This window comes from Frigidibacter oleivorans (assembly GCF_003993775.1).
GTDB classification, from domain to species: domain Bacteria; phylum Pseudomonadota; class Alphaproteobacteria; order Rhodobacterales; family Rhodobacteraceae; genus Frigidibacter; species Frigidibacter oleivorans.
On sequence record NZ_RJRZ01000019.1, the window covers coordinates 1 to 54,340 of the forward strand.

General features: G+C 69.1%; 57 protein-coding genes (1 of these 57 cut by a window edge). 23 read left to right on the top strand and 34 right to left on the bottom strand.

From position 1 onward, the window contains the following. From EEY80_RS17320 to EEY80_RS17330, 3 genes are all read right to left on the bottom strand, one after another. On the bottom strand, positions 1-247 hold a 247-nt coding region (locus EEY80_RS17320; protein WP_328590535.1), incomplete at its 3' end, for a GcrA family cell cycle regulator. Positions 248-411: 164 nt separating this feature from the next. Next, entirely contained in the window at positions 412-1,338 is a 927-nt protein-coding gene (gene argF / locus EEY80_RS17325; protein ID WP_126978689.1) for an ornithine carbamoyltransferase, read from the bottom strand. Positions 1,339-1,408: 70 nt separating this feature from the next. Further along, on the bottom strand, positions 1,409-2,584 hold the full coding sequence (locus tag EEY80_RS17330; RefSeq protein WP_126978691.1) for an aspartate aminotransferase family protein: 1,176 nt from the start codon (positions 2,582-2,584) through the stop codon (positions 1,409-1,411). 441 nt (positions 2,585-3,025) lie between these two features. On the opposite strand from EEY80_RS17330, the gene EEY80_RS17335 reads away from it, so the two are divergent. From EEY80_RS17335 to EEY80_RS17360, 6 genes are all read left to right on the top strand, one after another. After that, complete coding sequence (locus EEY80_RS17335; RefSeq protein WP_126978693.1) at positions 3,026-3,808, top strand: 23S rRNA (adenine(2030)-N(6))-methyltransferase RlmJ; 783 nt, start codon at positions 3,026-3,028, stop codon at positions 3,806-3,808. Between the two features lie 139 nt (positions 3,809-3,947). Beyond that, positions 3,948-4,760, top strand: a complete 813-nt coding sequence (locus EEY80_RS17340) for a TIGR00282 family metallophosphoesterase (RefSeq protein WP_126978695.1) — start codon at positions 3,948-3,950, stop codon at positions 4,758-4,760. 109 nt (positions 4,761-4,869) lie between these two features. Further along, on the top strand, positions 4,870-6,648 hold the full coding sequence (locus tag EEY80_RS17345; RefSeq protein ID WP_126978697.1) for an SLC13 family permease: 1,779 nt from the start codon (positions 4,870-4,872) through the stop codon (positions 6,646-6,648). Positions 6,649-6,674: 26 nt separating this feature from the next. Next, positions 6,675-7,061: a hypothetical protein gene (locus EEY80_RS17350; protein ID WP_126978699.1), complete on the top strand. Its 387-nt coding sequence runs from the start codon at positions 6,675-6,677 to the stop codon at positions 7,059-7,061. A 100-nt stretch (positions 7,062-7,161) separates the two neighbouring features. After that, entirely contained in the window at positions 7,162-7,902 is a 741-nt protein-coding gene (locus tag EEY80_RS17355; RefSeq protein ID WP_126978701.1) for a YebC/PmpR family DNA-binding transcriptional regulator, read from the top strand. A 127-nt stretch (positions 7,903-8,029) separates the two neighbouring features. Then, positions 8,030-8,530, top strand: coding sequence for a pyridoxamine 5'-phosphate oxidase family protein (locus EEY80_RS17360; RefSeq protein ID WP_126978703.1), 501 nt, complete (start codon positions 8,030-8,032; stop codon positions 8,528-8,530). 77 nt (positions 8,531-8,607) lie between these two features. Here EEY80_RS17360 and EEY80_RS17365 read toward each other — a convergent pair whose 3' ends face one another. Next, positions 8,608-8,745, bottom strand: coding sequence for an entericidin A/B family lipoprotein (locus EEY80_RS17365; RefSeq protein WP_126978705.1), 138 nt, complete (start codon positions 8,743-8,745; stop codon positions 8,608-8,610). Between the two features lie 124 nt (positions 8,746-8,869). Between EEY80_RS17365 and EEY80_RS17370 the strand changes: the two genes are divergently transcribed. Both EEY80_RS17370 and EEY80_RS17375 read left to right on the top strand, forming a co-directional pair. Continuing rightward, the gene (locus EEY80_RS17370; RefSeq protein WP_126978707.1) at positions 8,870-9,172 is read left to right on the top strand and encodes a hypothetical protein; all 303 of its coding nucleotides are present in this window, start codon (positions 8,870-8,872) and stop codon (positions 9,170-9,172) included. A gap of 68 nt (positions 9,173-9,240) precedes the next feature. Then, a complete protein-coding gene (locus EEY80_RS17375; RefSeq protein ID WP_126978709.1) occupies positions 9,241-9,423 on the top strand; it encodes a hypothetical protein in 183 nt (60 codons plus the stop codon). A 21-nt stretch (positions 9,424-9,444) separates the two neighbouring features. Here EEY80_RS17375 and EEY80_RS17380 read toward each other — a convergent pair whose 3' ends face one another. Next, complete coding sequence (locus EEY80_RS17380; protein ID WP_235829892.1) at positions 9,445-11,184, bottom strand: ABC transporter ATP-binding protein; 1,740 nt, start codon at positions 11,182-11,184, stop codon at positions 9,445-9,447. Then, entirely contained in the window at positions 11,181-11,951 is a 771-nt protein-coding gene (locus EEY80_RS17385) for a phosphatase domain-containing protein (RefSeq protein WP_164738303.1), read from the bottom strand. The genes EEY80_RS17380 and EEY80_RS17385 overlap by 4 nt, the downstream gene beginning before the upstream one ends. A 216-nt stretch (positions 11,952-12,167) precedes the next feature. Between EEY80_RS17385 and EEY80_RS17390 the strand changes: the two genes are divergently transcribed. Next, entirely contained in the window at positions 12,168-13,364 is a 1,197-nt protein-coding gene (locus EEY80_RS17390) for a pyridoxal-phosphate-dependent aminotransferase family protein (protein WP_126978712.1), read from the top strand. 21 nt (positions 13,365-13,385) lie between these two features. On the opposite strand, the gene EEY80_RS17395 is transcribed toward EEY80_RS17390, so the two are convergent. Beyond that, a complete protein-coding gene (locus EEY80_RS17395) occupies positions 13,386-13,565 on the bottom strand; it encodes a hypothetical protein (protein ID WP_126978714.1) in 180 nt (59 codons plus the stop codon). Between the two features lie 177 nt (positions 13,566-13,742). Then, entirely contained in the window at positions 13,743-14,900 is a 1,158-nt protein-coding gene (locus EEY80_RS17400) for a pyridoxal phosphate-dependent aminotransferase (RefSeq protein ID WP_235829893.1), read from the bottom strand. 302 nt (positions 14,901-15,202) lie between these two features. Here EEY80_RS17400 and EEY80_RS17405 point away from each other — a divergent pair, with 302 nt between their 5' ends. After that, on the top strand, positions 15,203-16,798 hold the full coding sequence (locus EEY80_RS17405; RefSeq protein ID WP_235829894.1) for an MFS transporter: 1,596 nt from the start codon (positions 15,203-15,205) through the stop codon (positions 16,796-16,798). A 39-nt stretch (positions 16,799-16,837) separates the two neighbouring features. Here the strand turns inward: EEY80_RS17405 and EEY80_RS17410 are convergent, their stop codons facing one another. Beyond that, positions 16,838-17,266, bottom strand: coding sequence for a VOC family protein (locus tag EEY80_RS17410; RefSeq protein ID WP_126978718.1), 429 nt, complete (start codon positions 17,264-17,266; stop codon positions 16,838-16,840). Between the two features lie 212 nt (positions 17,267-17,478). Between EEY80_RS17410 and thyX the strand changes: the two genes are divergently transcribed. The 3 genes from thyX to EEY80_RS17425 all read left to right on the top strand — a co-directional run bounded on the left by thyX (position 17,479) and on the right by EEY80_RS17425 (position 19,139). After that, entirely contained in the window at positions 17,479-18,384 is a 906-nt protein-coding gene (gene thyX, locus EEY80_RS17415) for an FAD-dependent thymidylate synthase (RefSeq protein ID WP_126978720.1), read from the top strand. A 2-nt stretch (positions 18,385-18,386) separates the two neighbouring features. Next, positions 18,387-18,710, top strand: a complete 324-nt coding sequence (locus EEY80_RS17420) for an arsenate reductase family protein (RefSeq protein ID WP_126978820.1) — start codon at positions 18,387-18,389, stop codon at positions 18,708-18,710. 120 nt (positions 18,711-18,830) lie between these two features. Beyond that, complete coding sequence (locus tag EEY80_RS17425; protein WP_126978722.1) at positions 18,831-19,139, top strand: hypothetical protein; 309 nt, start codon at positions 18,831-18,833, stop codon at positions 19,137-19,139. A 222-nt stretch (positions 19,140-19,361) separates the two neighbouring features. Here the strand turns inward: EEY80_RS17425 and EEY80_RS17430 are convergent, their stop codons facing one another. Further along, positions 19,362-19,568, bottom strand: coding sequence for a cold-shock protein (locus tag EEY80_RS17430; protein WP_126978724.1), 207 nt, complete (start codon positions 19,566-19,568; stop codon positions 19,362-19,364). 225 nt (positions 19,569-19,793) lie between these two features. Further along, positions 19,794-21,740, bottom strand: coding sequence for a threonine--tRNA ligase (gene thrS, locus EEY80_RS17435; RefSeq protein WP_126978726.1), 1,947 nt, complete (start codon positions 21,738-21,740; stop codon positions 19,794-19,796). Positions 21,741-21,937: 197 nt separating this feature from the next. On the opposite strand from thrS, the gene EEY80_RS17440 reads away from it, so the two are divergent. After that, complete coding sequence (locus EEY80_RS17440) at positions 21,938-22,714, top strand: alpha/beta hydrolase (protein WP_126978728.1); 777 nt, start codon at positions 21,938-21,940, stop codon at positions 22,712-22,714. A 91-nt stretch (positions 22,715-22,805) separates the two neighbouring features. Beyond that, positions 22,806-23,528 (top strand): alpha/beta fold hydrolase, encoded by a 723-nt coding sequence (locus EEY80_RS17445; protein ID WP_126978730.1) that lies wholly within the window; start codon positions 22,806-22,808, stop codon positions 23,526-23,528. Between the two features lie 20 nt (positions 23,529-23,548). On the opposite strand, the gene phaZ is transcribed toward EEY80_RS17445, so the two are convergent. Continuing rightward, positions 23,549-24,868, bottom strand: a complete 1,320-nt coding sequence (phaZ, locus tag EEY80_RS17450) for a polyhydroxyalkanoate depolymerase (RefSeq protein ID WP_126978732.1) — start codon at positions 24,866-24,868, stop codon at positions 23,549-23,551. A gap of 98 nt (positions 24,869-24,966) precedes the next feature. On the opposite strand from phaZ, the gene phaC reads away from it, so the two are divergent. The 3 genes from phaC (at position 24,967) to phaR (ending at position 28,229) form a co-directional block, all read left to right on the top strand. Continuing rightward, complete coding sequence (gene phaC / locus EEY80_RS17455) at positions 24,967-26,778, top strand: class I poly(R)-hydroxyalkanoic acid synthase (RefSeq protein WP_126978734.1); 1,812 nt, start codon at positions 24,967-24,969, stop codon at positions 26,776-26,778. 217 nt (positions 26,779-26,995) lie between these two features. Continuing rightward, positions 26,996-27,448 (top strand): Phasin, encoded by a 453-nt coding sequence (locus EEY80_RS17460; RefSeq protein ID WP_126978736.1) that lies wholly within the window; start codon positions 26,996-26,998, stop codon positions 27,446-27,448. 217 nt (positions 27,449-27,665) lie between these two features. Beyond that, a complete protein-coding gene (phaR, locus tag EEY80_RS17465) occupies positions 27,666-28,229 on the top strand; it encodes a polyhydroxyalkanoate synthesis repressor PhaR (protein WP_126978738.1) in 564 nt (187 codons plus the stop codon). Between the two features lie 49 nt (positions 28,230-28,278). On the opposite strand, the gene EEY80_RS17470 is transcribed toward phaR, so the two are convergent. The 15 genes from EEY80_RS17470 to EEY80_RS17540 all read right to left on the bottom strand — a co-directional run bounded on the left by EEY80_RS17470 (position 28,279) and on the right by EEY80_RS17540 (position 42,353). After that, positions 28,279-29,646: an aminotransferase gene (locus EEY80_RS17470; protein WP_126978740.1), complete on the bottom strand. Its 1,368-nt coding sequence runs from the start codon at positions 29,644-29,646 to the stop codon at positions 28,279-28,281. 141 nt (positions 29,647-29,787) lie between these two features. Further along, on the bottom strand, positions 29,788-31,008 hold the full coding sequence (locus EEY80_RS17475; RefSeq protein ID WP_126978742.1) for a DegT/DnrJ/EryC1/StrS family aminotransferase: 1,221 nt from the start codon (positions 31,006-31,008) through the stop codon (positions 29,788-29,790). Between the two features lie 138 nt (positions 31,009-31,146). Further along, entirely contained in the window at positions 31,147-32,448 is a 1,302-nt protein-coding gene (locus EEY80_RS17480; RefSeq protein ID WP_126978744.1) for an NAD(P)/FAD-dependent oxidoreductase, read from the bottom strand. Beyond that, complete coding sequence (locus EEY80_RS17485) at positions 32,448-33,803, bottom strand: glutamine synthetase family protein (RefSeq protein WP_126978746.1); 1,356 nt, start codon at positions 33,801-33,803, stop codon at positions 32,448-32,450. Before EEY80_RS17485 ends, EEY80_RS17480 begins: the two co-directional genes overlap by 1 nt. Before the next feature lies 1 nt (position 33,804). Further along, a complete protein-coding gene (locus EEY80_RS17490) occupies positions 33,805-34,485 on the bottom strand; it encodes a type 1 glutamine amidotransferase (protein ID WP_126978748.1) in 681 nt (226 codons plus the stop codon). Between the two features lie 76 nt (positions 34,486-34,561). Next, complete coding sequence (locus EEY80_RS17495) at positions 34,562-35,896, bottom strand: glutamine synthetase family protein (RefSeq protein ID WP_126978750.1); 1,335 nt, start codon at positions 35,894-35,896, stop codon at positions 34,562-34,564. A 1-nt stretch (position 35,897) separates the two neighbouring features. Further along, entirely contained in the window at positions 35,898-36,725 is an 828-nt protein-coding gene (locus EEY80_RS17500) for an ABC transporter permease (protein WP_126978752.1), read from the bottom strand. Further along, positions 36,722-37,609, bottom strand: coding sequence for an ABC transporter permease (locus EEY80_RS17505; RefSeq protein WP_126978754.1), 888 nt, complete (start codon positions 37,607-37,609; stop codon positions 36,722-36,724). The genes EEY80_RS17500 and EEY80_RS17505 overlap by 4 nt, the downstream gene beginning before the upstream one ends. Before the next feature lie 37 nt (positions 37,610-37,646). Beyond that, on the bottom strand, positions 37,647-38,375 hold the full coding sequence (locus EEY80_RS17510) for a transporter substrate-binding domain-containing protein (protein WP_126978756.1): 729 nt from the start codon (positions 38,373-38,375) through the stop codon (positions 37,647-37,649). A 60-nt stretch (positions 38,376-38,435) separates the two neighbouring features. Further along, a complete protein-coding gene (locus EEY80_RS17515; RefSeq protein WP_164738304.1) occupies positions 38,436-39,212 on the bottom strand; it encodes an ABC transporter ATP-binding protein in 777 nt (258 codons plus the stop codon). 112 nt (positions 39,213-39,324) lie between these two features. After that, positions 39,325-40,080, bottom strand: a complete 756-nt coding sequence (locus EEY80_RS17520) for a phosphate/phosphite/phosphonate ABC transporter substrate-binding protein (protein WP_235829895.1) — start codon at positions 40,078-40,080, stop codon at positions 39,325-39,327. Next, complete coding sequence (locus EEY80_RS17525) at positions 40,077-40,520, bottom strand: tellurite resistance TerB family protein (RefSeq protein ID WP_126978758.1); 444 nt, start codon at positions 40,518-40,520, stop codon at positions 40,077-40,079. Before EEY80_RS17525 ends, EEY80_RS17520 begins: the two co-directional genes overlap by 4 nt. 40 nt (positions 40,521-40,560) lie before the next feature. After that, positions 40,561-40,854: a DUF1330 domain-containing protein gene (locus tag EEY80_RS17530; RefSeq protein ID WP_126978760.1), complete on the bottom strand. Its 294-nt coding sequence runs from the start codon at positions 40,852-40,854 to the stop codon at positions 40,561-40,563. A 57-nt stretch (positions 40,855-40,911) separates the two neighbouring features. After that, positions 40,912-41,826, bottom strand: coding sequence for a polyphosphate kinase 2 (ppk2, locus tag EEY80_RS17535; protein ID WP_126978762.1), 915 nt, complete (start codon positions 41,824-41,826; stop codon positions 40,912-40,914). A 71-nt stretch (positions 41,827-41,897) separates the two neighbouring features. Continuing rightward, a complete protein-coding gene (locus tag EEY80_RS17540; RefSeq protein ID WP_126978764.1) occupies positions 41,898-42,353 on the bottom strand; it encodes a MarR family winged helix-turn-helix transcriptional regulator in 456 nt (151 codons plus the stop codon). A gap of 81 nt (positions 42,354-42,434) precedes the next feature. Between EEY80_RS17540 and EEY80_RS17545 the strand changes: the two genes are divergently transcribed. Further along, on the top strand, positions 42,435-42,782 hold the full coding sequence (locus EEY80_RS17545) for a DUF1428 domain-containing protein (RefSeq protein WP_126978766.1): 348 nt from the start codon (positions 42,435-42,437) through the stop codon (positions 42,780-42,782). A gap of 8 nt (positions 42,783-42,790) precedes the next feature. Here EEY80_RS17545 and EEY80_RS17550 read toward each other — a convergent pair whose 3' ends face one another. The 3 genes from EEY80_RS17550 to secG all read right to left on the bottom strand — a co-directional run bounded on the left by EEY80_RS17550 (position 42,791) and on the right by secG (position 45,637). Then, on the bottom strand, positions 42,791-43,393 hold the full coding sequence (locus tag EEY80_RS17550) for an NERD domain-containing protein (protein WP_126978768.1): 603 nt from the start codon (positions 43,391-43,393) through the stop codon (positions 42,791-42,793). A 3-nt stretch (positions 43,394-43,396) separates the two neighbouring features. Further along, entirely contained in the window at positions 43,397-45,040 is a 1,644-nt protein-coding gene (locus tag EEY80_RS17555) for a CTP synthase (RefSeq protein WP_126978770.1), read from the bottom strand. A gap of 228 nt (positions 45,041-45,268) precedes the next feature. Then, complete coding sequence (secG, locus tag EEY80_RS17560; protein WP_126978772.1) at positions 45,269-45,637, bottom strand: preprotein translocase subunit SecG; 369 nt, start codon at positions 45,635-45,637, stop codon at positions 45,269-45,271. A 156-nt stretch (positions 45,638-45,793) separates the two neighbouring features. On the opposite strand from secG, the gene EEY80_RS17565 reads away from it, so the two are divergent. Then, positions 45,794-47,086, top strand: a complete 1,293-nt coding sequence (locus EEY80_RS17565; protein WP_126978774.1) for an adenylosuccinate synthase — start codon at positions 45,794-45,796, stop codon at positions 47,084-47,086. After that, positions 47,086-47,337: a DUF2842 domain-containing protein gene (locus tag EEY80_RS17570; RefSeq protein WP_126978776.1), complete on the top strand. Its 252-nt coding sequence runs from the start codon at positions 47,086-47,088 to the stop codon at positions 47,335-47,337. The genes EEY80_RS17565 and EEY80_RS17570 overlap by 1 nt, the downstream gene beginning before the upstream one ends. A 1-nt stretch (position 47,338) precedes the next feature. On the opposite strand, the gene EEY80_RS17575 is transcribed toward EEY80_RS17570, so the two are convergent. Together EEY80_RS17575 and EEY80_RS17580 are read right to left on the bottom strand one after the other, a co-directional pair. Then, the gene (locus EEY80_RS17575) at positions 47,339-47,671 is read right to left on the bottom strand and encodes a DUF3140 domain-containing protein (RefSeq protein ID WP_126978778.1); all 333 of its coding nucleotides are present in this window, start codon (positions 47,669-47,671) and stop codon (positions 47,339-47,341) included. A gap of 76 nt (positions 47,672-47,747) precedes the next feature. Next, positions 47,748-50,870, bottom strand: a complete 3,123-nt coding sequence (locus EEY80_RS17580) for a hypothetical protein (protein WP_164738305.1) — start codon at positions 50,868-50,870, stop codon at positions 47,748-47,750. 170 nt (positions 50,871-51,040) lie between these two features. On the opposite strand from EEY80_RS17580, the gene EEY80_RS17585 reads away from it, so the two are divergent. After that, a complete protein-coding gene (locus tag EEY80_RS17585; RefSeq protein ID WP_126978782.1) occupies positions 51,041-51,748 on the top strand; it encodes a thiamine diphosphokinase in 708 nt (235 codons plus the stop codon). On the opposite strand, the gene EEY80_RS17590 is transcribed toward EEY80_RS17585, so the two are convergent. Further along, positions 51,687-52,640, bottom strand: a complete 954-nt coding sequence (locus EEY80_RS17590; protein ID WP_164738306.1) for a DMT family transporter — start codon at positions 52,638-52,640, stop codon at positions 51,687-51,689. The genes EEY80_RS17585 and EEY80_RS17590 overlap by 62 nt on opposite strands. Then, the gene (locus EEY80_RS17595) at positions 52,624-54,003 is read right to left on the bottom strand and encodes an L-serine ammonia-lyase (RefSeq protein ID WP_126978784.1); all 1,380 of its coding nucleotides are present in this window, start codon (positions 54,001-54,003) and stop codon (positions 52,624-52,626) included. Before EEY80_RS17595 ends, EEY80_RS17590 begins: the two co-directional genes overlap by 17 nt. 220 nt (positions 54,004-54,223) lie before the next feature. On the opposite strand from EEY80_RS17595, the gene rpiA reads away from it, so the two are divergent. Then, positions 54,224-54,340, top strand: partial view of a ribose-5-phosphate isomerase RpiA gene (rpiA, locus tag EEY80_RS17600; RefSeq protein ID WP_126978786.1) — the start only. It continues 672 nt past the right edge of the window; the window shows 117 of its 789 coding nt (coding positions 1-117); the start codon lies at positions 54,224-54,226; its stop codon lies beyond the right edge, outside the window.

Here is a 54,340-nt window from a genome sequence, read left to right on the forward strand (position 1 = left end):
CCGCGGCCGGCCGGGCCGGGGCGGGTTCGGGGCGTGCGGGCTGCGGCGCGGCCGGGGCGGCGGCCGCCTCGGGCTTCGCCTCGGACCCCGCCGGGCCGCCGACGCGGTTCGACAGGCCCAGACGATGCACCTTGCCGATCACGGCATTGCGCGTGACCCCGCCCAGTTCCTTGGCGATCTGGCTGGCGCTCTGGCCATCGGCCCACATCTTCTTCAGCGTCTCGACGCGCTCGTCGGTCCAGGACATGGCGGATCCTTCGCGGAGCCCGGTCTCGGGCTCGGGTTTTCGGCTCGGGTTCCCCAGTCTAGCCGGGGGACGAGCCGAGATACAAGTTGTGCGCCCCGAATTCAAGCAGCGCGGGGCGGCGCCGGGCGCATGGCTGCCACCCGGCGCCGCCCGCGCGGGCGCGGTCAGACCCCGAGGCACCAGCGCAGGATCGCCTTCTGCGCGTGCAGGCGGTTTTCCGCCTCGTCGAAGATCACCGAATGCGGACCGTCCATCACCCCGCTCGTCGCCTCGTCGTTGCGATGCGCGGGCAGGCAATGCATGAACAGCGCATCGGGCTTCGCCCGCGCCATCAGCGCCTCGTTGACCTGATAGGGGCGCAGCTGGTTGTGCCGGCGCTCCTTGGCGCTTTCGGGGTCGTGCATGCTGACCCAGGTGTCGGTCACCACCAGATCGGCGCCCTCGACCGCCCGCCACGGATCGCGGTCGATGGTCACCGGATGGCCGCGCCCGGCGGCGAAGTCCAGCCAGACCCGTTCGGGGTCGAGCGTTTCCGGCCCGGTGAAGGTCAGGTCGAAGCCGAACTGCCCCGCCGCATGGGCGAAGCTGGCGAAGACGTTGTTGCCGTCGCCCGACCAGACGACCTTGCGCCCGGCGATCGGGCCGCGATGTTCCTCATAGGTCATCACGTCGGCCATGATCTGACAGGGATGGGTCCGGTTGGTCAGCCCGTTGATCACCGGCACGGTCGCATGCTCGGCCATCTCCTGCAGCGTCGCCTCCTCGAAGGTGCGGATCATGATCAGGTCGACATAGCGGCTGAGCACCCGGGCGGTGTCGGCGATGGTCTCGCCATGGCCGAGCTGCATTTCCCGGCCCGACAGCACCATGGTCTGCCCGCCCATCTGCCGCACCCCCACGTCGAAGCTGACTCGGGTGCGGGTCGAGGGCTTCTCGAAGATCAGCGCGACCATGCGGCCGGCCAGCGGCTGGTCGGCATCGGGCATGCCCTTCGGCATCCCGTCGCGCGCGGATTTCATCGCGCGGCCGAGGTCGATCATCTGCCGCAGGTCGGCGGGGTCCGTGGTGTGGATGTCGAGGAAATGCTTCATCTGTCTGTCTCTCGTCGGGTCGGCCGGGCGGTCCCGGCCGGACGTCGGAACGCTCCTTGGCTGAAAGGGATCAGGCGGCTGCCACCCGGGTGGCGGCGCGGTCGAGCCGCTCCACCGCCTCGGCGATGTCGGCATCGGGGATGGTGAGCGCGGGCAGCAACCGCACGACGTTGTCCGCGGCGGGGACGGCCAGCAGATGTTCGGCATAGCCTTCGCGGACCAGATCGGCGGGGGCGATCTTGCATTTCAGCCCCAGCATCAGGCCTTGGCCGCGCACCGCCTCGAACACGTCGGGATGGGCGGCGACCAGACCCTCCAGCCGCTGGCGGAACAGCGCGCCCTTGCGGTTCACCTCGGCCAGGAAATCCGGGTCGGCCACGATCTCCATCACCCGGGCGCCGACGGCGCAGGCGAGCGGGTTGCCGCCATAGGTCGATCCGTGGCTGCCCGCCCCCATACCCGAGGCGGCCGCCTCGGTGGCCAGCACCGCGCCCAGCGGAAAGCCGCCGCCGATGCCCTTGGCCACCATCATGATATCGGGCGTGACGCCGGCCCATTCATGCGCGAACAGCCGGCCGGTGCGGCCCATCCCGCATTGCACCTCGTCGAAGATCAGCAGTGCGCCGCTCTCGTCGCAGATCCTCCGGATCTCGCGCAGCTCGACATCGCTCAGCGGGCGGATGCCGCCCTCGCCCTGCACCGGCTCGACCATCACCGCGGCGGTCTGCGGCCCGACGGCGGCGGCCAGCGCCGCCATGTCGCCCCAGGGCAGATGCACGAAGCCCGGCATCAGCGGGCCGAAGCCCTTGACCATCTTCTCGGACCCGGCGGCGGCGATGGCGCCGGTGGACCGGCCGTGGAAGCTGCCCTCGAAGGTCACGATCTCGATCCGCTCGGGCTGGCCCCGGTCGTACCAGTGCTTGCGCGCCATCTTGATCGCCAGTTCGGCGGCCTCGGTGCCGGAATTGGTGAAGAACACCGTGTCGGCGAAGGTGTGTTCCACCATCAGCGCCGCCAGCCGTTCCTGTTCCGGGATCCGGTAGAGGTTGGACACATGCCACAGGCGGCCGGCCTGTTCGGTCAGGGTGGCGACCAGATCGGGATTGGCATGGCCGAGCGCGTTCACCGCGATGCCCGCGCCGAGGTCGAGATAGCGCGAGCCATCCTCGGCGGTGAGCCAGGAGCCCTCGCCCTTCACGAAGGCGAGCGGGGCGCGGTTGTAGGTGGGCAGGACGGGCGGGATCATGTGCTGCTCCGTAAGGAAGGCCAAGACGTGCCTCAGGCAGGGGGGCAAGTCAACGATGGCGGTCTGCGACAGGTGGACGGCGGAGGGGTGGCAACCGGCATCTGGGGCCGGTCCGGGCCACGGGCGATCGCCCATGCGGGCGCGGCGTCAGGCGCGGGTGGCGCGACGTCGGCGGGGTAGCGAAAGATGGAACCCGGTGGCGATCATGGGCGCTGCCTTAGCGTAAGGCGGGGCGTGCGCCAAGGGGGATTCGTCGCGTGCGCGTCGGCCGTGGCCGCCGGACATCACGCGCGCCTGCCCCCTGCAGCTGACGCAAATATCCCGGGGGTGCGGGGGCAGCGCCCCCGCGGCGTGATCCCCCGCCGTTGCCAAGCCGGGCGTTCTGCGGCAAGCGGTCGGGCGGCGCCGGCCGGCGGTCGTGAGGGAAACGGGGGAGGGGCCATGCTGTCCTACCAGCACATCTACCATGCGGGGAACCTCGCCGATCTGCACAAGCATGCGCTGCTGGCGGCGGCGCTCGACCACATGACCCGCAAGGACAAGCCGATGTCCTATCTCGAAACCCATGCCGGGCGCGGGCTGTACCAGCTGGACAGCGCCGAGGCGCGGCGGACCGGGGAGGCGGCGGCGGGGATCGACCGCGCGCTGGCCGAGGGGTGGTTCGCCCCCGGCCATCCCTTCCTGCGCTATCTGGCCGAGGTGCGCGCGGTGGCGGGGCCGCGCGCCTATCCCGGCTCGCCGATGATCGCGGCGGTGGCGCTGCGTCCGGGCGACGCGATGCATCTGGCGGAACTGCACCCGCAGGAACATGCGGCGCTGGCCGAGGCGCTGCACCCCTGGACAGATATGTGCCACCGTGAGGACGGCTTCGCGATGGCGTTGTCGCGCACGCCGCCCGATCCGCGCCGGGGCCTTCTGCTGTGCGACCCGAGCTTCGAGGTGAAGACGGATTACGATACGGTGCCGGACTTCCTGCAGAAGCTGCACCGCAAGTGGAACGTGGGTGTCCTGATGCTGTGGTATCCGGTGCTGGCCGCCGGGCTGCACCAGGGCATGGTCCGCAGCCTGCGCGCGGCCTTCCCCGAGGCGCTGTCGCACGAGGTGCGCTTTCCGCCCGCGCGCCCGGGCCACGGCATGGTCGGCAGCGGCGTGTTCGTCATCAACCCGCCCTGGGGCCTGGCGGACGAGGCGGCGCGGCTGTCGGCGCGATTCGCGCGGCTGTAGGCGCCGCCCGTACCCAGGGGTGGAAGGCGGGGCTTCGCGCCCCCCGCGCCCCCGCGGGATATTTCGGTCAGGTGCAGGGGGCGGCGCAGGCGCGGCTTTTTCCTTGCCTTCCGGGCCCCGGATGCCTAGGCGCAGGGGCATGAAGATCCTGTTTCTTGGCGATGTCATGGGCCGCGCCGGCCGCGCGGCGATCACCGAACGCCTTCCCGGCCTGCGCCGGGACTGGGCGCTCGATTTCGTCGTGGTGAACGGCGAGAATGCCAGTTCCGGCGCGGGGCTGACCCCGGACCATGCCAGGGCGCTGCTGGCGGCGGGAGCGGATTGCCTGACGCTGGGCGACCATGCCTTCGACCAGAAGGACATGCTGTCCTTCATCGAGACCGAACCGCGCATCCTGCGCCCGCTGAACTTCGCCAAGGACGCGCCGGGCAAGGGGGTGCGGCTGTTCCCCGCGACGCAGGGGCGCAAGGTGCTGGTGACGCAGGTCCTGGGTCAGGTGTTCATGAAGCGGCCCTTCGACGACCCGTTCTCGGCCATCGACCTCGCGCTGCGCAGCCATCCGCTGGGCGGGCTGGCGCAGGCGGCGCTGGTCGATGTCCATGCCGAGGCCACCAGCGAGAAGATGGCGCTCGGCCACTGGTGCGACGGGCGGGCGAGCCTGATCGTCGGCACCCACACCCATGTGCCCACGGGGGATGCGCAGATCCTGACCGGCGGCAGCGGCTATCTGACCGATGCGGGGATGTGCGGCGACTACAATTCGGTGATCGGCATGGACAAGGCCGAACCGCTGCGCCGCTTCGTGACCGGCATGCCGCGCGAACGCTTCACCCCGGCCAATGGCGAGGCGACGCTGTCGGGCGTCTATGTCGAGACGGACGACCGGACCGGGCTCGCCCGGCGGGTGGTGGCGGTCCGGCAGGGGGGGCGCCTGCAGCCCTCCGCGCCCTGACCCGGCGCGGACCGGGGCAGGCCGCGGCAGGACGGCCCACCAAGACGCTTGTGCGGCACTGCAGCGAAAGCCATAAACGCCGGGTATAGCTTCGGGGACAGGGCCTGCCATGATCGACCTCGGATTGCCGCCCGACGGGCAGGCCTTGCTTGCGCTGGCGATCGTCGCCGGCATGTTCGTGCTGTTCGTGCTGGAATGGTTCGAGACCGAGGTGGTGGCGATCGGCGGCGCGGCCCTGATGCTGCTGACCGGCCTCTTGCCCTATGACGAGGGCATCGCGGTGCTGTCGAACACGGCGCCCTGGACCATCGCCTTCATGTTCCTGATCATGGGCGGGCTGGTGCGCACCGGCGCCTTGAACGAGATGACCCGGATCATCGAGGCGCAGGCCGAACGCAACGCCAAGCTGACGGTGGGGCTGCTCTTTGCCTTCGTGGTCGGCGCCTCGGCGATCATGAACAACACGCCGGTGGTGGCGGTGATGATCCCCATCGTCATCCAGATCGCGCGGCGGCTGCGCATCTCGCCGTCGAAACTGCTGATGCCGCTGAGCTATTTCACCATCATGGGCGGCATGATCACCATGATCGGCACCTCGACCAACCTGCTGGTGGACGGGGTGGCGCGCAAGGCGGGGTTGCCCCATTTCGGCATTTTCGAGATCGCGCCCCTCGGGCTGGCCGTATCGGCGACGGGGGCGCTGTTCATGTGGCTGTTCGCGGCGCGGCTGCTGCCCGACCGGGTGTCGATGGGCGAGATGCTGGGCGGCCGCAAGGCGATGAAATACTTCACCGAGGTCGCGGTGCCCGAGGACAGCGCCCTGATCGGCACGCCCGTCCTGGAGGCGCAGATCTTCCGGCGCGAGGGCATCCGGGTGGTGGACGTGCTGCGGGGCGACGCCTCGCTGCGGCGCGACCTGCCTTCGGCGGTGCTCGAGGCAGGCGACCGGGTCGTGCTGCGGACCGAGATGAGCGAATTGCTGGACCTGCAGCAGCGCAAGGAACTGCGGCTGGTGGACAAGCTGTCCTCGGTCCAGACCGAGACGGTCGAGGTGCTGATCTCGCCCGGCTGCCGGATGATCGGGCGCACGCTGGGCGAATTGCGCCTGCGCCGGCGCTATGGGGTCTATGTGCTGGCCGCACACCGGCGCAACCAGAACATCGGCCGGCAGCTCGACGACCTCGAGGTGCGGGTGGGCGACACGCTGCTGCTGGAAGGCGCGGCCGGCGACATCGCGCGGCTGGCCGCCGACATGGACCTGGTCGACGTGACCAAGCCCACGGCGCGGCCCTATCGCCGGCGGCAGGCGCCGATCGCGGTGGCGGCGCTGCTGGTGGTGGTGGTGCTGTCGGCGCTGGACGTGGCGCCGATCATGGCGCTGGCGATGATCGCGGTGGCGGTGATCCTGGTTACCGGCTGCATCGACGCGGACGAGGCCTTCTCCTTCGTGGACGGTCGGCTGCTGGCGCTGATCTTCGCCATGCTGGCGGTGGGCGCGGCGCTCGGCTCCTCGGGCGCGGTGGCGCTGATCGTGCGGACCATCGCGCCCTGGCTGGAAGGGCTGTCGCCGTTCTGGACGATCTTTTGCGTCTATCTGCTGGGCCTCGTGATGACCGAGGTGCTGACCAACAACGCGGTCGCGGTGCTGCTGACGCCCATCGCCATCGAACTGGCGCATCATCTGGGGATGGACCCGCGCCCCTTCGTGGTGGCGGTAATGTTCTCGGCCTCGGTCGCCTTTGCCACGCCCATTGGCTATCAGACCAACACCATGGTCTACGGGCCGGGCGGATATCGCTTTACCGATTATGTCCGGCTGGGATTGCCGCTGAATGTGGTGACGGGGCTCGTCGCCTGTGTCATGATCCCCCTGCTCTGGCCGTTGTGACCGGCCGTGACCAAGGAGACCGGGCGATGATCCTCCGTCTGCCGATGCGACGCCTGCTGTCCGCGCTGACCCTCGGCGCGGGGATCGGTCTGGCCACCGCTGCCGGCGCCGGGCTGGTGACGCCGCATATCCGTGCGGCGGATGTCGGGCTGACCTCGGACGAGCTGACGGTCTGGTTTCAGGACGGCGAGGTCTGCCGGGCGCCGATGCAGGCCGAGGGCGCGCAGGGCATGTTCCTCGACTGCCGGCATCCGGTGCGGTTCAACGTCCGGATCGAGCGGCAGAACTGGTTGCAGCCGGTGCTGGGCGACATGGTCGCGCCCTATGCACGGATCGAGATCGTCGCCCCGGACGGCCGGGTGCAGCGGTTCCGCACGCCGCGCTCGCTGATGCCGGGCTGGAACGACAAGTAACCTTCTGCGATCGCGCGGGATCGACGCTCCGTCCGCTTGCGGCCGGCGTGGCGGCTGGCCTATAGAGGCGCCTGTCACCCGACTACCGACGGAGAAGGTCATGGCAGGCCATTCCAAATGGGCCAACATCCAGCATCGCAAGGGCAAGCAGGACAAGCTGCGCTCGAAACTCTTCTCGAAGCTGGCGAAGGAGATCACCGTCGCCGCGAAGATGGGCGATCCCGACCCCGAGAAGAACCCGCGCCTGCGCCTTGCGGTAAAGGCCGCCAAGGCCGTGTCCATGCCCAAGGACGTGATCGAGCGCGCGATCAAGAAGTCGATGGGCGGCGATGCCGAGGACTATACCGAGATCCGCTATGAAGGTTACGGCCCGAACGGCATCGCGGTGATCGTCGAATGCATGACCGACAACCTGAACCGCACCGCGTCGAACGTCCGCAGCTATTTCTCGAAATGCGGCGGCAACCTCGGCACCACCGGGTCGGTCGCGCACAGCTTCGACCGGGTGGGCGAGATCAGCTATCCGCCCGAGGCGGGCGACAGCGACGCGGTGATGATGGCGGCGCTGGAAGCCGGGGCGGAGGATGTGGAGTCCGACGAGGACGGCCACTGGATCTATTGCGCCGTCGAGGATCTGTCGGACGTCTCGGACGCGCTGGAAAAGACCCTTGGGGAATCCACCGAATCCAAGCTGATCTGGAAGCCGCAATCCACGACCGAGGTCGATCTGGACACCGCGCAGAAGCTGATGCGCCTGATCGACATGCTGGAAGAGGATGACGACGTGCAGACCGTCACCCACAACTTCGACGTGCCGGACGAGGTCGCGGCGCAGCTCTGACCCGGGGCGGCCGGGGCAACCCGGCCGGCGCCCCTTTGCGCCGCGTCTCGCATAGAGAGATCGGCGGCTCGGAACAGCGGGCGCGGCCGGGCGTTTTCCTGACAACGGAAACGCCAAGGAGGCCGCAATGCGCACGCCCGACGATCTGAAGCATCATCTGTGGAAGCATCTGAAATCCGACCGGACGGTCATGATCGGGCTGGAAACCGCCCATGATGACTATCCGCGCCCGATGACGGTGATTTCGGACGAGGACACCGGCGAGGAGCGCGGCCCGCTCTGGATCTTCACGGCGACCGACACCTCGCTGGTGCAGGAACTGCGCGGCGGCAGCCAGAAGGCGGTTGCGACCTTCGCCTCGAAGAACCACGACCTGTTCGCCACCATCCGCGGCACGCTGACCCGCGACGACGACCGCGCCGCCATCGACCGGCTGTGGAATTCCCACATCGCCGCCTGGTACGAAGGCGGCAAGGACGACCCGAAGCTGGCGCTGCTGCGCTTCGACCTGGTCAATGCCGAGATCTGGGAGAACGCCTCCAGCGCCCTGGCCGGGATCAAGGCGCTGTTCGGCAGCGATCCGAAAGAGGATTATTCGGACAAGAAGGCCCAGGTCGGCCTGCGCTGAACCGGATCATCGGTCGAATGACGAAGGGGCGGTCCTGCGGACCGCCCCTTTTCCTTGGGTGATGGCTGTCGAGGCGATCACATGTTCGCCTGCGCCTCGGCCGATTCCTGCTGCAGCGCCTCGCCGGCGGATTCGATGTCGCGGCCGGCGCCCTGCATGGTTTCGCAGGCGGTCAGCGTGACGAGCGCGGCGATGGCAAGCGCGATGCGGATCATGGATGTCTCCTCTTGGACTGATCCGGCAAAACCGCCGGACCGTGCGGCAGGTTCCGCACGGGGCCCGTGTTGGCGCAAACGGGCGGTAAGCAACCGTTAACCCTGCCGCGCCAGACTGGGTTGCATGTCGCCCTGTCTCTTGCCCCTGCTGCTGCTGACCGCCTCCTGCGCCTCGCCCGCGCCGGAATTCTTCGGGGCGAAGCGGTCTTCCATCCGGCAGGACGGGATCGAGTTCGTGGTCTTCCACAAGGGCGAGCGGGCCGAGGTGGTGCGCCGCGGCTATCTGCGGGCGCAGGACCGGGCGGGGGTGCAGGACTCGATGATCGTCGCGGCGGAACAGGCGACGGGCTGCGCGGTGCTGCCGGGCTCGCTGCGCACCGGCATCCCCGGCGACACCGGCGAGGCGCGGATGGCGCTGCGCTGTTGATGCGGATCAAGGCGGGCGGGGGCGGATCGGCGCAGCAAGGGGCGGGGCGCGCCCGAAAGGAGGCTGCAATGTTCCGTCTGTTCCTGATCATCTACACGATGGCCGCCACGGTGCTGGCCGGGGCGGGGGTCACCGCCGCACTGACCATCGGCCGGGTGGACCTGACCGCGATCCTCGTGGCCGCGGGTCTGGGGGCGCTGGTGGCCGTGCCGGTGTCCTGGTTCGTTGCGCGGGGCCTGTCGCGGGTGTGAGGGCGTGCAGGGCGCCGCCCGTCACTCGGCGAATTGCAGCCGGCACAGCTGCGCATAGACCCCGTCCTGCGCCACCAGATCGTCGTGCCGGCCGCGTTCGACGATCCGGCCCGCCTGCATCACCAGGATCATGTCGGCGCTGCGCACCGTGGCCAGCCGGTGCGCGATGACCAGCGTGGTGCGCCCGCGGCTGAGCCGGTCCAGCGCGTCCTGCACCATCCGCTCCGAGGCGGCGTCGAGCGCGCTGGTCGCCTCGTCCAGCAGCAGGATCGGCGCGTCGCGCAGCAGCGCCCGGGCAATCGCCACCCGCTGCCGCTGGCCGCCGGACAGGGCCGAGCCGCGCGGCCCGGCCGGCGTGTCGAGCCCGCGCGGCAGGCTGGCCACGACGCCGTCCAGATGCGCGGCTTCCACCGCCGCGGCCAGCTGCGCCTCGGTCACGTCGGTGCGGCCCAGCAGGATGTTGTCGCGGATCGTTTCGTCGAACAGCGCCGTGTCCTGCGCCACCACCGAATAGAGCCCGCGCAGATCGCCCAAGTCGAGGTCGCGCAGGTCGGTGCCGGCGACGGTGATCCGGCCCGTATCGGGATCGGCCATCCGGGTCAGCAGCTTGAACAGCGTTGTCTTGCCGGCGCCCGAGGGGCCGACGATGGCCGTGGTCCGGCCCGGCTCGGCCGTGAAGCTGAGGTCGCGCAGCACGGCGACCCCGTCGCCATAGCCGAAGCTGACATCCTCGAAGGCAAGGTCCATGCGGCCGCGGTCGGCGGGCACCGGGGCCGGCTGCGCCGGCGAGGTGATGCGGGCAGGCGTTTGCAGCAGCTGCACCACCCGGTCGAGGCTGGCCCGCGTCGATTGCCACGCGCCCGAAATCGCCCCCAGCCGGCGCAGCGGGTCGAAGACCGCGGCCATGGCGATGAAGAAGGTCATGAACTCGCCCACCGTCTTCTCGCCGCCGACGATCTGGTAGCCGCCATAGGTCAGCACGCCGGCCAGCCCGATGGCGGCCACGATGTCGATCAGCGCCGGGATCGCGGCGGACCCGGCTTCGGCCCGCATCTGCTGGCGGATGTAGCGGTTCTGCGCCTGCCGGTAACGGTCGGCCTCGCGCGTTTCGATCCCGTTGATCTGGATCGTCGTCACGCCGTGATAGATCTCGTCCAGCCGCGTCGCGTTGTCGGCGGCTGCGGCGCGGGCCTTGCGGCTGGTCTTCCGCACCAGACGCTGCAGCGCCATGATCGGCAACAGCAGCAGCGGCACGCCCGCCACGGCCACCAGCGTCCAAACCGGGTCGATCCACAGCACCACCGCGAGGACCGAGATCAGCGAGGACAGGTCGCGTCCGAGCGCCGCCACCACCTGGCTGGCCAGGTTGCGGATCGCGCCGCTGTCGCCCCGGGTGCGCTCGATCAGGCTGCCGGGGGGATGGCGGGTATAGAAGGACTGGTCGAGCGTCAGCAGGTGGCGCAGCACGTCGCCCTGCATGGCCGCCACGATCCGTTCGCCGAGCCGCGCCATGATGATCTTGTGCGACAGCCCGGTCAGCGCGCGCAGCAGGAAGACCCCGCCGACCATCGCCGCCACCCACAGCACCGCCTGCGGCGAGCCGCCGACGAAGACCCGGTCGAACATCGGCTTGACCAACAGCGACAGCGCGCCGACCGTCGCGCCCTCGATCGACATCAGGACCATGGCCAGCCCGAACCACCAGCGCCAGGGCTGCAGATAGTCGCGCCAGAGCCAGCGGATCAGCTGTGCCGCGGTCACGGGCGCGGCCCCGTCAGGGGGGCGGGCTTCGGGGCGGCAGCCGGGCGCGGCGCGGGCAGCGGCAGGTCGCGGTCCCAGCCCTCGCGGTCCTTCAGCCACAGCTTGAACGACTGCGTCACCGCCCGCGGGTCATAGCCGGTGCGCACCCAGTCCATCAGCCCGATCCCGGTGGCCCGGTGCGCCCGGTCATAGCAGCGCAGGAAATGGTCGAGCACCCCGGTGCGCGTCGTCTTCAGATGCAGGAACCGCCAGTGCAGCTGGCGCGCGGCCTCCTCGACGGGGCGGTTCTCGATCATCATCAGGTAGAGGGCCGAGGCAAAGCCGGCGCGGTCCGACCCGGATTTGCAATGCATGACGAAGGGCTTTTCGGCGCGGCGGAAGATGCGTTCCAGCTCGATCAGCGATTCCGGCCGGGGCAGCTTCTTGGCGAAGAGCCGCGTGTCGATCATCGTCAGGCCCAGCCGTTCCGCCGCCTCGCGTTCGAACAGGTAGTAGGACAGGGGCTGGTCGCCGCGCAGGTTGATGACGGTCCGGATACCGCGGGCCTTGTAGCGGCCCATCCGGCCGGGCGAGGGCTGGTTCGAGCGGTAGACCCCGTCCGCCACCTTGGCGAAGTTGGTCCACAGCACCCGCAGGAACGCATGGTCCATCAGGTGGAAATGCAGCAGGTTGCGCCGCCGGCCTCCGGCGGTGTCGATCCCGCCATGCGCCGGGTCGTTCAGCCGCCGTTCCAGCCGCTTCAGAGGTTTCTTCAGCCGCGCGAACATCGCGTCTCCGCACCGGCGCGCGGCGTCCGGGTCGGTCGCCGCATCGCTGTCCTTGCCCATATGGTGGCGGCGGGTCTATCCGCAAAGACGGCGGCTGACAAGGCAAGGGCCGGGAGGGGCCCGGTCCGGAGCCGGGTCCGCGCCCGGCCGGCGGTGCGGATTGACGGCTCCCCCGCCCGGGCCTAGGCAGGTCGGGCCGCTTTCGAGGAGACGACGATGAGCCTTTCGCAGGGCCGCCCCTACCTTGCCATTCCCGGACCGTCGACCATGCCCGACCGGGTGCTGAACGCCATGCACCGCGCGGCACCGAACATCTACGAGGGCGCGCTGATCGAGATGACGCGCTCGCTCTATCCCCGGCTGCGGCGGCTGGCGGACACGGCGGCGCATGTGGCGATCTACATCGCCAATGGCCATGGCGCGTGGGAGGCGGCGAACGCCAACATGTTCTCGCGCGGGGACCGGGCGCTGGTGGCGGCGACCGGACGCTTCGGCATCGGCTGGGCCGACAGCGCCCGGCGGATGGGGGTCGAGGTCGAGATGATCGACTTCGGCCTGTCGAGCCCGGCCGATCCGGCCCGGATCGAGGCGGCGCTGCGGGCGGATACCGACCGCCGGGTCCGCGCCGTGCTGGTGACCCATGTCGACACCGCGACCAGCGTCAGGAACGACGTGGCCGCGATCCGTGCCGCCATCGACGCGGCGGGGCATCCGGCGCTGCTGGCGGTCGACTGCATCGCCTCGCTGGGCTGCGATGCATTCCACATGGACGCATGGGGCGTGGACGTGATGGTCTCGGCCAGCCAGAAGGGGCTGATGACGCCGCCGGGGCTGGGCTTCGTCTGGTTTTCCGACCGCGCCCGGGCGGCGGCGCGGCAATCCGACCTCGTCACCCCCTACTGGAGCTGGGAGCCGCGCGCGGAAGGGGCAGAGTTCTACCAGTTCTTCTGCGGCACCGCGCCGACGCATCACCTGTTCGGCCTGGACGAGGCGCTGACGATGATCGCCGAAGAGGGGCTGGACCATGTCTGGGCGCGGCACGCGACGCTGGCGCGGGCGGTCTGGGCCGCCTTCGACGCCTGGGGCCGGGGCGGGGACATCGCGCTGAACATCGCCGATCCCGCCCGCCGCGCCCATGCCGTGACCGCGGCGCGGATCGGCGGCGGCGGCGCCGGGCGGCTGCGCAAGTGGCTGGAGGTCGAGGCCGGGGTGACGCTGGGCATCGGGCTGGGCATGGCGCTGCCCTCCGAGCCCGCCTATCAGGATTTCCTGCGCGTCGCCCATATGGGGCATGTCAACGCGCATATGACGCTGGGCGTGCTCGCGACGATGGAGGCGGGGATGCGCGCGCTCGGCATCCCGCACGGGACGGACGGGCTGGCGGCAGCGGCTGCGGTGGTGGCCGGACGCTGAGACCGCCCGAGGCGGGGCGCCTCAGCCCTGCAGCGGGTCGATCCAGTCGTCGAGCCAGCTTTCCAGCCGCGCCAGCGCCGCGTCCTCGGCATCCGCGAGCGTGGCCGCGGGCAGTTCGTCCTCGCGGCCCGCGATCCGCGCCGCACCCGGCTGGCCGGCGTAGGCCCCGAACGCCAGCGCGAAGGCCAGCGGGCTGAGCATGGCTGCGCGCCGGGTCCGGCGGCGGCGGGCCGGCGCGGACGCCGGAGTTCCGGGCGCGGCGGGTTCAGGCGGGGTCGAAGTCATGGTCGCTCCTCTGATCTGACGCTGTCGGATCTGGAACGAAGCCTGCCCGCGCTCCCGCCGCGGCGGCAATTCACCTTCCGGTGACGCGTGCCGTCAGGCCGGGGCTGCGGCGGCTTTCCGCGCTTCGGCCAGTGCCTCGGGCAGGGCGGCGGCCAGCAGGTCGAGGTCGGCACCGGTGCCGCAGCTGACACGGATGCAGCGGTCGAGCGGCGCCACCCCCGGCATCCGCGCGAAGATGCCGCGCGCGGTCAGCCCGGCCAGCACCGCCCGGGCCAGTGCCCCGTCGCGGCCGCAGTCGACGGCGACGAAATTGGTGGCCGAGGGCAGGGGGGTCAGCCCCGAGGCGCGGGCGATCGCGGCGATGCGGTCGCGGGCGGCGGCCACCTCGGCCCGGACATGCGCGAGCCAGTCCGTGTCCGCGAGCGCCGCCAGCGCCCCCGCCTGCGAGATGCGGCCCATGCCGAAATGGTTGCGCACCCGGTCGAAGGCGGCGATCAGCGCCGGCGCCCCCACCGCGAAACCCACCCGCGCGCCTGCCATGCCATGCGCCTTGGAAAAGGTCCGCATCCGGATCGCACGGGGATCGTCGGGGTCGACCGGTGCCGCGGTGCCCTCGGGGGCCAGTTCGACATAGGCCTCGTCGATGACCAGCAGGCAGTCCGGGGGCAGGCCGTCCAGCATCGCGGCGATCATCGCGCCCGGATGGTGGCTGCCCATCGGATTGTCCGGGTTGGCGATGTAGACGAGCCGCGCCCCAACCTCATGCGCGCGCGCCAACAGCGCGTTTGGATCCTCGTGATCGCCGCGATAGGGCACCTTGTGCAGCAGGCCGCCGAAGCCCGCGACATGGAAGTTGAAGGTCGGATAGGCGCCGTCCGAGGTGACGACGTTAGAACCTTCCGCCACTGTCATCCGCACTAGCAGCCCCAGCAGCCCGTCGATCCCCTCGCCCACGACGATGTTGTCCGGCCGGCAGCCGTGACGCGCCGCCAGCGCGTGGCGCAGGTCGTGGTTTTCAGGGTCGCCGTACATCCAGACCCCCGCCGCGGCCGCCTGCATCGCCGCCACCGCGGCGGGCGAGGGGCCGAAGACGCTTTCATTCGCGCCGATGCGGGCGCGGAAGGCGCGGCCGGCCGCGCGTTCCTGCGCCTCGGGGCCGACGAAGGGCACGGTGGCGGGCAGGCGGGCGACGAGCGGCGTCAGCAGGGGCGGCGTCGGCATGGGCGGGGCGGGCGGGTTCGATCTGGTCATGGTCCCCGGATCAGAAGCCGAAATCCGCCCGCGGGGCAAGCATCCCGGCCTTGTCGCCCCCGCGACGCCTGCCTAGGGTGCGGATCAAGGTGCCGCCCCGGCGATCAGCCCGTGCAAAAGGCCCGTGCAGAACGCCCGTGCAGCGGGCCGCAATCGGGCCGCGGAACCGATGCCGCGATCCCCGGTTGCGCCCATGCCGCCGCCCGACTGCCGCCTGACTGCCGCCGCAGGAGCGTCGCCGGAACAGACTGCCCGAGGAGGATCCAGCCATCGCCCGTCCCTCGACCTTCGCGCCGCTCGCGGTGCCCGACTACCGGCGGCTGTGGTTTGCCTCTCAGGTCTCCAACCTCGGCACCCTGATCCAGGCGGTGGGCGCGGGCTGGCTGATGACCTCGCTCACCACCTCCGAGACGATGGTGGCGCTGGTGCAGGCCTCCAACAGCCTGCCGATCATGGTGCTGTCGCTGGTCGCCGGGGCGCTTGCCGACAGTTTCGACCGCCGGCGGATCCTGATCGCCGCGCAGATGCTGATGCTGGCGATGTCGGTGGCGCTGGCCGTCGCGGCGATGCTGGGGGTGCTGACGCCCTGGGCGCTGCTGACCTTCACCTTCCTGATCGGGTCGGGAACGGCGCTCTATAATCCAGCCTGGCAGGCATCGCTGGGCGACATCGTCCCGCGCGAGTCCCTCCCTTCCGCCGTCAGCCTCAACAGCATGAGCTTCAACCTCGCCCGCAGCGTCGGGCCGGCGATCGGCGGCTTCCTCGTCGCGCTGGCGGGGCCGCCCGCGGCCTTCGCGGTGAATGCGACCAGCTATCTGCCGAACCTCTGGGCGCTGTTCCGCTGGCAAAGGCCGCCGTCCCGCGCCCGCCTGCCGCGCGAGCCGCTGGGCCAGGCGCTGGGCGCGGGGGCGCGCTACATGGCGATGTCGCCGAACCTGGTCCGGGTGATGCTGCGCGCGGCGCTGTTCGGCTTTTCGGCCATCGCGGCGCTGGCGCTGCTGCCGCTGGTGGCGCGGGAATTCCTGCAGGGCACGGCGATGACCTACGGGCTGCTGCTGGGCTTTTTCGGTATCGGTGCGATCTGCGGCGTCGCCGCGAACGCCCGCCTGCGCGCCCGGCTGGTCAACGAACATGTGGTGGCGCTGGCCTTCGCCGCGCTCGCCGTTGGGCTGATCGGGCTGGGCCTCTCGCGGCATGTGCTGACCAGCGGCCTGGCGCTGATGGTCGGGGGCGCGGGCTGGGTGCTGGCCTTGTCGCTGTTCAATGTCTCGGTCCAGCTGTCCACGCCCCGCTGGGTGGTGGGGCGGGCGCTGTCCTTCTATCAGATGGCGGCCTTCGGCGGCATGTCGCTGGGCAGCTGGTGCTGGGGCTGGGTGGCCGAGGCGGCGGGGCTGCAGCAGGCGCTGGTGATCGCGGCGGGGCTGCTGCTGGCGGGGGCGCTGCTGGGGCGCTGGCTGCCGGTGCCGGAGTTTTCCTCGCTGGACCTCGCGCCGCTGGGGATGTTCAACGAGCCGGAGCTGCGGCTGGATCTGCGCGGGCGCAGCGGGCCGATCATGATCCTGATCGACTACCGGATCGCGCCGGAGGATACCGACAATTTCCTCGCGGTGATGCAGGTCCGGCGGCGGATCCGCATCCGCGACGGGGCGCGGCAATGGACGCTGTTGCGCGACCTCGAACAGCCCGACATCTGGACCGAGACCTATCACGTGCCGACCTGGGCCGACTACATCCGCCACAACGAACGGCGCACCAAGGCGGACCTCGAGGTCTACGAGGCGCTGATGGCGTTGCATCGAGGGCCGGGCCGGCCCCGCGTGCACCGGATGATCGAGCGGCAGACCGTGCCCCTGCATGACGATCTGGGGCCGAAGCCGCCGCCCGCCGACCTGCACTGACGGCGTGCACTGGCGGGCGGCGGGGGCCCCCTGCGGACGTTACCAGTGGCCGGTATTGCCCATGCTGACCCAGGGCTCTGCCGGGGTCAGCGCCTCGCCCTTCTGCAACAGCTCGATCGAGATGTTGTCGGGGCTGCGGACGAAGGCCATGTGCCCGTCGCGCGGCGGGCGGTTGATGGTCACGCCATTGGCCTGCAGATGGGCGCACATGTCGTGGATGTTCTCGACCTCATAGGCGAGATGGCCGAAATGCCGGCTGTCCGAGGGCAGGCCGGTGTCGCCGTCCCAGTTGTAGGTCAGTTCCACCGGGCAGTCGGGCTGGCCGGGCGGGGCCATGAAGACCAGCGTGAACCGGCCCTGTTCGTTCTCGATCCGGCGCGTCTCTTCCAGACCGAGAAGCCGGAAGAAGGCCATCGAGGCGTCGAGGTCGAGCACGCGCACCATGGTGTGAAGATAGCGGATCTGCATGGGATGCCTTTCCTTTTGCAGCTGGAGGGCGCGGTTGCCGGGGATCGGGCCGCGCGCCCGCGCGACAGCATAGCGCGCCCCGCCGCGATGGCGAGGGGCCGCGTCTTGGGGCCGCGTCTTGGGGTCGTGCCGGCTTGCAGCGGCATCTTGTGGTTCCCGCCGGCGGCACCACCGGATAAGGTGGAACCGGAATCGAGATGCGAGGTGACGCTATGCCCCTGACCCCCGACCAGATCGCCGAGATCGAGGCGGCCCGCGCCGAGCCGCGTCCGACGCTGCGGGCCGTGTCAGAGGGGATGGAGGCGCATCTCTACCGCGCGCATCAGGTGCTGGACCACGGGCTGGTGCGGGTGGTCGACTACATGGGCGACGATGCGGCGATCGTGCAGGCGGCGCGGGTCAGCTATGGCCGCGGCACGAAATCGGTCTCCAATGACGAGGGCCTGATCCGCTATCTGATGCGGCACTGGCACTCGACCCCGTTCGAGATGTGCGAGGTGAAGTTCCATGTGAAGCTGCCGGTCTTCGTGGCGCGGCAGTGGATCCGCCATCGCACCGCCAATGTGAACGAATATTCGGCGCGCTATTCGATCCTCGACCGCGAGTTCTACATCCCCGCGCCGGACCAGCTGGCGGCCCAGTCCACCGTGAACAACCAGGGCCGGGGCGCGGTGCTGGAGGGGGCAGAGGCGGCGCGGGTGCTGGACCTGCTGCGCGAGGATGCGATGCGCAGCTATGACCATTACGAGGCGATGCTGAACACCGAGGGCCAGCAGGGGCTGGCGCGGGAACTGGCGCGGATGAACCTGCCCGCCAACATCTACACGCAGTGGTACTGGAAGATCGACCTGCACAACCTGTTCCACTTCCTGCGGCTGCGCGCCGATGCCCATGCGCAATACGAGATCCGCGCCTATGCCGAGGCGATGTGCGCCATCGTCCGGGACTGGGTGCCGCTGGCCTATGCCGCGTTCGAGGATTACCGGCTGGACAGCGTCGCGCTCAGCGGCAAGGCCGTCGCCGTGCTGAAGCGGCGGCTGGCGGGCGAGGCGGTCGGCTTCGAGACATCGGGGATGAGCAAGCGCGAATGGCGGGAATTCGAGGAGGTCTGGGGATGACGCTGACGCTGTATGGCATTCCCACCTGCGATACCTGCCGCAAGGCGCTGGCCGCGCTGCGGGGCGCGGGGCATGAGGTGGAGTTCCGCGATGTCCGGAAGGCGCCGCTGACGGCAGAGGAACGGGCCGAGTTCCTTGGCGCCTTCGGCGACCGGCTGGTGAACCGGTCCTCTACCACATGGCGCGGCCTATCGGAGGCCGAGCGCGCGGCCGATCCCGACGCGCTGATCGCGGCCCATCCTTCACTGATGAAGCGTCCCGTCATCAGACGGGGGCAGGAACTGCACATCGGTTGGTCAAACGAGCAACAACGCGCCCTTCTCTGAAAAGGTTCCGGACCCGAGGGTTGATCCGGCGACTCGGCTGCTGCTAGCCTGAGCGGACATACCAGAAGGAACACGGCAATGTTTCGAGGGACAGTCAGGATTCGGCCGCGCGTTGCGGCCATGGTGGCCATCTGCGCCATGCTGCCCGTGGCGGGCCCCGCCGCGGCGCAGAACGACCCGGCAGAGCGCGTCAGCTTTCCGCGCGCGTTGCTGCCCTATGTCTACAGCGTGAAGTCGCACAGTCGCGACCACTATTCGGTGCAGGTGGAAACCGGCTTCGTCGGTCCGGCGCAGGCCGCGCTGGCGGTGCAACCGCTGTGCGGCGCGCGGGGCAAGAAGGCGGTGGCCTCGTCGCCCGCCAAGGTGATCCTCGACAATGTGGGCGAGGTCGTGCAGGCGTCGCTGTCCTATCAGGTGCGCTGCCGCTGATCGCGGCCTGACGGCCCGTGGCAGGACCGCTGGCGCCCTCGGCGCGGCGGTCTCTGGCCGGCTGTCCGATCTCGGACCTCGGGGCAATAGGGCGACGATGGCCTTGCCGGCCGGCCGGTGTCTTCGACCCCCGGAACACAAACGGCCCGCAGCAGGTGCGGGCCGCGATCCACGCGCAGGCCGGGCGAGGGCGTGATCCCCGCGATCCGGCCGCAGGTGCGGTCAGAGCAGCTTCAGGTCGGTGGCCGAGGCGCGGCCGTCGCGGCCGGACTGCAGTTCATAGGCGATCTTCTGGTTGTCGTTCAGCCCCTTGAGGCCGGCACGTTCCACCGCCGAGATATGCACGAACACGTCCTTGCCGCCCTCGTCAGGCGCGATGAAGCCATAGCCCTTGGTGGAATTGAACCATTTCACGGTGCCCGTGGCCATTCCGTCACTCTCCTCGTTCATCCTCCCGCAGCGTCATTGCCGTCGGGCCGTGCAGCCAGGTCTTCCAAGTCTTCCGGCTGCCCCGTGCCAGGGAGCGGTAGGAAAGTCTGCGGACACGCGAAGACAGTTTGGGGGATTCGCGTATAAAAGCAAGCATGAAAGCGGGCCGCGCACAGCGGCGCGACCCGCTTGCGGGGCAGGGTTCGAATCGACGCCTTCCTGCCGTCAGCGCAGGTCGGGCGGGGTCGCTTCGGCCGAGAGTTGCGCCACGACGGCGTCGAGTCCCAGCGACTCGGTTCGCGTCTCGCCGAGGCGGCGCAACGAGACGCTGCGTTCCTCCACCTCTTTCATCCCGATGGCAAGGATTACCGGCACCTTGCCGACGGAATGTTCGCGGACCTTGTAGTTGATCTTCTCGTTGCGGGTATCGGCCTCGGCGCGCAGGCCGCGTGCCCGCAGCGCCGCCACCACCTCGGCCACATAGCCGTCGGCATCCGACACGATCGAGGCCACTACCACCTGCCGGGGCGCCAGCCAGAACGGAAGCTTGCCCGCGTAGTTCTCGATCAGGATGCCGAGGAAGCGTTCGAACGAGCCCAGAACCGCGCGGTGCAGCATGTAGGGCCGGTGCTTGCCGCCATCCTCGCCCACGAATTCCGCCCCCAGCCGGTCGGGCAGGTTCGGGTCGACCTGGAAGGTGCCGCACTGCCATTCGCGCCCGATGGCATCCGTCAGCTTGAAGTCGAGCTTCGGGCCGTAGAAGGCGCCGTCGCCCTCGTTGATCTCATAGGGCAGGCCCAGCTTCTCGATCGCGCCCTTCAGCGCGCCCTCGACCTTGTCCCACTGTTCGTCCGTGCCGATCCGAACCTCGGGCCGGGTGGACAGCTTGATGTCGAACCGCTCGAAGCCCAGATCGCGATAGACCGACGAGAGCAGCTCGATGAAACCCGCGCATTCGGATTCGATCTGGTCCTCGGTGCAGAAGATATGCGCGTCGTCCTGCGTGAAGCCGCGCACCCGCATCAGACCGTGCATTGAGCCCGAGGATTCGTAGCGGTGGCAGGACCCGAATTCCGCCAGCCGCAGCGGCAGGTCGCGATAGGATTTCAGGCCCTGGTTGTAGACCTGTACGTGGCAGGGGCAGTTCATCGGCTTCAGCGCGTTGATCCGCTTTTCCTTCGCGCCTTCCTCGTCGACCTCGACGATGAACATGTTCTCGCGATAGGCCTCCCAGTGGCCGGATTTTTCCCACAGCACCCGGTCCACCACCTGCGGCGTGCGGATTTCGCGATAGCCTGCGCTGCGCTGCCGGCGGCGCATGTAGTCTTCCAGCGTGCGATAGACCGTCCAGCCGTTGGGGTGCCAGAACACCATGCCCGGCGCCTCTTCCTGCAGGTGGAACAACTCCATCTCGCGGCCCAGCTTGCGGTGGTCGCGCTTCGCGGCCTCCTCGAGCATGGTCAGATGTGCCTTCAGGTCGTCGCGGTTGCGGAAGGCCACGCCCTGGATCCGCTGCAGCTGCGGCCGGTTCACGTCGCCGAACCAGTAGGCGCCCGACACGCCCATCAGCTTGAAGGCATCGGCGGGCAGCTGCCCCGTATGCTGCAGATGCGGGCCGCGGCACAGGTCCTGCCAGTCGCCGTGCCAGTACATGCGGATCGGCGCGCCTTCGGGGATGCGGTCGATCAGCTCGATCTTGAAGGGCTCGCGCCGCTGTTCGTAATAGGCCAGCGCCCGGTCGCGCGACCAGATCTCGGTCCGGACCGGCTCGCGGGCGCTGATGATCTCGCGCATGCGCTTCTCGATCGCGCCCAGATCCTCGGGGGTGAAGGCCTCGGCGCGGTCGAAGTCGTAGAACCAGCCCTTTTCCGTCACCGGGCCGATGGTGACCTTCACGTCCGGCCACAGCTCCTGCACGGCGCGCGCCATGACATGGGCGAAGTCGTGGCGGATCAGTTCCAGGGCCGCGGCATCGTCCTTCATCGTGTTGATGGAGATGGCGGCGTCGGCCTCGATCGGCCAGGCCAGATCCCAATGCGCCCCGTCCACCCGGGCGGAAATCGCGGCCTTGGCCAGCGACGGCGCGATGGAGGCGGCCACCTCGGCGGGCGTCACCCCCGCGTCGTAACGGCGGATGCTGCCATCGGGAAAGGTCAGGGAAATCTGGCTCATGGCCGGTTCCTCGTCGGTTTGGCGCCCACGGAACGCCCGGTTGCGGGTTGTTCCGCCTCTATCCGTCTTTCGCCGGGCACTGTCAACGCGGGGGCCGCCGGGCCCGGACGCGCGGGCCTTGGCCTGCTGGCGGGACCGTGCATTGCCTTCGCCGCGGCAGCGCCTAGGATGGCCGGAAAAACAGCCGGAGCAGGACGATGACCCAGATACCGACGCCGTTTCTGGCCACGCCGCAGGGGCGACGGATCGCCCATGTGCGGACCGAAGGTCAGGGGCCGGGGGTCGTGTTCCTCGGCGGCTTCCGGTCGGACATGACCGGCACCAAGGCCACTGCGCTGGAGTCATGGGCGCAGCGGACGGGGCGGGCCTTTCTGCGCTTCGACTATTCCGGCCACGGGCAAAGTTCCGGCGACTTCCTCGACGGGTCGATCGGCGACTGGTTCGAGGATGCGATGGCCGCGATCCGGCAGCTGACGGAGGGGCCGCAGGTTCTGGTCGGCAGTTCGATGGGGGGCTGGATCTCGCTGCTGGTCGCCCGCGCGATGCCGGAACGGGTGGCGGGCCTCGTCACCATCGCCGCCGCGCCGGATTTCACCGAGGATTCCATGTGGGCGGGCTTCACCGACGCGCAGCGCGCGGAGCTGATGTCGGCGGGGCGGCTGGACCTGCCGTCGGATTATTCGCCCGACCCCTATGTCATTACCCGCCGGTTAATCGAGGACGGGCGCGACAGGCTGGTCCTGCGCCAGCCGCTGCACCTGCCGATGCCGGTCCGGCTGCTGCACGGCTCGGCCGATACCGACGTGCCCACCGCGGTCGGCATGCGGCTGTTCGACCATGCCAGCGGACCTGACATCCAGCTCTTGCTGGTGAAGGAGGCGGACCACCGCTTTTCCTCGCCGGACTGTCTGGCGCTGATCGAGGCCGCGGTGGAGGAGGTGCTGTCGCGGGTGCGCGGCGGTTCGGCGGCGTGAGGCGCTTGTCGAAATCCTGCGATCCGCGGCCTGAATTGCGGGCCGTCCGGCCTCCAGCTTGTCTGCTCCCTGCAATCCGGGCGATGGACCGATGACCGAGGATGCGGCAGAGCCGCTGCTGCTGATCCCCGGGCTGATGCAGGATGCGCGGGTCTTCTGGCACCAGATCATCACCCTGTCGGCCGAGCGGCCGGTGCAGGTGGCAAGCCTCGGCGCCGCCAGCGCGGTCGAGGACATGGCCCGTCTGGCGCTGGATCATGCCCCGCCGCGCTTTGCCGTGGCCGGCCACTGGCTGGGGGCGCTGGTGGCGATGGAGGTGCTGCGCCGCGCGCCCGAACGGGTGACGCGGATCGCGCTGATGGATGTGAACCCGCTGCCCGAGACGCCGCAACAGGCCGCCGCGCGCGAACCCCGGCTGGTCAAGGCGCGGGCGGGGCGGCTGGCCGAGATGATGCTGGAGGAGGTGCCGGCCTCGGCCCTGGCCGACGGCCCGCAGCGGACCGAAGTGCTGGCGATCCTGCAGGACATGGCCGATGCGCTTGGACCCGAACCCTACCTCGCCCAGTCCCGCGCGCTGGTCCGCCGCCCCGATCACCAGCGCACGCTGCGCACCGCCCGGCTGCCGGCGCTGGTGCTGTGCGGCGAGGCCGACACGATCTGTCCGGTGCGCCGGCATGAATTCCTGGCGGAACTGATGCCGCATGCGCGGTTCCAGCTGATCCGGGGCGCGGGCCACCTGCCGATGCTGGAACAGCCCGAGGCGGTGACGGCGGCGCTGCAATCCTGGCTGCGGGCGCCGCTGCTGTTGCGCTGACCCGGGGGCCAGCCCCGCGGTCAGACCGGGACCGCGTCCGACTCGCCCATGCCGCGCCGCTGGCGGCCGCCGCGGACGGCCCGCAGCGACGGCTTCGCGCCCGGCACCGCGGCCGAGGCCTGTTCCATGAAGGCCAGAACCAGCGGGCGGATGTTGTCGCGCCAGCTGCGGCCGGCGAAGATGCCGTAATGGCCCGCGCCCGGCTCCAGGTGGCTCGCCTTCTTGTCCGCCGGAACGCCGGTGCAGAGGTCGATGGCGGCAAGGCACTGGCCGGGGGCCGAGATGTCATCCTTCTCGCCCTCGACCACCATCACCGCCACCTGGGTGATCTTGCCGATATCCACCTGCTTCGCCCCGACGGTGAACACGTTCCGCGCGATTACCCGGCGCTTGAAGATGCGTTCCACCGTCGACAGGTAGAACTCCGCCGGCATGTCCATGACCGCGAGGTATTCATCGTAGAAGCGGTTGTGCTGGTCGTGGTCCGAGCTTTCGCCCTTGGCCGCGCGCATCATCTGCCCGAGGAAGGCCTCGCCGTGCCGGTCGATGTTCATCGAGATGAAGCTCTGCAGCTGCAGAAGCCCCGGATAGACCAGCCGGCCGGCGCCGCGATACTTGAAGCCCACGCGCTGGATCATCGCATGTTCCAGCTGGCCCATCGTCACGCGGCGGCCGAAATCCGTGACCTCGGTCTCGGCCGCGCCGGGGTCGATCGGCCCGCCGATCAGGGTCAGGGTCCGGGGCTGCGCGGCGGGCTCTTCCTCGGCCAGATAGGCGGTGGCGGCCAGCGTCAGCGGCGCGGGCTGACAGACGGCGACCACATGCAGGTCCGGCCCCAGATGCCGCATGAAATCGACGAGGTAGAGCGTGTAGTCCTCGATGTCGAACTTGCCGGCGCTGACCGGAATGTCACGGGCATTGTGCCAGTCGGTGACGTAGACCTCGCAATCCGGCAAGAGGCTCGCCACCGTCGACCGCAGCAGCGTCGCGTAATGGCCCGACATCGGCGCCACCAGCAACACGCGCTTGGATTTCGGCGCGCGGCCCTGGGCACGGAAATGGATCAGGCTGCCGAAGGGGCGGGTCACCACCGTCTCGACCTGGACGATATGGTCGCGCCCGTCCTCGCCCACGACGGTGCGGATGCCCCAGTCGGGCTTGGCGACCATGCGCGAAAAGCTGCGTTCGGTGACCTCGCCCCAGGCCGCGATCATGTTGAACAGGGGGTGCGGCGCTAGGCCCCAGGCCGGGTAGGAGGCCATGGCCCGGGCCGTCGCGCCCAGCCATTCATTGGTGTTTCGCGCACTTTCCATCAGGTCGTAGGTGAACATGCTCTTCATGGTGTCTCCTGTCCCGCCGGGGTCACGCACATTCGTCGCTTTCCCCCCCGACAGGGCGACGGTATGCTTGTTTTCAAGGATAGGGAGGATGCCCCAGCATGACAACCGCCGACAAGGGACAGCCCGGGTCCCAGCTGCCCGCTGCCGAGCGCGAGAAGCTCGAGGCGAACCTGCAGAAGCTGGAGGATCTGACCCAGCGTCTGACCCGCGCCCTGACCCACAAGCGCGCCGTCAACCCGGCGCTGGAGGGGCCGGGGCAGGAGCTGTACATGAAGGCCGCCGCCGCCTGGATGACCGAGGCGATGCAGCATCCGGGCCGCCTGCTGGAACAGCAGATCGGCTATTGGGGCAAGGCGGTGAAGCATTACGTCGACGCACAGCAGGCCTTGGCCAAGGGCAGCTTCGCGGTGCCCGAGGACCCGGGCCCGGCCGACAAGCGCTTTGCCAACCCGCTGTGGAACAGCCACCCCTGGTTCAACTTCATCAAGCAGCAATACCTGATGTCGGCCGAGGCGATCCAGCAGGCGGTGGCGCAGCTGGACCATCTCGACCCGCGCGACCGGCGGCGGGTGGAATATTTCACCCGCCAGATCATCGACATGATGGCGCCCACCAACTTCCTCGCCACCAATCCCGACGCGCTGGAACGGGCCTTGGCGACCGAGGGGCAAAGCCTCGTCGACGGGCTGGAAAACCTGGTCCGCGACCTCGAGGCGAACAACGGCGACCTGCTGATCACCCTGGCGGACATGAAGGCGTTCGAGGTGGGGCGCAACATCGCCACCTCGCCGGGGGCGGTCGTCTTCCGCAACGAGCTGTTCGAACTGATCCAGTATGCGCCCTCCACCGACAAGGTGCGCCGCATCCCGCTGGTGATCTTCCCGCCCTGGATCAACAAGTTCTACATCCTCGACCTGAAGCCCGCGAACAGTCTGGTGAAATGGATCGTCGACCAAGGCTTCACCCTGTTCGTCGTCAGCTGGAAGAATCCCGATCCCAGCTATGCGGATACCGGGATGGAAGATTATGTCCGCGACGGCTATCTGACCGCGATCGAGCAGGTGAAGCAGATCACCGGCGAGACGAAGGTGAACGCGGTCGGATATTGCATAGCGGGCACCACGCTGGCGCTGACGCTGGCGCTGATGCAGAAGCGGCGCGACCGGTCGGTGAATTCGGCGACCTTCTTCACGACCCTCACCGATTTTTCCGATCAGGGCGAATTCGTGCCCTTCCTCGATGACGATTTCGTCGACGGGATCGAGAACCAGGCCCGCTGCGACGGCATCCTGTCGAAATATTACATGACGCGGACCTTCTCCTATCTCCGCTCCAACGACCTGATCTATCAGCCGGCGATCCGCAGCTACATGATGGGCGAGGCGCCGCCCGCCTTCGACCTGCTGTTCTGGAACGGCGACGGCACCAATCTGCCGGCGCAGATGGCGGTGGAATATCTGCGCATGCTGTGCCAGCAGAACCGGTTCAGCACGGACGGCTTCCCGCTGATGGGCGAAACGCTGCGGCTGTCCGACGTGCAGACGCCATTCTGCGCGGTCGCCTGCGAGACCGACCATATCGCGGCCTGGCGCAGCAGCTTTTACGGGATGAGCCGGATGGGATCGAAGGACAAGACCTTCATCCTGTCGGAATCGGGCCATATCGCTGGTATCGTCAACCCGCCCACCCGCGACAAATACGGCCATTACCTCAGCGAGGTTCCCCTGGCCGAAGGCGCCGATGCCTGGAAACAGGCCGCGCGGTTTACCCGTGGCAGCTGGTGGCCGGAATGGGGGCGGTGGCTGGAGAAACGGTCGGGCGCGCTGGTGCCCGCGCGGCAACCGGGCGGCGACCGCCCGGTGCTGGCCCCGGCACCCGGAACCTATGTCGGGGAAGCGGTCCCCGGCTAAGGCAAGGCGTTGATTGCACGGCGTTTTCCGCGGAGCCGCGACAGGCTCCGGGGCACTGCGGGCGTTTGCGGCTTTCCGAAAGATGCGCAAGCCGTCTTTCCCGCGTTACAAAAATTTCTTCTGCAGTGCAGCGATGGGGGTTGTAATGCTGCAGTGCAGCATCTATTATACTTGCCAGTCGAACAGGGCAGCCACCTGATCCACGAGGAGAATGAGAATGCAGAATACCCAAGACTTCACGAAGGTCATGCAGGACATGATGCAGGCCTTCCCGATGGACGCCTCTGCCATGCAGGGCGCCTTCAAGACCCAGGCCGCCCTGACCGAGAAAATGGCGAAGGTTGCTCTGGAAGCCGCCGAGAAATCGACCGAGATCTCGGCGAAATGGACCAAGGATACCATCGCCAAGCTGGGCAACCTCGCCTCGGCGAAGGAAGAGCCGACGGAATATTCCAAGGCGATGACCGACTTCGCCGCCGCCGCCGCCGAGATGGCCGCCGAGCATCTGGCCGCCTTCGCCGAAGTGGCGAAGAAGGTGCAGATGGAAACGGTCGAGCTGATGATGGCTGCCGGCAAGGACTTTTCCGAAGACGCGACCGCTGCGGTGAAGAAAGCCACCAACGAGGCGACCGCCGCCACGAAAAAAGCCACCGTCACCCCGGCGAAGTGATCGCCCGGACGGTCGTCTGACACGACGTCGGGCTGGCGCTCTCCTCCCTGCCGGCGCGACGATCTGGGGGCGGACCATCGGTCCGCCCTCTTTTTATGTGCCGCGACGCGGCGCCACACGGGTCCGGTTGTCCCGCTGCGCATTCTTTCTGTTGTCTTTTTCTCCGGCCGCCGCGTAGTCTTTCCGCATCGCAACAAATTGCTGCAGGGAGGTGGACGTGGCCGAGGAGACAAAGCCGCTGCTGATCAAGCGTTATGCCAGCCGCAGGCTCTACAACACCGAGACCAGCGACTATGTCACGCTGGAGGATATCGCCTCGTTCATCCGCGCGGGGCGCGAGGTGCAGATCGTCGATCTGAAATCCGGCGATGACCTGACGCGGCAATACCTGCTGCAGATCATCGCGGAACATGAAAGCCGGGGCGAGAACGTCCTGCCGGTCGATGTGCTGACCGACCTCGTCCGCAGCTACACGACGCAGGCGCAAAGCGTGGTGCCGCAGTTCCTGGCGATGTCCTTCGAGATGCTGCGCGAAGGCCAGTCGAAGATGATGGAAAACCTGCAGACCTTCCCGAACCCGATGGCCTCGATGCCCGGCTTCGACGCGCTGACCCGCCAGCAGCAGAGCTTCCTGAAGGCGATGATGGGCGGCTGGAAGCCCGGCTCCTCCGGTCCCGAGATGGAAAGCGACAGCGCGCCGCGCGGCAGCGCCGAAAAGGAAGAGCTGGCGCAGATCAAGAAGCAGCTGGCCGAGCTGCAGGCGAAACTGTCGAAGCTCTGACGCCGGGGGCCCAGGGGTTGGGGGGCCGGAGGTTCCGGCCCCGCCTGGGTCAGGCCACCTCGGCGAAGACCTTCTTCAGGGCCGCGTCGAGTTTCTCGAACATCTCGTCCATCTGGCCTTCGGTCAGGATGAACGGCGGGCACAGGACGATCGACTGGCCCAGCGGGCGGCAGATCAGCCCGTGATCTGTGCAGGTATTGGCGATCCGTTCGCTGACCGACAGCGTGCCCGGGAAGGGGGTCTTGGTCGCGCGGTCCTTCACCGCCTCCAGCGCCCACATATAGCCGATGCCGCGCAACTCGCCGATGTTCGGGTGTCTGGCAATCTCGGCCAGGCCCGCCTCCATCCGCGGGGCGAGCCGGCGGACATTCTCGGCCAGCCCCTCGTTCATCACCACGTCAATGGCCTTCAGCGCGATGGCGCAGCCCACCGGATGGCCCGAGGCGGTGAAGCCGTGGGGGAATTCCTCGATTGCCTCGGCGGCGGCCTGCAGCCGGTCCGACAGGTCGGGGCCGAGGATCACCGCACCCATCGGGAAATAGCCGGCGGTGATGTTCTTGGAACTGATGATCGCGTCGGGCGTGAAGTCGTAGGTCTGGCTGCCCCAGGTGTTGCCGGTGCGCCCGAAGCCGCAGATCACCTCGTCGGCGATCAGCGGGATGCCGTATTTCTTCAGCACCCGCGACACGGCCTGGAAATAGCCCTTGGACGGCGGGATCACCCCGCCCGCGCCCATCACCGGTTCGGCGAAAAAGCCCGCGATCGTGTCGGCCCCTTCTTTGATGATCGTCGCCTCCAGCTCGTTCGCCAGACGCTGGGTGAACTGTTCCTCGCTCTCGCCCTCCTGGCCGAAACGCCAGTAATGCGGGCAGCCCAGATGCAGGAAGCCCGGCAGCGGCAGGCCGAAGACGCTGTTATAGGGCTTGCCGGTCATGCTGGCCGACACGGCGGTGACGCCGTGATAGGCGTTCCAGCGGGTCAGGATCTTGCGGCGCTGCGGCTGGCCCTCGGCCAGCCCCAGGAACCACAGCATCTTGACCATGGTGTCGTTCGCCTCGGACCCGGAATTGGTGTAGAAGACCCGCCCCCGCTCGAAGGGCGAGACCTCTACCAGCTTTTCCGACAGCAGCACCGTCTGGTCCGACATCCGGCCGAAGAAGGCGTGATAGCCGGGGAAGCGGTCATACTGCGCCTTCGCCGCCTCGGCCAGCCCCGGATGGTCGAAGCCCGCGACCATGTTCCACAGGCCGGAATTCGCATCCAGATAGCGCCGCCCGTGCACGTCGACGACATAGGGGCCCTCGCCATGGGTCAGCACCACCGCGCCGCGTTCCTTCACCGACGGAAGATCGGTGAAGCCGTAGAGCGAGGCGTTGTCAGCCCGGGATTCCCAGCTGTTGGGCGCATCGTCGCGCATGATCCATTCCTTCCGGTTGGCAGGTCCGTCGCCGGCCCCGCGGTGGCTGGCGCAAGGCTATCCGGGCGCGGCCCTGCCTTCAACTCCCGCCCGGACGGCCCGCGGCGTCAGGCAGGTTCGGGTATCAGGCAGGCCTAGGTGTCAGGCGGTTTCGGCCTCGGCGGCCAGCAGCGCATCGGCGATGAGGTCCAGTTCCTCGCGGACCAGCCGGGCGGGCAGGCGGACATCGCAGGCCCGGCGCAGCATCGCGCGGGTGATTGGCAGGTCCGGCAGGTCGGGCAGGAACTGCCAGTTCCAGAAGGCGCGGGCATTGCCGGCGGACAGGCCGAAGACCTGCACCTCGACCCCCCGCGCGCGGGCGGCGGCGGCAAAGGCCAGCACCTGCGCATCCTGCGCGAAGCCCCGCAGCAGGAACTGGATGGAATCCGGCGCGCGCGTCTCGGCCGGCAGGGGCGGAGGCACCTCGAACCGCGGGCTGGCGGCCAGCCGGGCGGCGACATGGTCGTGATTGGCCAGCCCGTCCCGCGCGCGGCGCTCCACCTCGACCAGTTGCGGTCGGATCACCGCCGCCGACAGGTTCTGCATCCGCATGTTGTACAGCGGCAGGCGGTTCTGCCAATGGGTGAAGCTGTTCTGGAAGCCGGGATGCTTTCGCCAGTTCTCTTCATAGGCGCCCGACATGATGACCGCGCGCGCCGCCACTTCGGGGTCGTCGGTGACCAGCATCCCGCCTTCGCCGCCATTCACCAGCTTGTAGGACTGGAAGCTGAAGCAGCCCACGCGCCCCAGCGTGCCGATGGGCCGCCCGTTCCAGCGCGTGCCCAGCGAATGAGCCGCATCCTCGATCACCGGCAGGGCGCGCGCGCCCGCTTCGGACAGGATGGCATCCATGTCCGAGGTATGGCCGCGCATGTGGCTGATCAGCACGGCATCCGCGTCCGCCAGCTTTGCGCGGAAATCGCCAAGGTCGATCCGCAGATCCTCGCCCACCTCCACTAGGACCGGCACGCAATCGGCATGGACCACCGCCGAGGGCACGGCGGCGAAGGTGAAGGCGGGGACCAGCACCCGCGCCCCCCGCGGCAGGTCCAGCGCCTTCAGCGCAAGGAAGATGGCAGAGGAGCAGGAGGAACAGGCAAGGGCATAGCGGCTGCCCAGCAGGCCGGCGAATTCCGCCTCCAGCAGCGCCACGGGCGCACCGGAGGCTGCGGTGTAGCGAAACAGGTCACCGCTGGCCAGCAACCGCTCGATCTCGTCCCAGGCGGCATCGGGGATCGGTTCGGCACGGTGGACATCGGGGGCGCGAAGGGCAGGGCGGGCGGGGGCTGCGGCACGGGGCAGCGTCACTCCGTCATCGGGCATCGTCCTGTTCCGTCGTTCTTGCCGTCGGGTCCGGTGTAGCCGAGCCGGGCGCTTTTTGCCACTGCCAAGGCGTCTCACCCCCGTGACACCCCCGTGAGGCGCCGGCGCATCGCCAGCCGGCGCGCAACTTGCGCCGCGTCAGAACCCCAGCCGGTCGCGCAGGGCGAACCATGTCATCGCCAGCACCAGCAGCGGCGTCCGCCCGGCCCGCCCGCCGGGGAAGCGCGGCGTCGGCAGCCGGGCCATCACGTCGAAGCGTTCGGCCCGTCCCGCCAGTGCCTCGGCCATCAGCCGGCCCGCCATCACCGCCATCGCCACCCCGTGCCCCGAATAGCCCGAGGCCGACAGGATGTTCGGCGCGACGCGCAGGAAGCAGGGCAGGCGGCTCATGGTGATGGCCAGCGTCCCGCCCCAGGCATGGTCGATGCGGATGTCTTTGAGGTCCGGATAGACCTGCAGCATCGGGCCGGTGACGGTGCGGCGCACATCGGGAAAGCGGTAGCCATAGCTTTCGCCGCCGCCGAACAGCAGCCGCCCGTCCTCGCTGAGCCGCCAGTAATTCACCACGAACTTCGTGTCCGCGACCGCGACATCCTCGCGCAGCACCTGGTCCCGGCGGTCGCCCAGCGGTTCGGTGGCGAGGATGAAGTTGTTGATCGGCATCACCCGCGCCGCCACCTCGGGCGCAAGCCCGCCCAGATAGCCGTTTGCCGCCAGCACCACCTGATCGGCCTCGACCATGCCGCGTGCCGTCCGCACCCGGACCAGCCGCCCGCGCTCGATCCCGGTCACATGGCTGCCTTCGTGCAGCACCGCGCCCGCGCCCATCGCCGCCTGCGCGAGGCCGATGGCCAGGTTCAGCGGATGCACATGCCCCGCGCCCCGGTCGATGTCGCCGCCGCAATAGGCCTCGGACGGCAGGATCGCCCGCAAGGCCTCGCGGTCCAGCGGCTCGATCCGGTCATAGCCATAGTCGCGGGCCAGCTTGTCCGCGGCGCGGCGGGCGTGATCCACCTCGGACTGGCTGCGGCAGGCATGGACGATGCCGGGGCGAAACCGGCAGGGCATGTCGTGGCGGGCGATCAGGTCCCGCACCAGCGCCTTCGCCTCTTCGGCGATGTCCCACAGGCGCCGCGCCTCGGCCTTGCCGCCGATCTTTTCCAGCTCGTCCTGATCCAGCCGCTGGCCGGTGCCGACCTGCCCGCCATTGCGCCCCGAGGCCCCGAAGCCCACGCGATGCGCCTCCAGCAGGACGGTGCGAAAGCCGCGCTCGGCCAGATGCAGCGCCGCCGACAGGCCGGTATAGCCGCCGCCCACCACGCAGACATCGGCGCGCACCGTGCCCTCCAGCGCGGGCAGGCGCGGCATCGGCGCGGCGGTGGCGGCATACCAGCTGTCGGGCCATTCCCCCCGCCGGTCATTGGCAAACAGCAGGTCCATCAGACGTTCAGCAGCAGATGCTCGCGCTCCCACGGGCTGATGACCTGCAGGAATTCCTTGTATTCGTTCCGCTTCACGCTTTCGTAGACGCGGCAGAACTCCACCCCCAGCACCTCGCGGATCGGGTCGCATTCGGCGAGGATGTCGAGCGCGTCGCCCAGGTTCGTGGGCAGTTCCGCATCGTCCATATAGGCGTCGCCCAGACATTCGGGGCGCGGCAGCTTCTGTTCGACCAGCCCCAGATAGCCGCAGGCGAGCGACGCGGCGAAGGCGAGGTAGGGGTTGCAGTCCATCCCCGCCAGCCGGTTTTCCAGCCGCCGCGCCGCCGGGTCCGAGATCGGCACCCGAAGCCCGGTGGTGCGGTTGTCGCGGCCCCATTCGAGGTTGATGGGCGCGGCGAAGTCCGGGACATAGCGGCGATAGCTGTTCACATAGGGCGCGAGCAGCGCGATCACCGCGGGCAGGTAGGTCTGCATCCCGGCGATGAAATGCAGGAAGGCGTCCGTCTCGCCGCCATTCTCGTCCGAGAAGATGTTGCGCCCGGTGGCGATGTCGACGATCGAGTGATGGATATGCATCGCCGATCCCGGCTCGCCCTCGATGGGCTTGGCCATGAAGGTGGCGAAACAGTCGTGGCGCAGCGCCGCCTCGCGGATCAGCCGCTTGAAGTAGAAGATCTGGTCGGCCAGTTCCACCGGCGCGCCATGCTGCAGGTTGATCTCGACCTGACCGGCGCCGCCTTCCTGCAGGATGCCGTCGATCTCGAATCCCTGCGCCTCGGCGAAGTCGTAGATGTCGTCGATGACCTTGCCGTATTCGTCCACGGCGGACATCGAATAGGCCTGCTTGGCGGCGGCGCGGCGGCCCGACCGGCCCATCGGCGGCTGGATCGGCATGTTCGGGTCGGTGTTGCGCGCGACGAGGAAGAATTCCATCTCGGGCGCCACCACCGGTGTCCAGCCCCGGTCGGCGAACAGCTGCACCACCCGCCGCAGCACGTTGCGCGGCGCCACGGGCACCGGCGCGCCCGACTGGTCTTTCACGTCGTGGATCACCTGCAGGGTCACGTCCGCCGTCCAGGGCGCGGCGCTGGCGGTGCGGAAATCCGGCGTCAGGATCATGTCGGGTTCGGTGAAGGCGCCCGACGGATTGTCGGCCCAGTCCCCGGTGATCGTCTGCAGAAAGATCGAGTTCGGCAGGAAGAAGCTGGGCTGCTTGGCGAATTTCGAGGCCGGCATCGCCTTGCCGCGCGCGACGCCGGCGATGTCGCCGACGATGCATTCCACCTCGTCGAGCCGTCGTCCGGCGATGTAGTTGCGCGCGGCTTCGGGGATGCGGTCGATCCAGTCGGACATGTCAGGCCCTCGGCTGCTGGAAGAAGGCGGCGATGCGGTCGGCCAGCACGGCGGAATCCTTGGGTGCGCCGATGCCAGCCTCGGCCCGATCCAGCAGGTCGTCGGGCACCGCGCCGCGCCCGCGGGTGCGGATCAGCCCGGCGATAACCGCGTCGCCGAATTCCGGATGCGCCTGCACGGTGAAGGCGCGGTCGCCATAGACCAGCGCCGCGTTCTCGCAAAAGGCGTTCCGCGCCACGACCTCGGCATCCGGCGGCAGCGACACGACCTGATCCTGATGCCAGGCGTTCAGGCGCAGGGGCTGGCCCTCGAACTGATAGTCCTGCGCCCCCACGGCCCAGCCCCCGTCATGCTTGCGCACCGTCCCGCCAAGAGCCTGCGCGATGATCTGGTGGCCGAAGCAGATGCCGACCATCGGCACGCCCGCGGCATAGGCGCGGCGGATGAACGCCTCCAGCGGCGGGATGAAGGGGTGGTTCTCATAGGCGCCGTGGCGCGAGCCGGTGATCAGCCAGCCCTCGCAGTCATGGACGTCCTCCGGAAATTCCATCGCCTCGACATGGAAGGTGCGGAAGGTCAGGCCACGGTCCTTCAGGAGCGCGCGGAACATGTCCGGATAGTCGCCCAGTTCGTCGCGCAGGACGTCGGGCGACTGGCCGGTCTGCAGGATGCCGATCAGCATGAAAAGCTCGTCTTTCTTGGTCGCGGCCAACCTACGCCCGCCCCCCGGCAGGGCGCAAGGGGGCGGAACGGCGCGGTCAGACGGTGTCGAGGTAGATTTCCGTCTGCTCCTCGGGCGAGAGTTCCGCCATGTAATGCAGCTCCTGCCGCTTGGTCATGACGAAGTTGTCGACCAGCTCCTGCGAGAAGATGCGCCGCACCACCGGGCTGCCGGCAAAGGCGTTCAGCGCGCCGTCCCAGGTCGTGGGCAGTTGCGGCAGGTCCAGTGCATAGGCATTGCCCACGATCGGCGGCGGCGGCTCGATCCGGTCCTCGATGCCGATCAGCGCCGCGCCCAGGATCGCGGCCAGCATCAGATAGGGGTTCACGTCGCCGCCCGCGACGCGATGTTCGATCCGCCGGGCCGCGGGGCCCGAGGCGGGAATGCGCAGCGCGGCGGTGCGGTTCTCATAGGCCCAGCCGATGCCGGTGGGGGCATGGGCGTCGGGCACCAGCCGGTCGAAGCTGTTCTCGTGCGGCGCGAAAACCAGCGTCGATCCGGTCAGCGCCTGCAGGCATCCGGCGACGGCATGGCGCAGCGCTGGGGCACCATCCGGGCTGCCGTCGTTGAAGATGTTGCGCCCCTGCGCGTCGAGGATCGAGAAATGCGTATGCATCCCGTTGCCCGACCATTCCTCGTAGGGCTTGGCCATGAAGCTGGCGGCGAAGCCGTGGTTCCGCGCCAGACCCTTGACCAGCATCTTGAACAGCCAGGCATCGTCCGCCGCCTTCAGCGCATCCGGCTGATGCATCATGTTGATTTCGAACTGTCCCGGACCGGCCTCGGAAATGGCGGTGTCGGCGGGGATGTCCATCGCCTCGCAGGCGTCGTAGAGGGCCGAGAAGAAGCGGTCGAACGCGTCGAGCGCCCGCAGGCTGAGGATCTCGCCCCCCGTCCGCCGCTTGCCCGAGCGGGGCGAGGGCGGCACGCGCAGCTGCTTGCCGGAATCGTCGATCAGGAAGAATTCCAGTTCCGTCGCCACCACCGGCGTCAGCCCGCGCGCTTTGTAGCGCGCCACCACCGCGGCCAGCGCCTGCCGCGGATCGCCGTCATAGGGGCGGCCGTCCTGATGGAACATCCAGATCGGCAGCAGCCCGGTCGGCGCGTCCAGCCACGGCATCGGCATGAAGCCGCGTTCCGTGGGCAGCAGCACCCCGTCGACATCGCCGGATTCGAAGACCAGCGGGCTGTCCTCGATATCCTCGCCCCAGATGTCGAGATTCATCACCGAGAAGGGAAAGCGCGTGCCTTCGGTCACGATCTTTTCCGCGAAACGGGCGGGAATGCGTTTGCCCCGCGCGATCCCGTTCAGATCCGCCGCCGCCACGCGGATCGTGCGCACCTGCGGGTGCTCTCTCAGCCAGTCCATGATCTCACCTGATGATCTGCGGTCTCAGCTTCAGGCGAGGCCGCTGGTTGGGGGCAAGATGCCGGTTCAGCCGCCGGTTTGCCACCCCGAACAGCAGGGTCAGGCCAAGCGTCAGCAGGATGAAGTATCCCGCGACGATCGGGTAGGGCACGAAGGGGTTGAAGGTCTTGTCCGCGAAGTAGTTGGCGTAATAGAGCGCGTCGCCCCGCTGCTGGAAGGCCGGGAAGCCCGAAAAGAAGACCAGGGTGGTGGCGTGGAACAGGAAGATCGCCTCGTTGGTATAGGCGGGCCAGCCCAGGCGCAGCATCGTCGGCCACAGGATGCGGCGGAACCGCGCCCAGCCGGTGATGCCATAAGCCTCGGCCGCCTCCAGGTCGCCCTTGGGCACCGATTTCAGCGCCCCGTAGAAGATTTCCGCCGAATAGGCGGCGGTGTTCAGGAACAGCACGATCAGTGCCCCGGCCCAGGCCCGGGTCAGCCAGGCGGTTTCCACCGTGATCCCGAAGACGTCGATGCCCTGCCGGGGCAGCATCACCAGCGCCTCGTAGGCGAGGAAGAACTGGATGAACAGCGGCGAGCCCCGGAACAGGAAGATGAACCATTCGGCGGGCTTGCGCAGCCAGCGCGACCGCGCCGCCTTGGCGAGTGCAAGGCCTGTTGCAAGGACAAAGCCCGAGGTCAGCGCCAGTGCGCCGAAATAGATGTTCCAGATCAGCCCCGAACCGATCAGCACGACCTGCTGGCACAGGGTGAAGTCGGATCGCGGCAGCAGCCGTTCGCCGACGCCCAGCGACCGCAGCCCGTAATCGGCCAGTGTTTCCCAGCAGCTCATGCCGTGGCCCCCGCCTTCCGCATCGCCTCGCCCGCCATCGTCGCCTGACCGCGCGACAGCCGGGCCGAGATGCGCGCCAGCACCAGTTCCGAGATGCGGGTCATCAGCAGGTAGAAGACCAGCAGCCCGAGGAAGTAGTAAAGCCGCCAGTCGGGATGCGGATATTCATAGGCCGAGGTCTTGGACCCGCCCAGTTCCCGCGCCCAGTAGACCACGTCGCGCACCCCCAGCAGGAACAGCAGCGGCGTCGCCTTGATCAGGATCAGCCACAGGTTCGACAGTCCGGGCAGCGCATAGATCCACATCTGCGGGATCAGGACGCGCCGCGTCGCCTGCCGTTCCGACATCCCATAGGCCAGCGCGGTTTCGATCTGCGCGCGGGGCACGGCGTTCATGGCGCCCAGCAGGACGTTCGCCGCGAAAGCGCCGAAGACGATGGCGAAGGTCACGACCGCCAGCCCGAAGCCATAGAGGCTGTGGACCGATTGCGGCGCGGCGCCCGGTGGCACCTTGGCCTGCGGGCAGACACGGAATTCCAGTCCGTTGCGGATCGGCTCGGTCCAGTCGGGACAGCGGACCTGATGCGTCAGCCATTCGATGCCCTGATCCAGCGCGATGACGAAGAACAGGAAGAACACGATGTCCGGCACGCCCCGCACCATCGCCATGTAGCCGCGCCCGAGGATCGACACGAGCCCCAGCTGCGACCGCGCCGCCAGCGCCCCGGCAAAGCCGAAGGCCAGCGCCACCGGCGCCGTCACCGCCAGCAGGATCAGCACGGTGCCGAAGGAGCGATAGAAGTCGAGGTGCTTGCCCGAGGTCAGGTAGCACGCCAGCCAGTCGAGGCCGGACAGCAGCGAGGGATCGGCGCAGGACGCGAACATCGGCAGGCGGGGCGGGCACGCGGCCCGCCCCCTTTCCTCAGAAGGTCTTGGCTTCGGCGCCGAACCATTTGGTGATCATGGTGTTCAGCGTGCCGTCGTCCTTCATCGACTGGATCGCGGCGTCGAACTTGCCGCGCAGTTCGTCGTCACTGTCGCGCAGGCCGATGCCGATGCCGCCGCCAAGCGGCACGTCCTCGCCCACGAAGGTGAACTCGCCGCCCGATTCAGACACGATCGGCGCGAGGAAGTCCTTGTCGGCGAAGACGGCATCGGCCTCGCCGTTGCGGACGGCGGCGACGGTTTCGTCCGGCGTGGCATATTCCAGCAGTGTCGCGCCCGACTCGGCCACATGCCCCGCCTGGATCGTGCCCACCTGCGCCGCGACCACCCCGCCCGTGATGTCGGCATCGGCCGACAGGCCCGCATAGGCAGAGGCCGCCGGCGGGAAGTAGTTCTGGGTGAAATCCAGCACTTCCTCGCGCTCGTCGGTGATGCTCATCCCGGCGATGATTGTGTCGTAGTTGCCCGACTGCAGGTTCGGGATGATCGAATCCCAGTCCGTCGTGACCCAGGTGCAGGTCAGCTCGGCGCGCTTGCACAGTTCGTCGCCGAGCTCGCGCTCGAAGCCGTCGACCTCGCCCTGGTCGTTGATGAAGTTGTAGGGAGGATAGGCGCCCTCGGTGCCCATCCGCACGGTCTGCTGGGCGAAGGCCGCGCCAGAGACGAGCGCGAGAGTCGCGGTCGTGGCGATCAGCAGGTTCTTCATGTTACCTCTCCTTGGTTCATCGGGCCTTGTCGCCCTTGGGTATCTCGACAATCGCAAGCGTCAGGCCGGCGCGCCAGCCCGAAGGAACTGCCGCAGCCGTTCGGTCTGCGGCGCGCCGAAGACCTGCGCGGGCGGGCCTTCCTCCTCGATCCGGCCCTTGTGCAGGAAGACGGTATGATCCGACACGTCGGCGGCCAGCCGCATGTCATGGGTGACGAGGATCATGGTCCGGTGTTCGTTGGCCAGATCCTTGATGACCTTGACCACCTCCTGCTGCAGTTCGGGATCCAGCGCCGAGGTCGGTTCGTCGAACAGCAGTGCGCGCGGTTCCATGCACAGGGCGCGGGCGATGGCGGCGCGCTGCTGCTGGCCACCCGACAGCTGTGCGGGCCAGGCGTCGCACTTGTCGCCGATGCCGACCTTGGCGAGGTATTCGCGCGCCTTCGCCTCGACCTCCGCCCTGGGCCGGCCCAGAACCGTCACCGGCGCCTCCATCACGTTCTGCAGGATGGTCATGTGCGACCACAGGTTGAACTGCTGGAACACCATCGACAGGTTGGTGCGGATGCGCGTCACCTGCGCCCGGTCCGCCGGCTGGCGCATCAGCCCCTCGCCGCGCCAGCGCACGGCCTCGCCTTCGAACAGCACCTCGCCCGACTGGCTGTCCTCCAGCAGGTTGCAGCAGCGCAGCAGCGTCGACTTGCCCGAGCCGGACGACCCGATCAGCGACACCACATGGCCACGGGCGGCGGTGATGGAGACCCCCTTGAGGACTTCCAGCTGCCCATAACTCTTGTACAGGTCGCGGATCTCGATCACAGGGGCTGGGGTCGGCACGAACAGGTCCCTTGCTGGGGGCGTTTTCCGAAATAGCACCGGCTTCGCGCCGAAAAGCAACGGAGTCCTGACGGAAGCGCAGGAAAGTTGCCCAGATTTCGGGCATCCGCGCTCAGGCTGCGGGCGGGATGGGCAGCGCCAGATAGTCGGCGGGACGGACCGGCACCACGCCGTCGATCCCCAGATCCCGGCGGTGCGCCGGGTCCAGTGCCATCAGAGCCTCGGCCAGCGCCGCCGCGATCGCCGCGCCGTCCTGCCCCGCCGCCGCGATCAGTGGCAGTGCCGGCGTAGGCGGGGTGCCGGCCGCGATGCGCAGCCGCGCCGCCAGATCGGGTTCATGCCGCGCGATGCCGCGCCACGTCACCGCGTCCAGCGTGGCCCAATCCGCCCGCGCCTCGGCCACCGCCAGGGCCGAGCCGCGATGCGACCCGGTTTCCAGCACCGGCCGGGCAGACAGACCGGCGGCGGCGAGCCAGTCGCAGGCCGCGGCCCAACCCGACTGGCTGTGCGGCTGGTTGATCGCCAGCCGCGCGGGGGCAAGCTCTGCCGGCAGGCCGCGCGGATCGTCGGCTCGGACCAGCACGACGCTGTGATACTGCCCCGGCGCCAGCCCCGGCAGGCCGTAGTCGAAGGTGGCAACCAGCGTCACGCGGTCGTGCAGGCGGGTGCGGTAGGGCAGGCTGCAGGTCTGGCCCAGCACCAGCGCGGGGTGTTCCCAGCCCTCCCACAACCCGATGTCGCGCGACAGGGCGGCGGGGGCGGCGATGCCCCGGTCGCGCAGGGCCAGCGCGGTCAGGGTCCACATCGCGTCATGCGCGACCGCCAGTTCCGGCCGGTCATACATCGGCAGGGCGGCGATGGCCGTCATGGCGCGCGCCGTGCCTCCACCCGCTGCCGGGCCAGCGCCGAATCCCGGTCGTTGACGCCCAAGAGGTTCGCCACCAGCCGGATCAGCGCGTCCTCTTCGGCATCGCGCTGCCCGTCCGCCAGCGCCACGTCCCACAGCGCCTCGATCACGCCGGTGCGGTCCTCGTAGGGGACCGCCTCCTTCAGCGCGCGGGTGAAGCGGACGGTGTCGGGCGCCTCGGCCTCCAGCGTCTCGGCCTCGACCCGCAGTGCCGCCGCCTCGAAGGGCGACAGGCCCCGGCCCGTCAGCACCCGGTCGATGCGGGCACGCTCGGCGCTGTCATAGCTGTCATCGGCCCGGGCGATGCGCACCAGCAGCGCCGCAAGCGACAGCGAGGCCTCGGCGGCGGGCAGGGGGGCGGGGGCGGGGGCCGCGAGGCGGCGCAACAGATCGGCAAACATGGGCCGACCCTAGCCGCTGCGGCGCGCGACGGGAAGCCGCTCAGCCCTCCCACCCCTCCACGATTGCGAGAGCGATCTGCCCCGCCGGTCGACGGATGGCCAGCGCCTGCTGATAGCCGGGGCTGTCATAGCAGGCGCGGGCAGCCTGAAGGCTGGGAAACTCCACCACCACGATGCGCGGTGCGAGGCTGCCCTCGCGCTGGTCCAGCGGCGCGCCGCGGATCAGGAAGCGTCCGCCGAAGGCAGCGATGGGCTCGGCATTCGCGGCCTGATAGCACCGCCACGCCTCGACATCCTGCACGCTGCCATTGGCAACCCAGTAACCCTTGGCCATCGCGCCCTCCCCGCCGGTTCCGCCGCAGCAGGCCCCGGCCGGGCGGGCGCGTCAAGCTCAGTATTTCGACGGGACGTACAGTTCCGGCGGCAGCACGGCGCGTTCGTAATCCGGGTTGAACACCCGGTCGGGCAGGCTGATGTCTTCGTGCGGGACGGGCTCGTAGGGGACCAGCGACAGCAGGTGGTCGATGCAGTTCAGCCGCGCGCGCTTCTTGTCGTTGCCCTCGACGATGTACCACGGCGCCTCGGGGATGTTGGTCCGGGCGAACATCTCTTCCTTGGCCTTGGTATACTGTTCCCAGCGGATCCGGCTTTGCAGGTCCATCGGGCTCAGCTTCCACTGCTTCATCGGGTCGTGGATGCGCATGAGGAAGCGCATCTGCTGTTCCTCGTCGGTGATCGAGAACCAGTATTTCACCACGGTGATCCCCGACCGCACCAGCATCCGTTCGAATTCCGGCACGTCGTGGAAGAACTCCTCGACCTGGTCCTCGGTGGCGAAGCCCATCACCCGCTCGACGCCCGCGCGGTTGTACCAGCTGCGGTCGAACAGCACGATCTCGCCCCCGGCCGGCAGATGCGGCACGTAGCGCTGGAAGTACCACTGGCTCTTTTCGCGGTCGGACGGTGCGGGCAGGGCCACGGTGCGCACCACGCGCGGGTTCAGCCGCTGGGTGATGCGCTTGATCACGCCGCCCTTGCCGGCGCTGTCGCGGCCCTCGAACAGGACCACGACCTTCTTCTTGTGATACTGCACCCAGTCCTGCAGCTTGATCAGTTCCGCCTGCAGCCGCAGCAGCGCGTGGAAATAGACGGTCCGGTCGATGGTGTCCGGATGCGCCTGCTTGTAGATCTTGGCGATCTCGAGGCTCAGCGCCGCGTCTTCCAGTTCCAGCTCGCGCTCTTCGTCGAGCGAGTCGGCGAATTCCGCCTTCAACCAGTCCTGTCCGGGAAATTCGCTGTCGGTCATCGGGGCGCTCCGCATGGGTTGCCGCCTTCAACCACGGCAGGATGACAGCCCTGTGACAGGCGCCCGCGCCGCTATCGGCTCAGCGCGTCCAGGTCCTGCCGCAGGCGGCCGGCACCGGCCTCGGGCGCTGACCCGGCCAGCAGGGCATCGACCGCGTCATGCGTGGACCGCCAGACCGGCAGCGCCGCCAGCAGCAGGTCGCGCCCGGCATCGGTCAGCACCAGACGGCGGCTGCGGCGGTCATCGGCATCGGGGGCCACGGTGACCAGCCCGCGCCGTTCCAGCGGTTTCAGCGCAGCCGTCAGGGTGGTGCGATCCATCGCCAGAAAGGCGGCCAGATCGCCGATCCGGGGCGGTTCGGGCCGGTTCATCGCCATCAGCATCGAGAACTGGCCATTGGTCAGGGCGAAGGGCCGCAGCGCCTCGTCGAAGCGGCGGGCAAGCGCGCGGGCCGCCCGCTGCACCCGGAAGCACAGGCAGCGGCCCCCGACCTCGCGGGTGATCTCGATGGGCAGGTCTTCGCGCATCTATCCAGGTCCTGTTGATATCAACGGAACGTCGTGCAACCCTGCCATCACCGGACATTCACCGCAAGGGAGAGGCTGACCATGGCATTCATCGACGGATTTCTCGCCGCCGTGTCCAACGACCGCAAGGACGAGTATATCGCCGCCGCGCAGCAGAGCTGGGCCCTGTTCAAGGACTACGGCGCGCTGGCGCAACGCGAATGCTGGGGCGCCGACGTGCCCCAGGGCAAGGTCACATCCTTCCCGATGGCGGTGAAGCTGCAGGAGGGCGAGACGGTGGTCTTTTCCTGGATCGAATGGCCCGACCGCGCCACCCGCGACGCCTGCTATGCCACGATGGAGACCGACCCGCGCTGGAAGGACATGCAGATGCCCTTCGACGGCCAACGGATGATCTATGGCGGGTTCGAGCCGATCTTCGAGGGGTGAGAACCGCTTTAATTCTCACTCCTTAGGTTAAATTTGGCGGCGTTAAGTAGTTGCAATGTCCTGCCGATCTCAGTGGCTGCGGGTGTTTTTGTCAGCCTGTCTTGAATCTTTGTAACCATTTCCACCAACGTAAGGAGCTTCATACTGACGTTGGGCCCAAGGTTTTGCTGAAATGGGCTATGGTTCTGCCAAGGAGCGAAATCACCAATAAGGTGAGTAACTGCCGTGACATGCGTAAACTGCTCGCAAGCGGCAGCCTGCGTTACCGTCTCTACGAATGCTTGCGCCCATTTTCTACTGGCCAACTCTCGAAAGCCCTTCCACGCAACACGGCCGCTGACGACGGAATTGTTAGTGATAGCGCTGAGGAGATAAGGTGCGTTAAAACCGCCCTGCCAGCTCTTGCAGCTAACAGCAAGCACCGCATCATATCCTTTCAGGCGCGGATGAATGGCCAGAACGTCGATGTCGCTATGAACAGAGTCTGTCGAATAATTGTAGTCCGCATCCGACTTTGAAGGTCTGTATTTTAAGTTTGTTGCGATAAAGTACCCTTCGTGAATTAAGTATTCAGCGACGATCTGTTCCAGGATGTCCTGTTTTGACGACATAGCTCACACCAGCCGGCTGATCTCCAGCGCCGCGCGGACGAAGTCCGCGAACAGCGGGTGGGGCGCGAAGGGTTTCGACTTCAGTTCGGGGTGGAACTGCACGCCGATGAACCAGGGGTGGTCCTTCACCTCGACGATCTCGGGCAGGCGGCCGTCCGGCGACATGCCCGAGAACCACAGCCCGCAGCCCTCCAGCTTGTCGCGATAGCGGATGTCCACCTCATAGCGATGGCGGTGGCGTTCCTCGATGGCGGCGCTGCCATAGACGCGGGCGACGTTCGACCCCTCGGCCAGCATCGCGGTATAGGCGCCAAGCCGCATGGTGCCGCCCTTGTCGTCCGTCACCTTGCGTTCGACCCGGTGGTTGCCCTGCACCCATTCCTTCAGGTGATAGACCACCGGCTCGAACCGCTTCACCCCCGCCTCGTGGTCGAATTCCTCGGACCCGGCATTGGCGACGCCGGCCAGGTTGCGCGAGGCCTCGATCACCGCCATCTGCATGCCGAGGCAGATGCCCAGGTAGGGAATCTTCCGCTCGCGGGCGAACTGCGCCGCGCGGATCATCCCCTCGGTACCGCGCTCGCCAAAGCCGCCGGGCACGCAGATCGCGTGGAAGCCTTCCAGCCAGGGCGCCGGATCCTCGCGTTCGAAGATCTCGCTGTCCACCCATTCCGCCCGCACCCGCACCCGGTTGGCCATGCCGCCATGGGTCAGCGCCTCGGCGATGGACTTGTAGGCGTCTTCCAGCTGCGTGTACTTGCCGACGATGGCGACCTTCACCTCGCCCTCGGCATTGACCAGCCGGTCCATCACGTCTTCCCAGCGGTCGAGGTTCGGCTTCGGCGCGGGGCTGATCCCGAAGGCATCCAGCACCGCCTGGTCCAGCCCCTCGCGGTGATAGGCCAAGGGCGCCTCGTAGATCGTCTTCAGGTCGGGGGCGGCCACCACCGCATCGCGGCGCACGTTGCAGAACAGCGCGATCTTCTCGCGCTCCTTCACCGGGATCGGATGTTCCGACCGCAGCAGCAGCACGTCGGGCGCGATGCCGATGGACCGCAGTTCCTTGACCGAATGCTGGGTGGGCTTGGTCTTCAGCTCGCCGCTGGCGCTGATATAGGGCAAGAGCGTCAGGTGGACGAAGATGCACTGGCCGCGCGGCCGATCCTGCGAAAACTGGCGGATCGCCTCGAAGAAGGGCAGGCCCTCGATATCGCCGACGGTGCCGCCGATCTCGCACAGCATGAAATCGACCTCGTCATCGCCGATGGCCAGGAAGTCCTTGATCTCGTTGGTGACATGCGGAACGACCTGGATCGTCTTGCCGAGGTAGAGGCCCTTCCTCTCCTTCTCCAGCACGTTGGAATAGATCCGCCCCGAGGACACGCTGTCGGTCTTGCGCGCGGCGACACCGGTGAAGCGTTCGTAATGGCCGAGGTCGAGGTCGGTTTCCGCACCGTCATCGGTCACGAAGACCTCGCCATGCTCGAAGGGCGACATCGTGCCCGGATCGACGTTCAGATAGGGGTCGAGCTTGCGCAGCCGCACCGTGAAGCCGCGGGCCTGCAACAGCGCGCCGAGCGCCGCCGAGGCGAGGCCCTTGCCCAGCGAAGAGACGACGCCTCCGGTGATGAACACATATCTGGCCATGTCGCGGAAGCTCCCGTGTCGCGTCAGTTGCAGGTCGGCTGGGCACCCAGCCCCACGGGATTCCACCCCTAGCAGATTCGTCGGCAAAGCGCAACAGAACCGCTATATGCTGTAAGACAGCAGCGGGCTGACCCCAATGGTAGTGATGAAGAGGGTATCGCGGCCGGTCGGTCCGCGATCGGATCGGGCAAGGCGCGGCGGCTGGTGCCGCGCCGGAAACAGGCCGCCTCAGTCGGCGGCGGGCGGCGCGGCGGGCGCGTCGGTCGCGGCCGGCGGCGGCAATTCGATCGCCGGGGCGGGCGGCAGCTCCACTGCGGTATCGCTCGCTGGCGCGCCCGCGCCGATCTGGTCGATCACCGAACCGGTCGCGGCCTCGCGCGCGGCGATGATGGTCAGGCCCAGCGAGGTGGCGATGAAGGCCGCGGCGAAGATCCAGGTCAGCTTCGACAGCGCGTTGGCCGCCTGCCGGCCGCTCATCACCCCGCCACCGCCGCCGCCGCCCAGACCCAGGCCGCCGCCCTCGGACCGCTGCAGCAGCACCACCCCGATCAGCAGAAGCGCGAGGATGAGGTGGATGGTGAGGATGACGTTTTCCATATGGCCGGCACGGTCCCTGACTCTGACGCGCCTATCTAGGCAGCCGGTCGCCCGCGCGCAAGGCGTTTCCCGCCCGGCCGCCGGGCACGAATCCGGGTTCCGTCGCGCTGGTGCAGGGTCTATACGGTGCCGGGTTCGACGCCTGAGGAGTGCAGAATGGCAAATGTGGTCGTGGTCGGCGCCCAGTGGGGCGACGAGGGCAAGGGCAAGATCGTCGACTGGCTGTCCGAGCGGGCCGATGTCATCGCGCGCTTTCAGGGCGGCCACAATGCCGGGCACACGCTGGTCATCGGCAATCAGGTGTTCAAGCTGTCGCTGCTGCCCTCGGGCATCGTCCGCAAGGGCAAGCTCGCGGTGATCGGCAACGGCGTGGTGCTGGACCCCTGGGCGCTGTTTTCCGAAATCGACAAGCTGGCCGCGCAGGGCGTCAGCGTCGGCCCCGAAAACCTGATGATCGCCGAGAACACGCCGCTGATCCTGCCGCTGCACCAGGACCTCGACCGTCTGCGCGAGGATGCGGCCGGCAAGGCCAAGATCGGCACCACCGGGCGCGGCATCGGCCCCGCCTATGAAGACAAGGTGGGCCGCCGCACCATCCGCGTGGCCGACCTCGCCGATCCCGAGACGCTGTCGGCGCGGATCGACCGGCTGCTCGCCCATCACGACCCGCTGCGGCAGGGGCTCGGCGCCCCCGCGATCGACCGGGCAGAACTGGAGGCGAAGCTGACCGAGATCGCGCCGAAGCTGCTCGCCTTCGCGCAGCCGGTCTGGAAGGTGCTGGGCGAGATGCGCAAGGCCGGCAAGCGCATCCTGTTCGAGGGCGCGCAGGGCTCGCTTCTGGACATCGACTTCGGCACCTATCCCTATGTGACCTCCTCCACCACCATGTCCGGCATGGCGGCGACGGGCACCGGGCTCGGCCCCTCGGCCATCGGCTTCGTGCTGGGCATCGTCAAGGCCTATACCACCCGCGTGGGCGAAGGCCCGTTCCCGACCGAGCTGACCGACGAGGTGGGCCAGAGGCTGGGCGAGCGGGGCCATGAATTCGGCACCGTCACCGGGCGCAAGCGCCGCTGCGGCTGGTTCGATGCGGTGCTTGTGCGCCAGACCTGCGCGATTTCCGGCGTGAACGGCATTGCGCTGACGAAACTCGACGTGCTCGACGGGTTCGACACGCTGAAGATCTGCACCGGGTACGAAATCGACGGCCGGCATTACGACTATCTGCCCACGGCCGCCGCGCTGCAGGCCCGCGTCACCCCCGTCTATGAAGAGATGGAGGGCTGGAAGGAAAGTACCCAGGGCGCGCGGTCCTGGGCGGACCTGCCGGCGGCGGCGATCAAATATGTGCGGCGGATCGAGGAACTGATCCACTGCCCCGTCGCGCTGCTGTCGACCAGCCCCGAGCGCGACGATACCATCCTCGTCACCGATCCCTTCGCCGACTGATGGCGCTCGGCTATCGCACCCGGCGCCGGCTGTCGCTGCTGATCCTCCTCGTGGGGATGCCGCTTTACGTGGTCGCGGCGGTGACGGCGGTGAACTGGATGGACCGCAGTTTCGGCCGCCAGCCGATCTGGGTCGAGCTGCTGGTCTATGTGGCCCTGGGTTTCCTCTGGGCGCTGCCCTTCCGCCGGGTGTTCCGCGGCGTGGGGCAGGCCGACCCGGAGGACGGCGCGAACCGGCCGCCGCGCGACTGAGCTAGCGCAGGGGGTCATGCCCCCAGTTCATCAGCGAATAGCGCCAGTCGCTGTGCGCCTTGTCCTGTTCCGGCCCGCCCTGCGCCAGATGCCGGTGCACATAGCCCACGACCTTGCCCATATGCGCCCAGTCATCCTCGGTGAGGTCGGCCTTGCGGGTGCGGCGGATGTCCACGATCCGGCGACCGGACTTGTGGCCGGTGCTTTCGCCCTCGCCACGGGTATCGCCGACGCGGCGGCTGTCCCGGGTCTGAAGCCAGCGGTCCAGTTCGGCCGGCGGGATGTTCATCAGCCGGCGCCAGTCGTCCCAGATCTCGTCCCGCGATTTCGCCATCCGGCACCCCCCGGTCGCGGACGCTGCGGCCGCGCCGGGTCAACCCGGGCCGGCGGGGCAGAGTTCCGCGCCGGGATCAGCCGGCGATGCGCGCCACCTCGGCGCTGAACCGGGACGAGGCGGTCAGCGCGAACTGGCCGCGCTTGACCTTCTGGATCTTGCCCTGCCGCAGCAGCATGCCGAAGCTGCGCATCCCGTCCTCGCGGCTGAACCGGCCATCCTCGGCGGCATGGGCCACCTTCTTCATGATCTGCGGGCGCGAGAAATGGGGGCGACCCTCGACCGCGGCGGTATAGGCCGCCGCCGCCTCCAGCAGTTCCGACAGGCCGGTGGCGCCCAGCCGTTCGGCGAATTCGGCAAAGCTCGCGGCCTCTTCCGGGCTCAGCGGCGCCAGATCTTCCTCGTCCTCTTCCTCGGACAGATCGGCAGAGACCGATACCGGCACGACCCGGCGCGGGCGGATCGCCTGCACCGCCTCGGGCGTCGGCTGGGGCCGGTCGACGCGCTGTTCCGACACCAGAACCAGCGGCGCGATGCGGGGGCTGTCGCCGGGTGCCGCCGCGGGCGCGCCGCCGGACGCGGCATCATCGGCCTGATCCTGCGGGCGCACCGCGCGGGTCAGATCCTCGCGATAGCGGTCCATTGCCTCGCCCCGGTCGCGGGCGAGGCTGGCGCCGGCAGTCTTCGCCTGCAGCGCGCGGTCGGCCACCGTCGCCGCCACCGCCGCCTTCAGATGCGCGATGGCCGAGAAGCGGCGGCGCGATTCCGGCCCGTCGATCCGGCTGTTCGCGCTTTCGATCAGCCGCGCGACCGAGGCCTCGTCCGAGGGGCCGCCCGCAATGGCGCCGCGCTGCGGTTGCCCGGGCTGCGGCGGTGTCGCCGGACCGGCGGCACGCGCGGGACCTGCGGCCTGCGCCTCGCGCTCGACCGCCGCCAGTTCCGCCAGAAGGTCGGCCTCGTCCTCGGCCGACAGGCCGGTGCGGCCGATGGTGGCGCCGATCTCGCGCGCCACGGGGTCCGAGACCCGCACCTGATCCTGCGACAGCTCGATCCGCCGCACCTTGATCACCCGCGCGCGGGCGCGCTGCAGCGTGTCGCGCGCGGCCTGCGATGCGGGGGGCAGCGCGGCGGGCAGCGTCGGCGCCGCCTCCTGCGCCAGCAGCGCGGCGATGGCGGCATCCGGCGCCTCGGCGGCCTCGGGGGCAGGTTCGTCGGCTGCAGTGTCGGTGCCGATAGCCGCATCCTGCGCCGCGACCTCGTCTTGCGACGGCGCCTCGGCCTCGGCGGGCCGGGCGGGAAGCGCGGCGAGGGCGGCGGCAATGGCGTCCGACCCGCCCTCGTCGCGGGCGGGTAGGGCGTCCATCGCGGCGGCCGTCTCGTGCTCGTGCTCGGGCTCGGCGGCGGTCAGGTCGGGCGGCGCGACCTCGCCCTGCGAGGGGGCCTCGGCGTCGGCGGCCCAGGCGGGTTCCCCGGTGAGGACGGCCTCGTCCTTGGCCTCTGCCTCGACCTCGTCCCGGGCCGGTTCGCCCCAGGTTTCCGATACGCTGTCGGCGGAGCCGTCAAAGACGGGTTCAGCGGCCGCCTCGTTGGCCCCGTCGCCCTGCGACCAGCCGTCGGCCGCGCTCTGTGCCGCTTCCGCGTCGGCACCCTGCTCGGGCATCCAGGCGTCGGGGGCGGCAGCCTGCTGCGGCAGCGCCCAGTCCCCGGGCACGGCGTCGTCCTGAACGGCGGTATCCGGCCCGGCGTCTTCCGGCGCGGGAAGCGCCGGATCCGGCGCATGGTCCTGCCCGATGTCCTGCGACAGGCCGGCCTCCTCCGCCGGGGCGACATCATCGGTCCAGGCAGCGTCCTGCGAGACGGCCTCGACGGGCGCGGGCGGGGCCTCCGCAGCCTCTGCGGCATCCAGCTCGGCCACACCTACGTCGTCAGCCGCGGCATCGGCCCAGGTCGACCGGTCGGCGGCAAGGGCGGCCTCGGGTTCCGGCATATCCTCGGACTGAGCCTCGCCGGCCGCCCCGTCCGGCATCGCGGCACGAGTGTCCATCTCGGCGTCCACCTCCGCCTCCGCGGCCGGTTCGGGCGCGGGTTCCAGGGCGTCGATGAAGTTGGTGAGGACATCGTCGGTCCAGCCGTGATCGGCGTCGGCGTCGGCGTCGGCGTCGGGCCCGGCCATGCCGTCCTGTGCTTCGCCGGTCGCGTCGGGCGCCTCCCAACCGTCCATGTCGACGGCGGGCAGCGGCTCCGGCGCCGGCCCGGCCTGCATCGGGGCCGTCGCTTCGTCATCCGCCGGCGTCGTCTCCGCCATCATCGGCGCGGCGCCGTGCTCCGGCACGCTGTCCGTCGCCAGCGCGGCGGCGATGGTGTCGAACAGCGCATCCTCGTCGATCGCGGGCAGGCTGTCGGCTGCGGCGGCGCGGGGCTCGGCGCCCGCCATGCCGCCCTCTTCCGCCGGCCCCTCTTCCGCCAGCACAGGGGTCGCTATCGCGTTGTCCGCAGGTCCGGACGGAACGTCGTCACCCGCCGTAGGTGCGGCCTGCGCCTCGCCGCCGGTGTTCTCCAGCTGGTCGCCGTTCCATGCGGCGACACCCGGCTCTTCCGCAGGCATCTCTGCCGCCGGAAGCGGTTCGAACGGTTCGCTCCACGTCGCCTCGGCCACAGGGGCGGCGACGGTGGCGGCGACTGCGGAATCCGCCTCTTGCGCCACCGGTTCGGGCGTGGCCTCGGCGGCCATGCGGCCTTCGGCGACGGCGGCGCGGATGCGCTGCAGGCGGGCGGCGACGCTTTCGGCCTCGGGCCGGGCGACCTGCGCCGCGACGGGCAGCACCATCGGCGCGACGGCCGGGGTCAGGGCCGGGCTCGGCGCCATGTGCGCAGCGGCCACGGGCGCCGCCGGCGCGACCGAAGGCGCGGGCCTCGCCGGTTCGCGGGGCGCCTGCATCCCCTCGGGCCGCAGGACGACCCCGTTGCCGTCGATCTTCGCCTCGACCCGGCGCTGGATCTCGCGTTCGGCGATGCGGTGCAGCATCTCGGCATCCGGGGTCGGCGGTTCGGCCCCGAAATAGCGGTCCTCGGCGGCGAGGTCGCGGAAATACTCGGCGATGGCCCGCATGGTCGAGAAGGGATCGTCGAACCCTTCCAGCGTGCACGAGAAGGTGCCATAGGACACCGTCAGGATCTTACTCGCACCAACCATGTTCATGCCTTTCCAGACTTCGCCCCGGCGCCGCGGTCCGGCCTTGCGGGGCAGACCCCTGCCGCTGCCGACCATTCATGGCGAAGGGATCGTTACCGTGATGGGATTGCGGAAAAATTAAGGAAAGTTTTCGACGGTGATTGCGGGGTTCCGCACAATTCGCCATCAGTCTCGGCATGATGACGCCCCTTGTCCAGACCCCCGAGGCGATAACCCTGCTTGGCGGCGGCGGGTTCGCGCCCCCCGACCTGCAACTGGCGCTTTCGCTGGCGCCGGTGCTGGTGGCGGCGGATGGCGGGGCCGATGCGGCGCTGGCAGCCGGGCATCTGCCGCGGGCGGTGATCGGCGATTTCGATTCGGTCAGCCCGGCGACGCTGGCCGCGATCCCGCCCGACCGGCTGCACCGGATCGACGAGCAGGATTCGACCGATTTCGGCAAATGCCTGCGCTCGGTTGCGGCGCCGTTCCTGATCGCCGTGGGCTTCACCGGGGCACGCTTCGACCATGCGCTGGCGGCGATGTCGGCGCTGGTCCGGCACCCGTGGCAGAGCTGCGTGATCCTCGGGGCCGAGGAGGTGATCTTCCTCGCCCCGCCGCGCCTGTCGCTGCCGCTGGCCGCGGGCACCCGCGTGTCGCTGTTCCCGATGGGGCCGGTGCGGGGCGAAAGCCGGGGGCTGCGCTGGCCCATCGACGGCATCGACTTTGCCCCCGCCGGGCGCATCGGCACCTCGAACGAGGCGACGGGCCCGGTCGAGCTGACGGTGGAGGGGCCGATGCTGGTGCTGCTGCCGCGCGACCTGCTGGTGCCGGCGCTGGCCGCGCTCAGCGCGGGGCGTCGGGCGGCGGCACCAGACGGCCCTGCATCTGCCGCTCGCGGTGGATGATGTAGAGCCCCGAGGCCACGATCACGCCGATGCCCGTCCAGGTCATGCCGCCGGGAAAGTCGCCGAAGAACAGATAGCCGAACAGCGTCGCTGTCACGATCTCCAGATAATGCAGCGGGGCGAGCGTCGCCGAGGGCGCGAATTGCAGCGCATAGGTGATCGCCATATGCGCCACCGTCGCCGCCGCCCCGGTGCCCGCGCACCACAGCCAGATATCGGTCGTCTGCGGCAGGGCAAGCCGCAGCGCGCCGAGGTCGAGGCCCGCGCCGGCCGCGAACAGCGGCAGGCACAGCAGCGCCGCCGCCAGCGCCGTGTGCAGCTGCATGGTGACGGCGTGCATCTCGCGGCTCAGCCGGCGGGTGACCAGCATGTAGATGGCGAAGGAGACCGCCGTTCCCAGCGGGAACAGCGCCACCGCGCCGAAGGCCGCGAAGGAGGGCTGGATCACCAGCAGCGCCCCCGCGAAGCCCACGACCGAGGCCGCCATCCGCCGCCAGCCCACCTGTTCGGCCAGCACCAGCCGCCCGATCAGCAGGATCACGAAGGGCTCGACGAAGGCGATGGCCAGCGCATCGGCAATGGGCATGGACTGCACCGCCGCGACGAAGCTGAAGGTCGAGCAAACCAGCGCCGCCGCCCGCAGCAACAGCAGCCGCAGCGCGATCGGGCTCAGCCGCATCGGCAGGCCCATCGCCAGCACGATGGGCAGCATCAGCGCGCCCTGCACCACGAAGCGGGCGAAGGTCACCGTGGCGACCGGCACCGCCTGTACGGCGGATTTGGCCGAGACGTCGATCAGCGGCGCGACGATGCAGAAGGCGATCATCAGGCCGACGCCGGCCAGCACCCGGTCGGCCATCGGCAGGGGCGCCGTCTCAGCAGTTCGGGACATTGACGGCAAGGCCCCCCAGCGACGTTTCCTTGTATTTCTCGTGCATGTCGCGGCCCGTCTGCCGCATCGTCTCGATACAGGCGTCGAGCGGCACCAGATGGGTGCCGTCGCCGCGCAGCGACAGGCTGGCGGCCGAGACGGCCTTGATCGCGCCCAGCCCGTTGCGTTCGATGCAGGGCACCTGCACCAGCCCCTTCACCGGGTCGCAGGTCATGCCGAGGTGATGTTCCAGCGCGATTTCGGCAGCATTCTCCACCTGCGCGGGCGTGCCGCCCATCACCGCCGCCAGCCCCGCCGCCGCCATGGCCGCGGCGCTGCCGACCTCGGCCTGGCAGCCGCATTCCGCGCCCGAGATGCTGGCATTGGTCTTGACCAGCCCGCCGATGGCGGCGGCGGTCAGCAGGAAATCCCCGATGCGGGCCCGGCTGGCCCCCGGCACATGGTCCAGCCAGTAGCGGATGACCGCGGGCACCACGCCCGCCGCCCCGTTGGTGGGCGCGGTCACGACCTGACCGCCCGCGGCATTCTCTTCGTTCACCGCCATCGCATAGGTGGACATCCAGTCGTTGATCGCATGGGGCGCGGTCAGGTTCAGCCCGCGTTCGGCCAGCAGCGCCTGATGGATGGCCCGGGCGCGGCGGCGCACCGACAGACCGCCCGGCAGGATGCCGTCATTGGCGAGCCCCCGGTCGATGCAGGCGTTCATCACCTCCCAGATCCGGGTCAGGCCCGCGTCGATCTCGGCCTCGCTGCGGAAGGCGCGCTCGTTGGCGCGCTTCATCCGGGCGATGGTTAGGCCCGAGGCGGCGGCCATCTCCAGCATCTCGGCCGCGCTGCGGAACGGGTAGGGCACGGGCGAGGGCGCGGCGGTCGCATCGCCCGCCGCCTGCTGCTGTTCCGCTGCGGTCAGCACAAAGCCGCCGCCGATGGAGAAATAGGTCTCCTGCAGCAGCACGTCGCCCTGCGCATCGGTCGCCATCAGCACCATGCCGTTGGCATGGCCGGGCAGGGGCGGGCCGTAGTCGAAGATCAGGTCTCGGTCGGGCACGAAGGCCAGGGGGGGCAGGCCCGGCGGGTGGATCGTTCCGGTTTCGGCGATGCCGGCCAGCACCGCCTCGGCCCGGGCGGCGTCATAGCTGGCGGGCTCGAACCCGGCGAGGCCGAGGATGGTGGCGCGGTCGGTGGCGTGGCCCTTGCCGGTGAAGGCCAGTGATCCGTGCAGGCTGGCGCGCAGCCCGTGCGGGGTGAAGGGCGAGGCCCGCAGCTGCGCAAGGAAGCGCGCCCCCGCCACCATCGGCCCCATCGTGTGCGAGGAGGAGGGGCCGACGCCCACCTTGAAGATATCGAAAACGGAAAGGAACATCGCGCGTCTCCTGACTCGGGGCAGGGTGCCGCGCCCGGTGCCGGGCCGCCAGACCGAAAGCGACGGACGGGACCACATCCGCGCCGTCCTGCGGGTGCGGGGCTGGCGGCGGGGTCGGCGGGGCGGGGCGGAAAGGCCGCGCCGGGGCGCGGCAATTGCCCCTCGCCCCGGACGTGTTCCTTGCCTATAACCTGCGGGCGTGACGAGACGGAGACCGCCGATGGCCGCAGACCTATCCCCGATCGACAAGGCGAAATTCGCCGCCGCCCGCCGGGCCGTGGACTATGTCGAGGACGGCATGCGGGTGGGTCTGGGCACCGGATCGACCGCGGCCTGG

Excerpts from the sequence above, each read along its gene's own strand:
- EEY80_RS17545 (WP_126978766.1), top strand. The coding sequence starts at position 42,435 with ATGGCATTCATCGACGGATTTCTCGCCGCCGTGTCCAACGACCGCAAG.
- argF (WP_126978689.1), bottom strand. The coding sequence starts at position 1,338 with ATGAAGCATTTCCTCGACATCCACACCACGGACCCCGCCGACCTGCGG.
- EEY80_RS17485 (WP_126978746.1), bottom strand. The coding sequence starts at position 33,803 with ATGTCCGACTGGATCGACCGCATCCCCGAAGCCGCGCGCAACTACATC.
- EEY80_RS17345 (WP_126978697.1), top strand. The coding sequence starts at position 4,870 with ATGATCGACCTCGGATTGCCGCCCGACGGGCAGGCCTTGCTTGCGCTG.
- EEY80_RS17590 (WP_164738306.1), bottom strand. The coding sequence starts at position 52,640 with ATGTCCCGAACTGCTGAGACGGCGCCCCTGCCGATGGCCGACCGGGTG.
- EEY80_RS17335 (WP_126978693.1), top strand. The coding sequence starts at position 3,026 with ATGCTGTCCTACCAGCACATCTACCATGCGGGGAACCTCGCCGATCTG.
- phaZ (WP_126978732.1), bottom strand. The coding sequence starts at position 24,868 with ATGAAGAGCATGTTCACCTACGACCTGATGGAAAGTGCGCGAAACACC.
- EEY80_RS17575 (WP_126978778.1), bottom strand. The coding sequence starts at position 47,671 with ATGGCGAAATCGCGGGACGAGATCTGGGACGACTGGCGCCGGCTGATG.
- EEY80_RS17530 (WP_126978760.1), bottom strand. The coding sequence starts at position 40,854 with ATGGCCAAGGGTTACTGGGTTGCCAATGGCAGCGTGCAGGATGTCGAG.
- EEY80_RS17470 (WP_126978740.1), bottom strand. The coding sequence starts at position 29,646 with ATGCGCGACGATGCGCCCAACAGCTGGGAATCCCGGGCTGACAACGCC.
- EEY80_RS17440 (WP_126978728.1), top strand. The coding sequence starts at position 21,938 with ATGACCCAGATACCGACGCCGTTTCTGGCCACGCCGCAGGGGCGACGG.
- EEY80_RS17505 (WP_126978754.1), bottom strand. The coding sequence starts at position 37,609 with ATGTTCGCGTCCTGCGCCGATCCCTCGCTGCTGTCCGGCCTCGACTGG.
- EEY80_RS17490 (WP_126978748.1), bottom strand. The coding sequence starts at position 34,485 with ATGCTGATCGGCATCCTGCAGACCGGCCAGTCGCCCGACGTCCTGCGC.
- EEY80_RS17445 (WP_126978730.1), top strand. The coding sequence starts at position 22,806 with ATGACCGAGGATGCGGCAGAGCCGCTGCTGCTGATCCCCGGGCTGATG.
- EEY80_RS17525 (WP_126978758.1), bottom strand. The coding sequence starts at position 40,520 with ATGTTTGCCGATCTGTTGCGCCGCCTCGCGGCCCCCGCCCCCGCCCCC.
- EEY80_RS17370 (WP_126978707.1), top strand. The coding sequence starts at position 8,870 with ATGTCGCCCTGTCTCTTGCCCCTGCTGCTGCTGACCGCCTCCTGCGCC.
- thyX (WP_126978720.1), top strand. The coding sequence starts at position 17,479 with ATGCCCCTGACCCCCGACCAGATCGCCGAGATCGAGGCGGCCCGCGCC.
- EEY80_RS17595 (WP_126978784.1), bottom strand. The coding sequence starts at position 54,003 with ATGTTCCTTTCCGTTTTCGATATCTTCAAGGTGGGCGTCGGCCCCTCC.
- EEY80_RS17430 (WP_126978724.1), bottom strand. The coding sequence starts at position 19,568 with ATGGCCACGGGCACCGTGAAATGGTTCAATTCCACCAAGGGCTATGGC.
- EEY80_RS17475 (WP_126978742.1), bottom strand. The coding sequence starts at position 31,008 with ATGCCCGATGACGGAGTGACGCTGCCCCGTGCCGCAGCCCCCGCCCGC.
- EEY80_RS17510 (WP_126978756.1), bottom strand. The coding sequence starts at position 38,375 with ATGAAGAACCTGCTGATCGCCACGACCGCGACTCTCGCGCTCGTCTCT.
- EEY80_RS17460 (WP_126978736.1), top strand. The coding sequence starts at position 26,996 with ATGCAGAATACCCAAGACTTCACGAAGGTCATGCAGGACATGATGCAG.
- phaC (WP_126978734.1), top strand. The coding sequence starts at position 24,967 with ATGACAACCGCCGACAAGGGACAGCCCGGGTCCCAGCTGCCCGCTGCC.
- EEY80_RS17480 (WP_126978744.1), bottom strand. The coding sequence starts at position 32,448 with ATGGACCTGCTGTTTGCCAATGACCGGCGGGGGGAATGGCCCGACAGC.
- EEY80_RS17360 (WP_126978703.1), top strand. The coding sequence starts at position 8,030 with ATGCGCACGCCCGACGATCTGAAGCATCATCTGTGGAAGCATCTGAAA.
- EEY80_RS17550 (WP_126978768.1), bottom strand. The coding sequence starts at position 43,393 with ATGTCGTCAAAACAGGACATCCTGGAACAGATCGTCGCTGAATACTTA.
- EEY80_RS17585 (WP_126978782.1), top strand. The coding sequence starts at position 51,041 with ATGATGACGCCCCTTGTCCAGACCCCCGAGGCGATAACCCTGCTTGGC.
- ppk2 (WP_126978762.1), bottom strand. The coding sequence starts at position 41,826 with ATGACCGACAGCGAATTTCCCGGACAGGACTGGTTGAAGGCGGAATTC.
- EEY80_RS17570 (WP_126978776.1), top strand. The coding sequence starts at position 47,086 with ATGGCGCTCGGCTATCGCACCCGGCGCCGGCTGTCGCTGCTGATCCTC.
- EEY80_RS17390 (WP_126978712.1), top strand. The coding sequence starts at position 12,168 with ATGAGCCTTTCGCAGGGCCGCCCCTACCTTGCCATTCCCGGACCGTCG.
- EEY80_RS17355 (WP_126978701.1), top strand. The coding sequence starts at position 7,162 with ATGGCAGGCCATTCCAAATGGGCCAACATCCAGCATCGCAAGGGCAAG.
- EEY80_RS17410 (WP_126978718.1), bottom strand. The coding sequence starts at position 17,266 with ATGCAGATCCGCTATCTTCACACCATGGTGCGCGTGCTCGACCTCGAC.
- EEY80_RS17555 (WP_126978770.1), bottom strand. The coding sequence starts at position 45,040 with ATGGCCAGATATGTGTTCATCACCGGAGGCGTCGTCTCTTCGCTGGGC.
- EEY80_RS17385 (WP_164738303.1), bottom strand. The coding sequence starts at position 11,951 with ATGTTCGCGCGGCTGAAGAAACCTCTGAAGCGGCTGGAACGGCGGCTG.
- EEY80_RS17375 (WP_126978709.1), top strand. The coding sequence starts at position 9,241 with ATGTTCCGTCTGTTCCTGATCATCTACACGATGGCCGCCACGGTGCTG.
- thrS (WP_126978726.1), bottom strand. The coding sequence starts at position 21,740 with ATGAGCCAGATTTCCCTGACCTTTCCCGATGGCAGCATCCGCCGTTAC.
- EEY80_RS17400 (WP_235829893.1), bottom strand. The coding sequence starts at position 14,900 with ATGACCAGATCGAACCCGCCCGCCCCGCCCATGCCGACGCCGCCCCTG.
- EEY80_RS17330 (WP_126978691.1), bottom strand. The coding sequence starts at position 2,584 with ATGATCCCGCCCGTCCTGCCCACCTACAACCGCGCCCCGCTCGCCTTC.
- secG (WP_126978772.1), bottom strand. The coding sequence starts at position 45,637 with ATGGAAAACGTCATCCTCACCATCCACCTCATCCTCGCGCTTCTGCTG.
- EEY80_RS17520 (WP_235829895.1), bottom strand. The coding sequence starts at position 40,080 with ATGACGGCCATCGCCGCCCTGCCGATGTATGACCGGCCGGAACTGGCG.
- EEY80_RS17350 (WP_126978699.1), top strand. The coding sequence starts at position 6,675 with ATGATCCTCCGTCTGCCGATGCGACGCCTGCTGTCCGCGCTGACCCTC.
- EEY80_RS17365 (WP_126978705.1), bottom strand. The coding sequence starts at position 8,745 with ATGATCCGCATCGCGCTTGCCATCGCCGCGCTCGTCACGCTGACCGCC.
- EEY80_RS17580 (WP_164738305.1), bottom strand. The coding sequence starts at position 50,870 with ATGAACATGGTTGGTGCGAGTAAGATCCTGACGGTGTCCTATGGCACC.
- EEY80_RS17500 (WP_126978752.1), bottom strand. The coding sequence starts at position 36,725 with ATGAGCTGCTGGGAAACACTGGCCGATTACGGGCTGCGGTCGCTGGGC.
- EEY80_RS17425 (WP_126978722.1), top strand. The coding sequence starts at position 18,831 with ATGGTGGCCATCTGCGCCATGCTGCCCGTGGCGGGCCCCGCCGCGGCG.
- EEY80_RS17565 (WP_126978774.1), top strand. The coding sequence starts at position 45,794 with ATGGCAAATGTGGTCGTGGTCGGCGCCCAGTGGGGCGACGAGGGCAAG.
- EEY80_RS17340 (WP_126978695.1), top strand. The coding sequence starts at position 3,948 with ATGAAGATCCTGTTTCTTGGCGATGTCATGGGCCGCGCCGGCCGCGCG.
- EEY80_RS17540 (WP_126978764.1), bottom strand. The coding sequence starts at position 42,353 with ATGCGCGAAGACCTGCCCATCGAGATCACCCGCGAGGTCGGGGGCCGC.
- EEY80_RS17395 (WP_126978714.1), bottom strand. The coding sequence starts at position 13,565 with ATGCTCAGCCCGCTGGCCTTCGCGCTGGCGTTCGGGGCCTACGCCGGC.